The organism is Pantoea sp., assembly GCF_028283705.1.
In the GTDB taxonomy this organism is placed as follows: Bacteria; Pseudomonadota; Gammaproteobacteria; order Enterobacterales; family Enterobacteriaceae; genus Pantoea.
This window is the reverse complement of sequence record NZ_JAPWKD010000011.1, coordinates 403,701-461,371: the sequence shown is the minus strand read 5'-3', so window position 1 is coordinate 461,371 and position 57,671 is coordinate 403,701. Positions and strand designations below refer to the sequence as shown.

At 53.4% G+C, this 57,671-nt stretch carries 49 protein-coding genes (2 of these 49 cut by a window edge); 22 read left to right on the top strand and 27 right to left on the bottom strand.

Going from position 1 to position 57,671, the window contains the following annotated elements; genetic code table 11:
• The 8 genes from PW844_RS09070 to PW844_RS09035 all read right to left on the bottom strand — a co-directional run.
• Positions 1–210, bottom strand: partial view of a hypothetical protein gene (locus PW844_RS09070; RefSeq protein WP_299450534.1) — the 5' portion only. 60 nt of this gene lie to the left of the window's left edge; 210 of the gene's 270 nt are visible here — the first part of the coding sequence; the start codon lies at positions 208–210; its stop codon lies beyond the left edge, outside the window.
• A gap of 88 nt (positions 211–298) precedes the next feature.
• Positions 299–1,237, bottom strand: a complete 939-nt coding sequence (locus PW844_RS09065) for a choline/ethanolamine kinase family protein (RefSeq protein ID WP_299450531.1) — start codon at positions 1,235–1,237, stop codon at positions 299–301.
• Positions 1,234–2,169 carry a phosphotransferase gene (locus PW844_RS09060; protein ID WP_299450529.1) on the bottom strand — a complete coding sequence of 312 codons (936 nt, stop codon included), beginning with the start codon at positions 2,167–2,169 and terminating at the stop codon, positions 1,234–1,236. The genes PW844_RS09065 and PW844_RS09060 overlap by 4 nt, the downstream gene beginning before the upstream one ends.
• Positions 2,166–3,452 (bottom strand): Zn-dependent hydrolase, encoded by a 1,287-nt coding sequence (locus tag PW844_RS09055; RefSeq protein ID WP_299450528.1) that lies wholly within the window; start codon positions 3,450–3,452, stop codon positions 2,166–2,168. The genes PW844_RS09060 and PW844_RS09055 overlap by 4 nt, the downstream gene beginning before the upstream one ends.
• Positions 3,391–4,188 (bottom strand): DeoR/GlpR family DNA-binding transcription regulator, encoded by a 798-nt coding sequence (locus tag PW844_RS09050; protein ID WP_084880369.1) that lies wholly within the window; start codon positions 4,186–4,188, stop codon positions 3,391–3,393. The genes PW844_RS09055 and PW844_RS09050 overlap by 62 nt, the downstream gene beginning before the upstream one ends.
• A 69-nt stretch (positions 4,189–4,257) precedes the next feature.
• The gene (locus PW844_RS09045) at positions 4,258–5,676 is read right to left on the bottom strand and encodes an amidase (protein WP_299451115.1); all 1,419 of its coding nucleotides are present in this window, start codon (positions 5,674–5,676) and stop codon (positions 4,258–4,260) included.
• Between the two features lie 329 nt (positions 5,677–6,005).
• A complete protein-coding gene (corA, locus tag PW844_RS09040) occupies positions 6,006–6,974 on the bottom strand; it encodes a magnesium/cobalt transporter CorA (RefSeq protein ID WP_299451113.1) in 969 nt (322 codons plus the stop codon).
• A gap of 43 nt (positions 6,975–7,017) precedes the next feature.
• Positions 7,018–7,488: a GNAT family N-acetyltransferase gene (locus tag PW844_RS09035; protein WP_299450526.1), complete on the bottom strand. Its 471-nt coding sequence runs from the start codon at positions 7,486–7,488 to the stop codon at positions 7,018–7,020.
• Between the two features lie 62 nt (positions 7,489–7,550).
• Between PW844_RS09035 and PW844_RS09030 the strand changes: the two genes are divergently transcribed.
• Positions 7,551–8,093: a GNAT family N-acetyltransferase gene (locus PW844_RS09030; RefSeq protein ID WP_299450525.1), complete on the top strand. Its 543-nt coding sequence runs from the start codon at positions 7,551–7,553 to the stop codon at positions 8,091–8,093.
• Here the strand turns inward: PW844_RS09030 and PW844_RS09025 are convergent.
• Together PW844_RS09025 and PW844_RS09020 are read right to left on the bottom strand one after the other, a co-directional pair.
• On the bottom strand, positions 8,075–8,395 hold the full coding sequence (locus PW844_RS09025; RefSeq protein WP_299450523.1) for an AzlD domain-containing protein: 321 nt from the start codon (positions 8,393–8,395) through the stop codon (positions 8,075–8,077). The genes PW844_RS09030 and PW844_RS09025 overlap by 19 nt on opposite strands.
• The gene (locus tag PW844_RS09020; RefSeq protein ID WP_299450522.1) at positions 8,395–9,060 is read right to left on the bottom strand and encodes an AzlC family ABC transporter permease; all 666 of its coding nucleotides are present in this window, start codon (positions 9,058–9,060) and stop codon (positions 8,395–8,397) included. The genes PW844_RS09025 and PW844_RS09020 overlap by 1 nt, the downstream gene beginning before the upstream one ends.
• 102 nt (positions 9,061–9,162) lie before the next feature.
• Between PW844_RS09020 and PW844_RS09015 the strand changes: the two genes are divergently transcribed.
• A complete protein-coding gene (locus PW844_RS09015) occupies positions 9,163–9,711 on the top strand; it encodes an XRE family transcriptional regulator (protein WP_084880352.1) in 549 nt (182 codons plus the stop codon).
• Positions 9,712–9,759: 48 nt separating this feature from the next.
• On the opposite strand, the gene PW844_RS09010 is transcribed toward PW844_RS09015, so the two are convergent.
• Positions 9,760–16,515 (bottom strand): hypothetical protein, encoded by a 6,756-nt coding sequence (locus tag PW844_RS09010; protein WP_299450519.1) that lies wholly within the window; start codon positions 16,513–16,515, stop codon positions 9,760–9,762.
• Between the two features lie 295 nt (positions 16,516–16,810).
• On the opposite strand from PW844_RS09010, the gene PW844_RS09005 reads away from it, so the two are divergent.
• Positions 16,811–17,119, top strand: coding sequence for a DUF1090 family protein (locus PW844_RS09005; RefSeq protein WP_084880346.1), 309 nt, complete (start codon positions 16,811–16,813; stop codon positions 17,117–17,119).
• A gap of 45 nt (positions 17,120–17,164) precedes the next feature.
• On the opposite strand, the gene PW844_RS09000 is transcribed toward PW844_RS09005, so the two are convergent.
• Positions 17,165–18,403, bottom strand: a complete 1,239-nt coding sequence (locus tag PW844_RS09000; RefSeq protein ID WP_299450516.1) for an L-dopachrome tautomerase-related protein — start codon at positions 18,401–18,403, stop codon at positions 17,165–17,167.
• Between the two features lie 625 nt (positions 18,404–19,028).
• On the opposite strand from PW844_RS09000, the gene PW844_RS08995 reads away from it, so the two are divergent.
• The 4 genes from PW844_RS08995 to PW844_RS08980 all read left to right on the top strand — a co-directional run bounded on the left by PW844_RS08995 (position 19,029) and on the right by PW844_RS08980 (position 23,125).
• On the top strand, positions 19,029–20,369 hold the full coding sequence (locus PW844_RS08995; RefSeq protein ID WP_299450514.1) for an MFS transporter: 1,341 nt from the start codon (positions 19,029–19,031) through the stop codon (positions 20,367–20,369).
• A 126-nt stretch (positions 20,370–20,495) separates the two neighbouring features.
• Positions 20,496–21,455: a C-terminal binding protein gene (locus tag PW844_RS08990; RefSeq protein WP_299450513.1), complete on the top strand. Its 960-nt coding sequence runs from the start codon at positions 20,496–20,498 to the stop codon at positions 21,453–21,455.
• A 28-nt stretch (positions 21,456–21,483) separates the two neighbouring features.
• Entirely contained in the window at positions 21,484–22,140 is a 657-nt protein-coding gene (locus tag PW844_RS08985; RefSeq protein ID WP_299450511.1) for an RraA family protein, read from the top strand.
• A gap of 52 nt (positions 22,141–22,192) precedes the next feature.
• Entirely contained in the window at positions 22,193–23,125 is a 933-nt protein-coding gene (locus PW844_RS08980) for a sugar kinase (protein WP_299450509.1), read from the top strand.
• 42 nt (positions 23,126–23,167) lie between these two features.
• Here the strand turns inward: PW844_RS08980 and PW844_RS08975 are convergent, their stop codons facing one another.
• A complete protein-coding gene (locus PW844_RS08975; RefSeq protein ID WP_299450508.1) occupies positions 23,168–24,295 on the bottom strand; it encodes an acyltransferase family protein in 1,128 nt (375 codons plus the stop codon).
• 550 nt (positions 24,296–24,845) lie between these two features.
• Here PW844_RS08975 and PW844_RS08970 point away from each other — a divergent pair.
• The 4 genes from PW844_RS08970 to PW844_RS08955 all read left to right on the top strand — a co-directional run bounded on the left by PW844_RS08970 (position 24,846) and on the right by PW844_RS08955 (position 28,003).
• Complete coding sequence (locus PW844_RS08970; protein ID WP_299450506.1) at positions 24,846–25,643, top strand: SGNH/GDSL hydrolase family protein; 798 nt, start codon at positions 24,846–24,848, stop codon at positions 25,641–25,643.
• 95 nt (positions 25,644–25,738) lie between these two features.
• Positions 25,739–26,374 (top strand): GntR family transcriptional regulator, encoded by a 636-nt coding sequence (locus PW844_RS08965; RefSeq protein WP_084881200.1) that lies wholly within the window; start codon positions 25,739–25,741, stop codon positions 26,372–26,374.
• Between the two features lie 130 nt (positions 26,375–26,504).
• Positions 26,505–27,728, top strand: a complete 1,224-nt coding sequence (gene zigA, locus PW844_RS08960; RefSeq protein WP_299450504.1) for a zinc metallochaperone GTPase ZigA — start codon at positions 26,505–26,507, stop codon at positions 27,726–27,728.
• An 89-nt stretch (positions 27,729–27,817) separates the two neighbouring features.
• Positions 27,818–28,003, top strand: a complete 186-nt coding sequence (locus PW844_RS08955) for a tautomerase family protein (protein WP_299451110.1) — start codon at positions 27,818–27,820, stop codon at positions 28,001–28,003.
• 52 nt (positions 28,004–28,055) lie between these two features.
• On the opposite strand, the gene PW844_RS08950 is transcribed toward PW844_RS08955, so the two are convergent.
• Positions 28,056–28,664, bottom strand: coding sequence for a TetR/AcrR family transcriptional regulator (locus PW844_RS08950; RefSeq protein WP_299450503.1), 609 nt, complete (start codon positions 28,662–28,664; stop codon positions 28,056–28,058).
• Positions 28,665–28,782: 118 nt separating this feature from the next.
• On the opposite strand from PW844_RS08950, the gene PW844_RS08945 reads away from it, so the two are divergent.
• Entirely contained in the window at positions 28,783–29,985 is a 1,203-nt protein-coding gene (locus PW844_RS08945) for an MFS transporter (RefSeq protein WP_299450501.1), read from the top strand.
• A gap of 13 nt (positions 29,986–29,998) precedes the next feature.
• On the opposite strand, the gene PW844_RS08940 is transcribed toward PW844_RS08945, so the two are convergent.
• The 3 genes from PW844_RS08940 to PW844_RS08930 all read right to left on the bottom strand — a co-directional run bounded on the left by PW844_RS08940 (position 29,999) and on the right by PW844_RS08930 (position 32,929).
• Entirely contained in the window at positions 29,999–30,247 is a 249-nt protein-coding gene (locus tag PW844_RS08940; RefSeq protein WP_299450499.1) for a bacteriocin immunity protein, read from the bottom strand.
• Positions 30,248–30,356: 109 nt separating this feature from the next.
• Positions 30,357–30,608 (bottom strand): bacteriocin immunity protein, encoded by a 252-nt coding sequence (locus PW844_RS08935; RefSeq protein WP_299450497.1) that lies wholly within the window; start codon positions 30,606–30,608, stop codon positions 30,357–30,359.
• Between the two features lie 8 nt (positions 30,609–30,616).
• Positions 30,617–32,929, bottom strand: a complete 2,313-nt coding sequence (locus tag PW844_RS08930; protein ID WP_299450494.1) for an S-type pyocin domain-containing protein — start codon at positions 32,927–32,929, stop codon at positions 30,617–30,619.
• Positions 32,930–33,949: 1,020 nt separating this feature from the next.
• Here PW844_RS08930 and PW844_RS08925 point away from each other — a divergent pair.
• Together PW844_RS08925 and PW844_RS08920 are read left to right on the top strand one after the other, a co-directional pair.
• On the top strand, positions 33,950–34,165 hold the full coding sequence (locus PW844_RS08925) for a hypothetical protein (RefSeq protein ID WP_299450491.1): 216 nt from the start codon (positions 33,950–33,952) through the stop codon (positions 34,163–34,165).
• Positions 34,166–34,318: 153 nt separating this feature from the next.
• The gene (locus tag PW844_RS08920) at positions 34,319–35,062 is read left to right on the top strand and encodes a GntR family transcriptional regulator (protein WP_299450488.1); all 744 of its coding nucleotides are present in this window, start codon (positions 34,319–34,321) and stop codon (positions 35,060–35,062) included.
• Here PW844_RS08920 and PW844_RS08915 read toward each other — a convergent pair.
• From PW844_RS08915 to PW844_RS08880, 8 genes are all read right to left on the bottom strand, one after another.
• Complete coding sequence (locus tag PW844_RS08915) at positions 35,049–36,029, bottom strand: PfkB family carbohydrate kinase (protein WP_299450486.1); 981 nt, start codon at positions 36,027–36,029, stop codon at positions 35,049–35,051. The genes PW844_RS08920 and PW844_RS08915 overlap by 14 nt on opposite strands.
• A complete protein-coding gene (locus PW844_RS08910) occupies positions 36,016–37,038 on the bottom strand; it encodes an ADP-ribosylglycohydrolase family protein (protein WP_299451107.1) in 1,023 nt (340 codons plus the stop codon). The genes PW844_RS08915 and PW844_RS08910 overlap by 14 nt, the downstream gene beginning before the upstream one ends.
• A 17-nt stretch (positions 37,039–37,055) precedes the next feature.
• Positions 37,056–38,330, bottom strand: a complete 1,275-nt coding sequence (locus PW844_RS08905) for a nucleoside permease (RefSeq protein ID WP_299450484.1) — start codon at positions 38,328–38,330, stop codon at positions 37,056–37,058.
• A gap of 204 nt (positions 38,331–38,534) precedes the next feature.
• A complete protein-coding gene (locus PW844_RS08900; protein ID WP_299450483.1) occupies positions 38,535–39,845 on the bottom strand; it encodes an MFS transporter in 1,311 nt (436 codons plus the stop codon).
• Between the two features lie 105 nt (positions 39,846–39,950).
• Complete coding sequence (locus PW844_RS08895) at positions 39,951–40,589, bottom strand: N-carbamoylsarcosine amidohydrolase (RefSeq protein WP_299451104.1); 639 nt, start codon at positions 40,587–40,589, stop codon at positions 39,951–39,953.
• Between the two features lie 11 nt (positions 40,590–40,600).
• Complete coding sequence (locus PW844_RS08890) at positions 40,601–41,353, bottom strand: Asp/Glu racemase (RefSeq protein ID WP_299450481.1); 753 nt, start codon at positions 41,351–41,353, stop codon at positions 40,601–40,603.
• Positions 41,350–42,171: an alpha/beta hydrolase gene (locus tag PW844_RS08885; protein ID WP_299450478.1), complete on the bottom strand. Its 822-nt coding sequence runs from the start codon at positions 42,169–42,171 to the stop codon at positions 41,350–41,352. The genes PW844_RS08890 and PW844_RS08885 overlap by 4 nt, the downstream gene beginning before the upstream one ends.
• The gene (locus PW844_RS08880; protein WP_299450475.1) at positions 42,171–43,316 is read right to left on the bottom strand and encodes an FAD-dependent monooxygenase; all 1,146 of its coding nucleotides are present in this window, start codon (positions 43,314–43,316) and stop codon (positions 42,171–42,173) included. The genes PW844_RS08885 and PW844_RS08880 overlap by 1 nt, the downstream gene beginning before the upstream one ends.
• Positions 43,317–43,640: 324 nt before the next feature.
• Here PW844_RS08880 and PW844_RS08875 point away from each other — a divergent pair, with 324 nt between their 5' ends.
• The 5 genes from PW844_RS08875 (at position 43,641) to PW844_RS08855 (ending at position 50,360) form a co-directional block, all read left to right on the top strand.
• Positions 43,641–44,693, top strand: coding sequence for a 2,5-dihydroxypyridine 5,6-dioxygenase (locus PW844_RS08875; RefSeq protein WP_299450472.1), 1,053 nt, complete (start codon positions 43,641–43,643; stop codon positions 44,691–44,693).
• Between the two features lie 78 nt (positions 44,694–44,771).
• On the top strand, positions 44,772–45,233 hold the full coding sequence (locus tag PW844_RS08870) for a MarR family winged helix-turn-helix transcriptional regulator (RefSeq protein ID WP_084881182.1): 462 nt from the start codon (positions 44,772–44,774) through the stop codon (positions 45,231–45,233).
• 38 nt (positions 45,234–45,271) lie between these two features.
• Positions 45,272–45,805, top strand: coding sequence for a (2Fe-2S)-binding protein (locus PW844_RS08865; RefSeq protein WP_299450465.1), 534 nt, complete (start codon positions 45,272–45,274; stop codon positions 45,803–45,805).
• Positions 45,802–49,374, top strand: a complete 3,573-nt coding sequence (locus PW844_RS08860; protein ID WP_299450462.1) for a molybdopterin cofactor-binding domain-containing protein — start codon at positions 45,802–45,804, stop codon at positions 49,372–49,374. Before PW844_RS08865 ends, PW844_RS08860 begins: the two co-directional genes overlap by 4 nt.
• A gap of 14 nt (positions 49,375–49,388) precedes the next feature.
• Positions 49,389–50,360: an XdhC family protein gene (locus tag PW844_RS08855; RefSeq protein WP_299450460.1), complete on the top strand. Its 972-nt coding sequence runs from the start codon at positions 49,389–49,391 to the stop codon at positions 50,358–50,360.
• Here the strand turns inward: PW844_RS08855 and PW844_RS08850 are convergent.
• Positions 50,344–50,922 carry an NTP transferase domain-containing protein gene (locus PW844_RS08850; protein ID WP_299450457.1) on the bottom strand — a complete coding sequence of 193 codons (579 nt, stop codon included), beginning with the start codon at positions 50,920–50,922 and terminating at the stop codon, positions 50,344–50,346. The two genes, PW844_RS08855 and PW844_RS08850, sit on opposite strands and share 17 nt — an antisense overlap.
• 47 nt (positions 50,923–50,969) lie before the next feature.
• Entirely contained in the window at positions 50,970–52,346 is a 1,377-nt protein-coding gene (locus tag PW844_RS08845; RefSeq protein ID WP_299450455.1) for an aldehyde dehydrogenase family protein, read from the bottom strand.
• Between the two features lie 475 nt (positions 52,347–52,821).
• On the opposite strand from PW844_RS08845, the gene PW844_RS08840 reads away from it, so the two are divergent.
• The 3 genes from PW844_RS08840 to PW844_RS08830 form a co-directional block, all read left to right on the top strand.
• Positions 52,822–53,751 (top strand): RepB family plasmid replication initiator protein, encoded by a 930-nt coding sequence (locus tag PW844_RS08840; RefSeq protein WP_299450452.1) that lies wholly within the window; start codon positions 52,822–52,824, stop codon positions 53,749–53,751.
• 1,839 nt (positions 53,752–55,590) lie between these two features.
• The gene (locus tag PW844_RS08835; protein WP_084881176.1) at positions 55,591–56,790 is read left to right on the top strand and encodes an AAA family ATPase; all 1,200 of its coding nucleotides are present in this window, start codon (positions 55,591–55,593) and stop codon (positions 56,788–56,790) included.
• A 7-nt stretch (positions 56,791–56,797) separates the two neighbouring features.
• On the top strand, positions 56,798–57,671 hold the 5' portion of the coding sequence (locus PW844_RS08830) for a ParB family protein (protein ID WP_299450445.1). It continues 98 nt past the right edge of the window; the window shows 874 of its 972 coding nt (coding positions 1–874); it begins with the start codon at positions 56,798–56,800; the stop codon falls past the right edge of the window.

Here is a 57,671-nt window from a genome sequence, read left to right as displayed (position 1 = left end):
CCATAATCCGACGCCAAGAAATACCGCAATAGCCAGCCAGTAAATAATCGGCAACGGAATACCCAGAAATAATTCCCCACTACCACTGACACTTAAATATAACGGCGGACAGAGCGCCAGCAGTAATAAAGCCAGCAGATAGATGGCAAAGATTTTATTTTTAATACGAATGCGATCGCGCAATTGTTGCGCCATGATCATGGTACTCATAACCCCCTCCGGAATTTAGAATGATGGTGTTCGCACTCCTTTACCTGCTGTCAGACAGCTTTTCCCCTGTGGTGTAATTCGATAAAACTTACAATGCGCGCAACCAGTTTTCCCAGTCGGGATGATTTAATACACTGCGGGCGCGCAATTCTTTCCAGCGACCATATTTCGAGAAATCAAAATCAATATCCGCTACCTGATGTTGAATAATCGCCCAGGTTGACCACTTCATATCCGCCAGATATTTGTGGATCTGTACGCGGGAAAATATCGCGTTATCCACTTTACCGAAATAATCCTCCAGCAATTCAAGTTCAATTTGTGGTGTAAAAAACATTTCGCCAAACCATAACGCCAGTTCATAACACCGATCATTATTCGAGGCATACTCGAAATCAACCAGACGAATTTCATCACTGGCATTCAGCATAAAATTCCCCGCCAGCGTGTCATTCATGCAGGGCACGCTATCCAGTCCCGCCGCTTCCAGCGCCTGCTGCGCACGTTGCGCCTGCTTATGCAGCCAGACGGCATCCGCCGAAAAGGGAGCTTTAAGCCCCTGTACCTGTTTAATATGTTCATTCAGCATATCGAACACGGTTTTGTTCTCGGTCAGTCGCGGCTGGTCATTAAAGCTTTTCAGCGCATGCAACGCACGGTGGCGAATGGCCGGTTGTTGAAAATCGAGGTTGGATGAAGCACGCCAGCCGTCAATAAACTCGAATATCTCCACGCCTAACTCGCGCAAATAAGCCACCACCGGCACGCCATAACCGGTTTGTGCCGCCTTGACGCTGGCCTCGTGTGCGGTGTCTCGATTTATAAACCGCTCGGTGCCTTCACCGGGAATTTTGACGAAGTAAGCCGTGGGCGCGCCAGCAACCGCCACATGCCAGTTCGCGTTCGAGATTCCCCCGTGTACCGGGCGATAGTGGATGGTTTTGTTTTGCCAGCCAGGCATCGCAGCAATCGCCTGCTCAAGACGCTGCTCCTGCCAGCTTTCGGCTTGTCCGGGTTGTTTACTCATCGGGATTGCTCCGCTGTCAGGGTTAACCAACGTTCGAATCGGGGATCGCGCGCACTCTGACGGCAGCGCAGCAACATCCACTGGCCGAGCTTGGCGAACTCCAGCCCGCGCGCGCTGGTGTGGCCGTTCAGCATTCCCCACAGCGTCCAGTAGTAATCATCCACCAGCGCGTACAGGCGGCAGCGCGCCACATCAGCTTCGCTGCATTCACCACGCCAGGCGCGGATCGCATCGCGCCAGCGATCGTCAGTGGGTAATTGTTCATGAATTAAGGTGGCGATATCGTGCCAGGCATCCCCCTGCGCGGCGTAATCGAAATCCAGCAAACGCCAGTCACCCTTGCTGTTGACCATCCAGTTGCTGGCAATCGGGTCGCCGTGAATCAGCACCGGCGTAAATGGCGCAGCCAGTAGTGCCTGCCAGGCCAGATCCACGCATTCACCGAGCCATACCATCTCTTGCGGCAAGGCAATGTTCGCCTGCCCGATTTGCTGGCGCAGTCGCAGCATGTCCTGCTGACGCGTAGGCTGTGGCAGCGGTAACGCGGCATCGTGTAATCGGTCAAGGGTGCGTGTCAGGGCGTCGAACTGCGCCGGGTCGCTAAAGCTGGCCAGTTTGGCCCAGCGAAAATCGGCATCCAGCGCCGCGAAGATCAGTACCCCAGCCTGTTCATCGGCATGACACAGTGCAGGGGCAATACCCAGCTCACCGGCCTGGCGACTGATTTCAGCGCTGCGGCGGACATCCAGCAGCGTGCGTTGATCGTCGTATAACACTTTGGCGTAAAAGTGCTGCCCGGCGCTCTCCAGCCGGAATCCTGCCCACTCCGTCGCCAGACGATGTGGTGATGCCACCCCGGCGCAACCCGGTTCGACAACAAAGCGCTGGCCGGGTTGCCATGCCGCCAGGACCTGTCCTAAGCGCGTCATCATGCGGTTTCCTCCGGAACGGGTTGCAGGATGAGATCACTCAAAAGCGCCATCAGCAGATCCAACCCACGATGCAGATCCTCAGTGGCGGTAAATTCACGTTCGTTATGGGATAACCCGCCCGCACTCGGGACAAACAGCAGCGCGCTGGGACAGTGATAACTCAGGCTGATGGCATCATGCCCGGCGACACTACGCAGCGGCATGGCGCTCAGACCAAGGCGATCTGCCTGCTGTAGCGCGCGTTGTGCCAGCCCGGCATCCAGCTGTTGCCGGGCACGGAATTGCGCCCGATCGAGGCTGACATCGGTAGAAGTAGCCTGAGCAATCGATTGCATCTGCTGGCTGAAGCTATCGCGTAATTGATGCAACAAAGCCTCATCAGCAGAGCGAAATTCGATGTACACCGTGGCTTCAGACGTCACCACGTTGGGAGAATTGGGGGTGGTTTCGAGACGCCCCACCGAGGTGTGCAGAATTTCTCCGTGACGATCGGCCTCAGCACGCACCGCAACAATGGTCTGTGCCGCCGCCAGCAACGCATCGCGACGGCGACTCATCAATGCCGGGCCGGTATGGTTTTGCTCACCGCGAAACGTCACTTGCCATTTCAGTGCCGCCCAGGTTTCTGTCACCACGCCAATTTGTTTGCCCTGAAGCTCAAGGTGCGGCCCCTGCTCCACATGCAGTTCGAGGTAAGCGCGCAACGGCAAGGCGGGTAACGTTTCACCACGATAGCCAATTTCTGCCAGCGCGGTAGCCAGCGTAATGCCATCAGCATCGGTACAGGCCAGCGCCTCATCCAGCGTTACCGCTTTAGTGAAGACCGAGCTGCCAATCAGGCTCGGCTGAAAACGCGCGCCTTCTTCATTGGTCCAGTTGACCACCGCCAGGTTGCATTGCGCATCAGCGGGATGGTCCCGCAGCTGCCGCGCCAGTGCTGCAAGCGTGGCGGCTGCACCGGTGACGCCGTAAGCACCATCGAAACGACCACCGAGCGGCTGGCTGTCGAGATGCGATCCACACAGCAGCCAGGGGGCTTCCGGGCGCAACGTCATCAGACCAAAAATATTACCGATTTCATCAATCTTTACGTCAAAACCCTGTTGGGTCAGCCAGGTACAAAAGGCATCGCGCACCTGTTGATCTTCGGCGCTGGCCGTCAGACGATGCAAACCGCCTGCTGCCGTGGCACCAATGCGACTACTGGTGGCAAACAGCGCATCAAATGCCTGATAGTCGCGTGAGGTCATCCGCGGCAGTGCCGGGATGGAGGATGTTGACATGTGCGTTCTCCAGACTCGCTACAAAAGCTGCCGGTGGCGGCGCATTGGTCACTAAGGTGTCGACCGCGCTGAACGGCAGCGTATTAACAAAGGTACGCAGTCCAAATTTGCCTTCATCCGCCAGAATCACACTCTGGCGGCAATGCGTGCTCAGCACGCGCCGTAATAACGCCTCCGGCTCCTCGTAGTCCATAAAGCCGTTGTCCCGATCCACCGCGCCAATGCCCATAAAGGCGATGTCGTAGTGAAACTGCCGGGCAAAATCCAGCGTATGGGGGCCAATCAGTGCGTTATCGTTTCGCCGGACGCGCCCTGGTGTTAGCGTCACAGCATTCTCGCTCTGCTGCGTCAGCAGCGTGGCAATATCCAGTGAATTAGTAATAATCTTCAGTCGTGCAAAACGCGTCAGCTGCTGCGCCAGCGCCAGTGTCGAAGTGCCGGTATCGAGGAACAATGCCATCCCCTCCTCAACCAGTTCACTCGCCAGTTGCCCCATACGCACTTTGGCGCGAGGTTTGATGCGGCTGCGAATTTGCAGCGGCTGCTCTTCGCTGGGTACGGGCAAAATTGCGCCACCGTGCACCCGGCGCAGCACTCCCTGCTCTTCCAGATACTTTAAATCGCGGCGGATGGTCTCTTCCGATACCACAAACTTCTGCGCCAGTTCGGTGACGCGCACACGTTTATCGTGACTCAGTACCCGTTTGATCTCATCGAGTCGCGGCTGATTGATCATACTTACCCTTCTGTTTCTGCGGGGAAAACCGCAGTATACCCGGATTGACGGCCCTGCCCCGGCATGACGTTATAAATCGCGCGGCGACAGGCTGGGCAAATGCTGATCCCACGGCATCAACGCTTCCAGTGCCGCGCAGAACTGCAATACATCCCCTTCGGCATAACGACGTCCGATCACCTGTAATCCCACCGGCAAACCCTCCGGGGTGAAGCCGCACGGCACCGTCGCAGCCGGATTGCCGCTCAGATTGAAAGGCCAGGTAAACGGCGTCCAGCGCGCCCATTCCACGCCACTGTCCCCCTCCGGTTGCCCTTGCGGAACGTGGCGGTCGGCGGCAAAGGGCAGAATCGGCAGCGTGGGCGTAATCAGTAAATCCACCTCGTCAAACAGCGCATGGACCTGGCTGGCAAATACAGCGCGCTGCTTTTGCGCGTCCAGGTAATCAGCCAGACCGATACGTTGCGCCCGTTCGATTAAGGCAGCGAAGCCGGGATCCAGCTGGTCAAGCTGCTGCCGGAGTGCCGCGCCATAAGCGATACCGCGACCCCCGCTCCACAAGGTATCGAAAGTGTCGAACGGACTTTGCCAACTGAGCGGTTTGGCAGTCAGAGTGATCGGCAGCGCATGTGCCATCTGCTCAACGGCCTGCTCAACACAGGCGGCAATGCGGGCATCGACGGGCGTATTAAACAGCGTCGGGCTGTAGTGCACGCGCAGGGGCGGCAATGGTGCATCGCAACGTTCCAGCCAGCTTTCGGTTTTCGCCGGTAACGCCTGATGATCGCGCGCATCCGGGCCGGAGAGCAGATCAAACAGCAGCGCGCTGTCACGCACCGTGCGGGTCATCGGCCCGGCATGGCTGAGCATCTCCGTCGCGGACCACGGCCAGGTGGGAATACGACCCAGCGATGCCTTAAGGGCAAAAATGCCGCAAAACGCACCGGGAATACGTACCGAGCCACCGCCATCCGACCCCAGTGCGGCAGGCACCATACGCGCCGCCACGCTGATTGCCGAACCAGAGCTGGATCCGCCGCTGGTCAGTGACGGATCCCACGGGTTACGACCATGACCATAGACGCGAGAATAACTGGAGCCGGTCCAGCCAAATTCAGTGGTGGCGGTTTTACCGATAATGATCGCCCCCGCTGCTTTTAAGCGCGCAATAATCGGCGCATCGCTATCCGGGACATTATCCACTGCGGTGAGGGAGCCTTTACAGGTCCGCAATCCGGCAGTGGAAAACAGATCTTTAATACCGAATGGCACACCATGCAGCGGACCGCGCAATTTTCCCTGCTGGCTTTCACGGTCGCAGATCTCCGCTTCTGCTAATGCCTGCTGGTAATAAACATCACCGAAGGCATTCAATGTGGGATTGTGGTTTTTTATCTGCTGCAAACAAAACTCCACCAATGCCACACTGCTGTACTCGCCCTGACGAATCTGTGCCGCTGCGCTTAATAAATCCGGCATAACCTGCATGTTCACGCTCTATCCATCCGACCAACTGTTGAGCTGATAGTGGCATAGCTGTGGAGAGATGCAAGACCGGTTTATGTTGTTAATGTGGGATATGTTGTATTTATCCGAAGTGAGTGATAGGAAAGCGTGATGATGGGAGAGAGCATAAAATGTCATGAAAATGACACAAGGTTGAATATTTAACTACCGGAATAACCGTTGCTGGTAGGGTCAGCAGTTTTTGCGCTGATCGAACGATGAACGCGCGGAACGTGCGACAACCTACAAGTTGCCCCCTTTCCGCGCACAGTGATAACAAAATCGTTTGACCAAAAAATCGCCGTGCCCGATTACAGCCAGCCAGAACGTTTCAGTCGCCACCACATAAAACCACATATCATAAAGGTCACCAGTAGCGCTATCGGATAACCGAAGTGGGTATGCAGCTCCGGCATATCAGAGAAGTTCATGCCATACATACTAAAAATGATGGTAGGCACAATCAGCACCGCACCCCATCCGGCCAGCTTCTTGTTCACCTCACTTTGCTGCACCGATACCAGCGCCAGGTTTACCTGCATAGCGCTGGTGAGCATTTCGCGCATATCTTCGGCATCGATCATCACGTGATGCGCATGGTCTTGCACATCACGCAGATAAGCGCGCAGATTTTTTGGGATCAGATTTTCGTGGAAACGCACCAGCTGTGGGCAAATTTCGGTGACCGGCATCGCCGCATTGCGCAGCGACAGCAACTCGCGCCGCAGATGATAAACCTCTTCCAGCGTATCGCGATGAAAACGGGTGGTGAACATCTGGTCTTCCATTTCGCTGATGCGCTTACTCAGGCTGGCGGTAATTTTGGCGTAGTTATCAACGATACAGTCGAGGATGCAATACATGGCGTAGCCTGGCCCTTCGCTCATCATCGCCTGGTTTTTTTCTGCACGCGCGCGGATGCCGCCATAGCCATCGGTAGAACCGTGGCGCACAGTGATCAGAAAGTTTTTGCCCAGGAAGAAGTGCGTTTCACCAAAGGTGATACGTTGCTGGCCGTCAAGATGCGCGGTTTTAACCACCACAAACACCGACTCGCCATACTGCTCAATTTTCGGGCGCTGATGCGCCACCAGCGCATCTTCAATCGCCAGCTCATGCAGGCTGAACTCCTGTTGCAGCGTCTGCATAAAGGCGGCATCTGGCTGATATAATCCCAGCCAGACAAAGGTGTTGTCTTCTTTCAGCACCTCACTGATGTCGGCAATGTTGACATTCTCTTCACGCTTGCCGTGGCGATAGACCACGCAGTTAATCACCATCTTATCCAGATCCTTCTTTTGCTGATGTCCTGTAATCATAGTCTTAAAGGTCATATTTCATCTCAACACAGGGTAAAGCCGCACCGGCCAGCGCCGAGTGATACAGGCTTTCTTTCACCACGCTAAATCCGTGACGCAAATAGAACGCCCAGGCGTTGGGGGTTGCTGCCAGCGTCAGCTGGCGAAAACCACGCTGACGTGCTTCCCGCACAATCGCCTGCATAATGGCACTGGCATAACCTTTGCCGTGGCAGGATGGCAGCGTGAAAATGGCTTCAACGCTGCCATTCGCCAGATCGAGAAAACCGGTGGCGGCAACGCCATGCAAAGGGTCTTCAACCACAAAGAAAGGATTGCCGCGGATGGCTTCAAAGTATCCCTCTGGCAATGCGTCGGGGGTCCAGGCGGCAATCACATCGGCGGGATACACGGCCTGGCAACCGTGGCGAATCGCGAGGTTACGAATACGCCACAGCGCGGCAGCTTCATCAGGACGAGCTAAACGAGGTGTCATGGTTTCTCCTGCTGTGCTTATAATCCAGAAACGCGATCAGGAAGATAATTAAGGTGAGTTACATGCAACTGTTCTCGGCACGGCTGTTTTTGCGCCCGGTTGAAATGCGCGATCTGCATACCCTGTTCGCCATTTATGGCGATCCCGGCACCAACATGTTTAATCCAACCGGCCCTTTTCCTGATCTCACCTTTACAGAAGAAGTGTTAACACGCTGGCTGGCGCACTGGCAATCCTATCCGTTTGGCAATTGGGCGATTTGTCTGCGCGAGCGATCTGAACAAGTGTTGGGGTTTGGTGGCTTGACGGTGCGGGAGTTTGCCGGCAGGCCGGTGAATAATCTTGGCTACCGGCTGGCAAAAGAGGCATGGGGCAACGGTTACGCCACTGAATTTGCCTGCACGGTGATTGCCTACGCTTTTGATCACTGCCAGCTACCGGTGGTGGATGCGGCGGTGCGCGAAGATCATCTGGCTTCTCAGCAGGTGCTGGAAAAGGCGGGTTTACGCTGTTATGACCGGGTTGAGGACATTCCCGGCGCTCCCGCCAGCCTGGTGTATGAATTGCGTGCGCAGACCTGGCGCGATCAGGAGACGCCAAGGTAACGCAGGATTGCCGTCATTAACGCCGCCCCGATAATCACCACAATCAGTGGTGCTCTGCGCCAGGCAAGGAAGACGGCAAACAGCACACCTGCGATACGGGCAACGCCCGCGAAGTGGGTGCCTTCAAACAGCGCGGTGGTGACAGCCACTGACAGCAGTAACACTGTGGCGGCATCGGACAACATGCTGCGCGCGCGTTCGGACATCTGCATGCGGCTGCCGAGACGAAATCCGGCAAAACGGATCAGATACGTTCCACTCGCCAGCAGCGCAATACCCGCAATGATTAAGCCATTTTCCATTATTTACGCTCCCGCCAGCTCAGCAAACCTAATAAAGAAAACAGCACCGGCATCCCGGCAGGAACAAACGGCGTAGCCAGTACCGAGAGCAATGCTCCGAGCGAAGCCGGGAAGCGCGTGCGTCGCTGGCGCAGTGCCGGGAAAATCAGCGCAATCAGAATGGCGGGAAACACGGCATCCAGACCAATCGCCGACACATCCGGGATAAAGCGACCAATCACCGCACCGCTGATCACGCTCAGTGGCCAGATGGCAAAAATACCCAGGCCGCAGATCCAGTAGGCGGCACGGCGCTGGGCCAGCTTCGGTTGCGAAATGCCAAACACCACACTTTCATCATTCATGATATGACAGCCAAACAGCGCACGACTGCCCTGCCCGACCAAATCTTTAACTGCGATGCCAAACGGTAAATGCCGCGCGTTGACGAGCAACCCGGCGGCCGCAGCGGTGAACGGACTGCCGCCACCGGCGACAATACCAATAAAGAGAAATTCGGATGCCCCCGCCAGCACCAGGGTGGATAGCGCGATTGGCACCCAGAGCGGAAAACCGTCCGCTGCCGCCAGCGAGCCATAAGAAAGACCGACGATTCCATCGGCCAGACAAACGAGAAAAATCGCTTTTATCACCCCTTTATCCAGAGGTACTGCTCCCAGACGCATAACAATTTGATCTCATATCGAACAGGAAAGCCGTTATAATGAACGCCTCAACACCGTTTTACAAGATGAACAATTTGTTCTTTATATCGAACAGGAGTAGCTGTGACCCCGCCGATTGATATTATTGCCGCCGGACTGGTGCGTGAACGCCAGCGCGCCGGTCTTTCATTGACTGAGGTCGCTCGTCGCGCCGGAGTGGCGAAATCGACCCTGTCGCAGTTGGAAGCAGGCAATGGCAATCCCAGTATTGAGACACTGTGGTCATTGTGCGTGGCGCTGAATATTCCTTTTGCGCGCCTGATGGAGCCGGAAGTGAAGCGGTTACAGGTGATTCGTAAAGGTGAAGGAATGGTGATCTCTGCCGAACTGGCGGATTATCAGGCCGCGCTGCTGGCGAGTTGCCCGCCAGGCGGGCGTCGCGATCTTTATCTGATCACCAGCCAACCCGGCGCTGCGCGGGCGTCAAAGCCGCATCCGCCCGGCTCGGTTGAGCATGTGATCATCGCTCAGGGCCGCGCACTGGTCGGCCCGAGCGATGCACCGGTGCTACTCGGCCCTGGCGACTACATTTGCTATCCCGCTGACGAGCCGCACCTGTTTGAAGCGCTGGAGCCCAATACCATGGCGGTGCAGCTGTCGGAGCAGAATTGAATTCAAAGGAATAAAGACGACGAAAATTCATCGTCTTGCGTTGCTAATTTAAGTCGCCGCTGTAACAGGTGTCTCATTTTCCGGTTGCTCATCAGCGGTACGAGCAAGCGGCTCCTGCGGGATAGGCAATTTTCCTCTTAGTTCTGTGACACGTTCTTTCGAAATCTCAATATCTCTTGTGTCCAGGTTGCCTGGAGTGCCTTTTCTGGCCGCATATTCCTCTGCCAACGTCGTATTACCATGCTCTTTTACAAAATCATCTACCTTAACGCCATGCGCTTTCAGACGGTTAATTAAATGAGGCGGTAATGCCATGGTGTCACCTGTCCCCATGGCATTTTCCAGTTCCTGCATAAATGCCGCTGCTTGCTCAGGGGTACTGTCCGCAGGCAGATCAGCCTCCGCTTTTAACGCCCAATACATCCAGTTCAGTTCGGCTTTACTTACTGGTGTCGTTTTAATATCTTCCATATAAATATCGTTGTCATCAATAGCAGGACTAGACTTCAATATATTTCTTATGCTCTCAGGCAGGTTGAGGCGTTTATGTTTATCCAATCGTTCCATCAGAGAGTTAAGCTGTTTAAGCGTTGCGGGAATTTTCTGTCGCCGCTTAAACTGCTCAATATCTTTTTTGATGGCTGATGCCCCTCGCGAATCTACCTTACTATTATTATTGTCGTCTTCGTCTGGTGTACCATTTTTCTTCAACGAACCATTGATATCCATCCCCTGTGCTCTCAGGAAGTTAATCGTTCCTGATGTTAAATTGCCTTCTCCTCCGGAGGCGATCAAAGCATCCAGCTCCTGTCCGACATTCCTCCATTTCCTCTCTAGCGCCTGATGGTTGGCCGTTAATTGAGTTGCAGTACTTTTAGCATCAATGTTAGCTCTCTCTTCTGCGGGCAAAGTCACATACAATTCTTTGGCTAAATCATCCATTTGATTTTTGCTGAGCAGCCAACAGCCTTTAGCCATCGAATATTTCCCATGGTCTTCCAGATATGTTTTTAAATCAAATACACCTTCTTTTTTCAATGCATTTTCAAATTTTTCAGGAAAGGTATATATCTGAACATCATCACCAATCCCATTATTTTCTGCGGTGATGTCGTCAATGCGTTTTGTCAAATATGTATGAGCCGCTTGCTGATTAGGGATCGAATATCCTCTGTATTTCTCAATAAGCGAGTTTAGATGGCCTTTGTTCAGTGTATAATCCGAAACAAATCGATGGTTGGTGGGATTTGCGTGCCCTTTCTGTGTCGCGGCTGCTTTGGCAGGCGTTTCGTCGCCATTGGTCAGGATGTAAATCCTGGCATTGGTCGTGGGTGTCTTAAGCATCCTTATTACTTTATCAGGAATACTCACTTTTTCATTTTCACCCATTGAGTCTCTTATTTCTCTTACTAAATCAACCGCACCTTCCATGTCAGATTCGTCCAGTTTTTCCGCTTTGACCATAAATCGCAATTTTTTCAGTCGTGACTGGTCCAGTATAGAATGCTCATATCGCACCACATATTTCGTGTCAGGATTATTATCATTATCAAGCGCATTGCCGGAAAGATAATCATCAATATCTATTCCTGCCTCGCGTAAATCTTTGAGCAGCTGATAGGGAATTTGAATTTTTCCACCATTGGCGGTTATTTTTTCCAGTTCCTCCAGTTTATTGACAATCCGTTCCTGAAGCTGTGCTTTTTCGAATTTTTTGTACGCTTTATCAGCTTCATTCAGGATATCGTTTACACCATCGGAGTCAAATTCTACCCGGCTATAATCTGTCACACCATTGACAGTAGCGCGCCGACGTGATTCTACAGAACCATATCTATTCAGTAGTTTTTTAATATCTACTCCAACACTCTCCAGAAACCTTATGGTCTCGGTAGATAATGTGTTGGTTTTATTATCCTGAAGAAGTCCCTTCCTTACATCGCTTAAAGCTTGCCGCCAGAGGGTTGACGGTGTTAATACTCTCGACCCGGCTCCAGGGGTGGCACTCAGATGGTTTTCAGTTGCTAATGCTTGCTCTTCCTTAGGCGCTGATATGGCATCGTTTTGTTTACTTTTAACTTCGACCCCAAGTATTTTGGCTAATTTTGTCGTTTCCTCATTGATTTTCTCGCCAACTTTCTGTGTGGTTATACCTGAATCATTAGAGAACTTCATCCCATCGCCAACAAATTTATTTTTCTTACCTATTTTCCCCAGAACCCTTCCGCCAAGCCCATCTGTAAGAAGCCCTGCCGTTGTATCTATGGCAGTCTGAATAGTTATATTTCTACGCTCCGTTGCATCCGAGTCGATAGTATATTTTATAATTCCTTTACCTATTGTCACAGCTGCTGACGCTAACATTCCCTGTGGGGTTGTTTTTGGTGCACCGGACATGCCAATCATAAAAGAAAGGTTATCCGCTATTTTATCAAGTTTTTTAAACAACCTGCTTTTATCTTCTTTGTTTGGATCCGCCACTACATGATAAAACTCATCGTTCTGCGCAGTCAGATAATTCTCAACCAGTTTTGTGTCGTAATTATCGCCGGTATTCTCTATCGTTACGGTTCGGGTTGACACTTTCGCGGCATCTTCGCTGGCACCCTGAGTCATATGTTGGGCAATATAGGTCTGGAGGTCGGCACCTGGCGAGAAGCTATTCCCATTGCTGACCGTACCCGCAGATGTGCACAACAATTTTCCATCGTAATCCATGATTAATAATTTCTTTTCGCCCGGGTTATCACCCGGAACTTCCAGGGCGATAACGTCTAATACCGGCTTGCCATTATATTTCAGCGTCATCACGTGGCTACTGTCGCCGTTTAAGAACGTTCTGATGGCTGTTTTCTCAGCCGCAGACAAATGTGAATTTGGCGAAACCAGAGCTCTTTTAAATCCCAGCTGAAAGATATTTCGGTAAAGCGTTGCCATCTCTGGCGCTCTTGTTCTCATTTCTCGCAGATGATTGGGCCACCTTTCTCTCAGTTTTGCTGCCGAATGTTTAATAACAGGATTTTTCCTTATATCCAGATTTCTCTGGGCATCGGTGATAGGCACGACATCATGAGGGACTGTTCTGACTGACTTATACCCCTTTTGCCCAAATAGCTCCCTACGAAATTCCTGATAGGTTTCGGTTGAATCCTTGTCACCCGTGCTACCGTGCCATAACACCTCGGCGTTGAACGGAACGTTCCCGGTGTAAATATCAATGATGCGCGCACGACCCACCACATCGGGCGGTCCCTTGATGATAGTGCTAACGTAACTGTAAGGTGATGAGATCTTGCCACGAGCCTCGGGGTGTTTATCGATAATCTTCTGGATATCATTCTCGATAAATTTTCTATAGTCGGCCTTATTCCTGGCATCCATACCGATTTGCGTATCGTTATATTCTTTCTCGGTCATTGTGAATTCGCTGGCGTCGGTACTGTCAGCAGGCGAGTTCTGGCTGGCATCTACCAGAGCATCGTCCTCTGCCGCTGCCTCTGCAACTGCCGGTGAGCCGGTTACCGGTGGCTGTACGGCACGGGCATCCGATGCGGCCTGTTCCATGGCGGGCTGTGTACTTCTTCTGCCCCGGCTATGTACCTGCGGCTCCGCTATCCGGTTCGCTTCTGTCGGGCGGTTATTACCCACCGGAATTCTCTCCGCTTCACCCGCCTTTCCTTCAGCCCTGGTTTCTGCAGCCTTATGCAGCGCATTCACTCCTGCCACTCCGGTTGAGACTATACTCTGAATACCTGACTCAATTACAATGTCACCGGGCAGACCACCACAGGTATCCTTCAACACCTTCCGGAAACCCTCCTGCCTGATTTTGTCCACCACAAAACCGCCCTTCACGACGGTTTTCACCGCCGAAGGCGTAAATAAACTCACTGTCTGTTCCACTATCCCGTACACCAGCCGGTTTTCCACCGCATCTAAATCAGCGGCCCGGACAAACTGCGTCGGCGTACGCGCGCGCTCCAGCCTTCCCCTGTCCGTGACAAAGCGGTCAATTTCTTTCGCTATCCTGTAGCCGAAACCCAGTATCTTCGCACCGTGGAACATCCCCCCCAGCAGGCTCTTCGCTGTCTGACCAAACAGCGTCTGTACCATCCTTTTCGCAAACGCCCCTGACACTGCCCCGGACGACTTTTTCGTCATCTTCTGCACCCAGCCCTCCAGGTGGGCCGCCGCTTTTTCCGGCGTCTCCGCTGCCAGGTTCGCCTTCATCTCCAGCAGCACACCCTCCCGCCTGACACGATCTATAAACGCTTTACCCTCCGGGTCCTTCTCCGTTTTAAAAACGTCACCCAGCTCATCAACCACCCTGTCGAACAGCGACAGCAGATGCGCCCGCTCCTCCTCGCTCGCATCCTCCGGGATCTGCGCTTTACTGGCGTGCAGCACCCCGGCAACATACTTCACCAGCTTCGCATCCTTCGAAAACAGGTTAATCTGCTTGTGAGTGATTTCTGCCACTTCGGCCGACAGCTTTTTCATCGCCGCGTCGGTAGCCCGCAGGCATTTCATAATGGCTCCCTGGGCATGTTTGTAATCTTTCTTACCACGCAGCGCTGAGGCCGGTATCCCGCTGTTTCCGCCCGGATTAACCAGCTGCTCCATCTCCCGGCTCATCTCCGCCATCGCATCCCGGCACCGCTTTGCCGAAGCGCGGCAGAGGGTACGTATGACCCCGATGCTGTTCTGGTGCTGCCGCATGAGGAAGGTTTTCTGCATATCGCCCAGCTCACGCTCCGTCATCTCCATCACCCGCCCCAGCGTCTCTGCCTGCTGCTCTGCCGCCACCCGTTTCTTATCCAGCCCGGCCAGCTTTGCTTCCTGGTACTGATGTAACGTTTCCCTGCGCTGATCCGGCGTCAGTATGTTGCCGCGATCACGCAGCTCTCTTTTCACCTGCGGCTTCTTCTCTGACGCCGCCATTGACGCTTCGGCAAGATCCTCCATCGCACGGTGAATATTCAGCATCATACCCAGCGGGCTGGATACCACCCCCCTGATTTGCCAATGAAAGTCGCTGGGCTGGGCCGGGTTCAGTCCGTGCGCCGTGCCCGTCTGGGCGGCACGCCAGCCTTTCACCGCCAGATGCCCCAGCGCCGACGCCATGTCTTTCGCGTTGTCCCACTGCCTGCCCGCCTTCTTCAGCGTCCACTCATGTCTCAGAACATGCAGCAAAACATGCGCCACGCCCTCCTCCACCTTCTCTTCCTGCTTCAGGGCATTACTGCTCTTCTCCATCGCCTGCTTCACGATTTTCACCCTGCCGTCCGCATTCTTCAGGGCCATAGCGAAGGTTGTGCGGCTGTGCCTGCTGAGGTGTTTTTCCTTCATGGTGAAAAATCCGGGCTTCAGGTGCCCCTCCAGTTCGTCCCGGGCCTTTCCCACCTCCGTTGCCACCGTATCCAGCGCCTTTTTCGCCAGCGCCCGTAACGGCTCTCCCAGTCTGGTCTTTTCTGCTGCGTCTGCCACTCCGCTGATGATGGCGGCATTGTGCAGCGCCGCCGACATATTTCGCAGGTCTGCGGTCGCTTTTTTCAGATCTTTCAGCGTCGTGTCGTCATTTGTTGCTGCCGCCTCTGACAGTGCATTCCCCAGCTCCACGCACACCGGTACCAGCGCCCGTGCTGCATCGCGGATTTTCGCCGACATGGGGTCCGCCCCGTCAGTATCTTTAGCTAATTCAGACAGTGCCACCTCTTCCTCTTGCAGCCCCTTCAGCTCTGAGCGTACATCCTTCAGGTACGCGTCACGCGTTTTCTCCAGCGCCCTGACCACTTTCTGGCAGTCGGCCTTCATTTCTGTGTAAGCCTTATCCATGCCCTTATGCAGCAGCGCCTGCTCCTCCCACTTACACACCTCTTCCGGCAACTCCACCGCCTGCCACAGGTAAGGAAAACGGCCTCTGTCCAGCGCCTGCAGCAGCTCACGCCGTACTGCCTCCGGCCCCTCCGAAAGTTCCGCCACGCCGCCGCTCTTACGATGTTCTGCCACTCCGGCCAGGACTGTATCGGCTTTCTTCAGCGCCTCCGCGATATCGTGCAGCGACAGCTGCGCGTTCATCATCCCCACTTTCTGAGGGCCGTCCTGCGGGGGGAATGCCGCCAGTGTCTTGCTCAGTTCGCAAAGATTATCACCCGCCTGTTTCAGAGACGGCGCTGCGGGGGACCACTTGTGCTCCGACATCTCTGTCTGGATCTTTTTCATCTCCTCCATATCAACTTCAAGGTAATCCCGGAGCTTGCCCAGACGGCGGTATTCAACCAGCTTCCCGCGCTCTTTCCGCAGATCCGGCAGGACAAACACTTCCGGCGCCCTCTGATTCTCTTCCGGCTCCTCCAGGTCTTGCTCCACCCCGAACAACGGCTCTTCCTCTACCTTCTTCTCCTGATTCTTCCTGATATGTTCAGGCACCGGGATGTCATCAACAGCATCCGTCAGCCCATCAATCACCTCAGCAAGCTTGTCCTCCGAAACCGGTACCCCTTTACTGGTCATGCACGTTGCCACGGAAGCGTCCTTGTCCCTGAAGTCCAGCGTCACTTCGTGTGCGTCCTGCATCCAGTCCAGGATTTTCTGCTGTTCTTTCAGCCCGCTAAACAACACGGCGGAACCCGTTTCATAGAAAATCCCGGTATCAGCTGCAAGAATGCTGAGTGTATCCATGAAGTTGATGGCGGTTTCTGGCTGCAGCATCGGCCCCGTTTTACTGCCCGCTTTGCCCTGGGGGCCGGAAAAGTCTGTTGCCTGGGTGCGGTCGGTGTGTGCCTGAAGTGGTTTGGTAAGCATGGAGATCCCTGACATTAAGAAAGTAAAAAAAATTAATCAGGGAAGATTACCGGTCACAGTCCGGCGGGATTATCGGAAAAAGACCTGAACTTTCGGATTTCGCTCAACTGACAGGCCAATCTGTTTTTTATCTGATTGGCAATAAACAGAAGAAACCAACCAAATTCGAAAGCCCGAAAAATAAATATCGCTAGATTAGGGTTGAAGAGAGCCAGAAAAGGTTTTCCAGCAACATTCAACCGCAGGCGAAATATCAGGAAACACCTGCCACTATCTATGGAGAGAATATTTCTCGATGAAAATGTTTTTAACTCTGCCACTGGTGGCATTCACTGTCGCCAGCCATGCGTCGGAGCAAACCCAAAGCTGTGAACAAAGAGAAGCAGCGCTGCAGCGCCAGATGGGTTATGCGCAGGAATATAATAACAGGCATGAAATTGCCGGGCTGGAACGCGCCATCACCGAAGTGAAAAGACATTGCCGTAATTCGGCTTCGCGGAATGGTAATGCAGAAGACATTCGCCGCCGGGAACGTGAAGTAAAAGAACTGCGTCAGAAACTGGCAGATGCCGAGGATGCACTCGACGACGCCCGAAATAACTAACCTCAGGAGAGTTAAACGGCGGAGTGATACTCCGCCGCTGAACAATTATTTCGCGGTGTACGGTTCACCCCCCACATGGACTTTATAAATGCGGAAATTGGGTACCGGCGGATTAGTAAAATTCATCTCCCCCCCTACCCAGCTGTTGAGATGGTTACTGACGAAGTAAAGGTCGCCATGCGGTCCCCAGCCGATGGTATCCGGCCAGGCGATGGCGTCGCTGGTCACCAGGGGGGTGACTTTGCCGGTTTTCACATCACGTTTCATCAGGCCATTGAGCATCAGCGCGGTAAGATACAGATTGCCCTGGCGATCCGCAGTGATGCCGTCGGTATTCGACGGTAATACCGTATCCACTTTGACCGCCTGCTCGATCTGCGCTTCGCTGTTATTGAAGTTGCGCAGCACGGCGGTGGGCACTTTCATCAGACGATTGCCCGTCAGATTGGTCCAGTAAAGGGTTTTCTTATCACCGGACAACGCAATACCGTCGGCACCGGTCAGCATCGGATTGGCTTTACCGTCTTTATCCTTCAGCACTTTTTCACCGTGAATACTGAAGGTAAAACCGGGCTGGTCATTAACCCATTCAGGCGCAGAAAGTACCCGTTTCGCCTCGCCGGTTTTCATTTTGTACACCAGCAAACCCCCTTTCAGCGGATGGCACATAATGCCGGAATCGGTGATATAAACCACACCGGCATCATTATCTACCGCCACATCATTGAGGAATGAACAGGTAAAATCGACTTGATCATTAGTGAAGGTGTAGCGCGCCACTTCTTTGTTTTTATTCAAATCCCACGCGACCAGCTTTTCATCACCGGGTTTATTCGGCGCACCGGCAATGTGGCCCTGGTCGAGAATCCACATCACGTTATGACGATCGATCTCAAATCCCAGCACCGCCTTTAAACCCTGCGGATTATGCACATCGTTCATCGCTTCGCTGGGGAACGGCTTCAGCATCCATTGCCCATCCTTTTTCACCAGCTTTGACAACGTAGCCGGCACTTCCGGGCCGCCCCAGCGCGCAGTGCTGACATACAGGTTGCCGTGCGCATCAACTTTGACGCCATGCAGCATCGCTTTGGTGTCGTTTTTTTGCCATGCCGCAGCGGCAGCAGGGTCGCTCAGGTCATAAGGCAGACGATTCCACTCAGCGACCACATCCAGTTTGGGTTGTGTCGCCGCCATGGCAGGTAATCCGACCCCTCCCGCCGTCAGTAACAGCAGCAGTCCAGAAAGCTTTTTTAGCGGATATGAGGAAGATGCATAGAACATAATTTTACCCCTGAAGGATGGTTTTATTGTGGTTATTTGTCGACTTCTGACATGTCAGAATCTAGCATCCTCTTTTATCGGATAAAGAGACGATTTAATGATTTTGCCTGTTACTTCACAAAATCCATGGCTGTCATCATCTGCGGTTATGGCGGTTATCATCGGGAATGATATGTGATCGTCACCTCTGTTCTGGATTCTTGTAGCGCTTTTCGTAGCTTGCTTCGCGCCACAGGCTCAGCATCAGATTAAAACTATCTCTATGAATATAAATGGTTTAAATATCTAACATGTTAGTTGTAATTTTGATTACTTTAACCCTGCTGCAAGAACTGTGCTCAAAATCCCCTTACCCGTGACAGCCATCACATTAAATCACTATCTGCTGCACTTTTTGTGATCGATTTAGCAAAGAACTAACATACACCTAACTTTATTCCTGCCGACTGATAGATTTGTGACATGTCAGATTTAACACCCGGTGACATTCAGCGCGAAGTTAACGTAAACAGCTGACGAGGCATTACCTCAACCTCGCTCGGCATCCCCCCACCAGGGATCGAGCATTTTCTTTTCGCGGCTTCTCACGCTGTCATTCAATCGTATAAGAATCAGGAAAGCAGCCATGAGTACTTTGACAGAGAGTAAAACGCGCAATGCCGTGAACGACATTGAGCACATCACTATCCGCAGAATTATCACTATGCTGGTGCCACTGATGGTGGCGATGTACGTGGTGGCCTATATCGATCGCCAAAATATCAGTTTCGCCAAATTGCAGATGGTCAGCAGCCTCGGCTGGAGTGAGTCAGCTTTTGGCCTCGGTGCCTCGCTGTTCTTTATTGGTTATCTGGTTTTTAGCGTACCAGGCAACCTGATCCTGTCGAAGGTCGGTGCCAAACGTTGGTTTGCACTCAGCCTCGCGGCCTGGGGCATCATCACTATTGCCCTCGCCTTCACACAAAGCCTGACCATGTTCTACAGCCTGCGTTTTGTTCTCGGGCTGGCGGAAGCCAGTTTCTATCCCGGCCTGATTTATTACTCAACGCAGTGGTTCCCGATTAAATACCGTCCGCGTATCGTCGGTTTCCTCGTCACCGCCAGCATGTTCGCCAATATGATTGGTGCCCCGCTCAACGGTGCGCTGCTCAGCATGCACGGCATTATGGGTTACGAAGGCTGGCAATGGCTGTTCCTGATCACCGGCCTGCTGGCGATTGTGCTCATCGTTCCGGTGCTGTTCTGGTTCCCGATTAGTCCGGCGCACGCCACGTTCCTGTCAGCCGAACAAAAACAATGGTTATCGCAACGGCTGGAGGACGAACGCCGTCAGGAAACGGATAAATCTGTCGATACGTTGTTCAAGTCGCTGACCGATAAACGCGTGCTGGCACTGGCGCTGGTGTATGGCTTTATCTGCTTCGGCGCTTATGGCATCAGCTACTGGATGCCTACCATCGTGAAATCCTTCGGGGTTTCCGATATGACCAACGGATTCGTCAATATGATCCCCTGGGCGATGGTGATGATTATGCTGCGCTGGCTGACGCAAAAACCGGAACGTACCAATAACCCGTTTATCAATGTCGCGCTGCCGATGTTTACCTCTGCCGCCTGCCTGATTGGTTCGGTGTGGTTTGCCAGCCAGCCGGTCATCAGTTTTGCCTTTATCTGCGGCGTGGTGTTATCGGTGTTCGCCATCCAACCCTGCTTCTGGAATCTGACTAAATTCCTCTCCGGTGATTCAGCGGCTGCGGGTATCGCCATCATTAATTCGCTGGCAAACCTCGGTGGTTTCTTCGCGCAAAACACTATCCCGCTGGTACGCGATCAAATGCAAAGCGCCACCGCGCCGATGGTCTATCTCAGCATCGTCATGCTGGTGGGGGGGATCTGCACCATGATGATCATCAAATGGCTGCAACGTCAGCGCGAACCGAGTGCTGCTCCGATGCCAGGACATTAATCTAACATTTCAGATTAAATCAATAAAACGTGATGAATATCACTAATATCAGACTTTAATATTGCTGATACGGATACAAATCGTCAACATCAATCAAAACTAACATGTCAGTTTAAGAGGGTTGTCATGAAAAAGATTGTGGTTCTCGAGCCGGGTTACGTGCATTACCGTGAAGAAGAAGCCATTCTCGCCGCCTTTCATCCGCAGTTTGTGGTGATCCCTGCCAATACCGCGCGGGATGCGCTGCTGGAACAGTTGCGGGATGCCGATGCCGTGATGCTGCGTGAAGCACGCCTCGACAGCGGCATGATCGCCGTTCTCGATAAATGCCAGGCAGTGGTGCGCTACGGCGTTGGAGTGGATAACGTCGATCTCGTCGCGGCGAAAGAAAAAGGGATTTATGTCGCCAACGTGCCGGATTACGGATCAGAAGACGTCGCCGAACACGCGCTGGCCTTGCTGCTGGCCGCCACACGGCGTATTACCTCGCGCAATCAGCAGGTTCATCAGGGCCAGTGGAACATCGGCCAGGCTGAACCCATGTTCCGCATGAGCGGCAAAGTGCTGGGCGTGGTGGGCTTTGGCCGTATCGCCCGCTGCCTTGCGGTTAAAGCTCGCGGCATCGGTTTCCGTTCGCTGCTGGTGTGCGATCCGCTGCTGGATACGCAGGCCGCTGAAGATGCCGGGGTGGTCAGCGTCTCGCTGGAAACATTGTGCCGTGAAGCCGACTTCATCTCCCTGCATGTCCCATTGTCAGAGAAAACCCGCCATCTGATCGGCGCGCAACAACTGGCGATGATGAAACCCACCTGCGTGCTGGTAAACACCTCACGCGGCGGCCTTATCGATGAAACCGCCCTGTTCCAGGCGCTGCAAAAACGTCAGCTGTTTGCTGCCGGGCTCGATGTGTTTGAGCAGGAACCGATCCGTGCCGACCATCCGCTTCTGACCTTACCTGAGGTGATTTGTACCGACCATACCGCCTGGTTCACTGAGGAATCAGTGATTGAACTACAACGCAAAGCCGCGCAGGAAGTGCTGCGTGTCTTTGAAGGCAACAAACCCCTGAATTGGGTGAATCGATAAGCACCCGCCCTGCCAAGAGGAAGAGAAGATGTACAGCCAAGAGATTATTGAAGGTTACCGTGCGATTTTTTCCACCGCTTCGATTGCGGATGCCTGCGACCAGATTGTGGGTAAAACCATGTTCCTGCCGTTTGAGGTGAAGAACCGTATCAACGACAAAAAAATTGTCGGCCCGGCGGTGACCATCCTTGAAGATGTTACCGATGAAAAATTACCGCCTCAGCACGCGCTGGATGCGATTGATGAGTCAGAAGCCGGTTCCGTGATTGTGATTGGCGGCAGCCCGGCACTGGAGAACGTCGCCGTCTGGGGTGGCCTGATGACCGCGGGCGCGGTGGCGAATAAACATGAAGGCGCAGTGTTGATGGGTGGCGTGCGCGACTTAACCGAGATCCGCCGTGATTACGATTTCCCGGTGTTTGCCAAAACCGTGACCCCTGGCACCACGCTGGGTCGCTTCAAAACTCTGGACGCCAACGTCACCTTAACCCTGGGTGAGGTGACGATTCACCCGGGTGATTTGATTGTCGGTGATGTCGATGGCGTGGTGTGTGTGCCGCAGGCCCAGGTTGCAGCAGTGTTGGAACTGTCCAAATCCATCGACCAGCGCGAGCTTGAACAGGCCAAACTGATTATCCAGTCAGGATCGCTGCGTGAAGGGCTGGCCAAATACGGCCGCATTTAACCGTGTAAGCGGCTGCGGCACCCCGCCGTGGCCGCCTGACAGGACCTTTAAAATGAAAGATCTGGATATTCTCTCCTTCGGTGAACCGCTCTACGAATTCAGCCAGCTACCCGGGGCACAACAGCCGGTCAGTTATCTGAGCGGATATGGCGGTGATACCTCAAACTTTGCCGTCAGCGCCGCGCGTCAGGGAGCGAAGGTGGCAATGTTTACGCAGCTCGGCAACGATGTCTTTGGTGATAAGTTTGTCGCATTGTGGCAGCAGGAAAACGTGCGCTGCGACTGGGTGCGGCGCCATCCCGAGGCCCCTACCGGTATCTACTTTATTAGTCACGATGAACGTGGTCACCATTTTACCTTCTACCGTAAAGGCTCCGCCGCTGCACACCTGCGCCCCCAGGATCTGCCGGAAACTGCCATCGCAGCAGCGCGTCTGCTGCATACTTCTGCGATTACCCTGGCAATCAGCGACAGCGCCTGTGACAGCGTTTTTGCCGCACTGGAACTGGCGCGCAAACATCACACCCTCACCTCATTTGATACCAATCTACGCCTGAAGTTATGGCCGCTGGCACGAGCGCGTGCAGTGATCCACGAAGTCGCACGCCAGGTGGATATTTGCCTGCCAAGCCTCGATGAGGCACGTTTGCTGACCGGATTACAGGATGCCGATGCCATCGCCGATTTCTATCTGCATCTCGGCGTCAAACAGGTGGTACTGAAAATGGGTAGCGAAGGTGCGATGTACGCCAGCACCACTGAGCGGGTAGTCGCGGCAGGCCATAAAGTAGCAACCGTCGATGCTACCGGTGCCGGGGACTGCTTCTCCGGGGCTTTTCTCACTCGCTTACTGGCAGGAGATGCCCCACAACAAGCCTTACAGTACGCCAACGCCGCTGCCGCACTGACCACCACTGGCTATGGTGCTGTAGCACCCATCCCAGGCCGCGCTCAGGTGGATACGTTTCTCCACGCAACACGTTAACTGTGCCAGCCTGCCCCTGAGCGCCGCAGGCTGGCATTTTCGCTACAAACTGACCTCAGCTGGCATCACGACTTTCTTAGCCTTCGGTTTCAGCCCAAATAACATTGAGGTAAAGCGTGAACGTTTTATCAGCCAATAACACAGGGTACTCACCGCAATCCCGGTGGCGCAGTTAATCAGCACATAGATGATCGACAGGTTGGACGGCAGCCAGATATCCATCAACCACGAGAAGGTAATCACCACCGGATAATGCAACAAATAGATGACCAGAGCGGAATCCACTACCCCTGTCAGTAAGCGGTTTTCTTTCAGCGGCAAACGCTCGAAGGTAAACACCAGCCAGTAAGAAAGCACAACCGACAACACACTGCCCATCAGCACCGGAAGATACTTCACAGCGCTGGCAATATGCTGATGCGCAACCACATAGAATCCCAGCCAGGTAGCCAGCGCGATAGCCGCGATCAACCACTTATTGAGCAGCCAGCAATCCGCATATGCCACAATTTTCTCTCTGTTGACATACAGCGCATAGCCAGCGGCGTAATAAACCAGAAAACGCGCGGTAACCGGGATCAATTCAATAAACTCGCCCTGCCCTTTAACCAGAAACTTGAGAAAAAAACAGGCATTGGCCAACAGGATCAGGGTCGCCAGCAGCATTGGCAGCGATAATTTGCCCAATTGCCGCGAGGCGAGTTGATAAAAGCGCCCCGGAATCACCATTGACATGACCGACAGTGAAACCAGAAACCACAGGTGATGCATCCATAAATAACTGTGTAACCAGCCCGTCAGGGATAAGGGCGTGCCTTTCATTTGTCCGGCAATCACATACATTAGCGGGGGAATAAGCAACCAGGCCGTGATCAGTGGCGTAAGTACCCGTTTGCGGCGATTCTCAAGGAAAATCTTTTGCCCTTTACGTAATACAATTAATGCTGCAAACATTCCCGAAAGAAAGAAAAACACTTCCATTCTGAATGTATGAAACATGCTCAGAAAAGCAGTAAATAACTCGGATGGATCGCGCTGCGCGACATAATACCAGCCATTTTCACCAGGCAGACTTCTTGAAGCATGTAAAAGCACACCTTCCAGAATTAATCCTGCGCGCAGCAGGTCGAGACCGATATTTCGGCCAGAGAGAAATGATTGTGTATTCACGTTCGCACCTTCAGTAATGAATTATTTAAAGGGGAAATGACCTCACTCAAAATAATGCTAACATTTCACTCTCTCATTGACAGTTCGTTTACACAGTTTAAGAAAATCGCTATTGCATATAATTAAAATCATGTAAGATCGTTAATGCAGAGGAAAACAAACACATCAGATAAAATGAGACACCCTGATATTTTCTGGCACCTGCCGGGATGGGAATTAACTCATTAAGCGAATGATTTATCGGACATGACGCTATTTTACCCATCCTTTAACGATCACTTCATTTATAGATATTTCGCAATGAAAATATAAAGTTAATATAATGATTCTTTAATCAAAAGAAAAATAAAGCCACCTTACAATGCAACAGAAAAAAGTAATCAACATGCTGATTTAAAACAATATAAACACTTTACATTGATTGCACCCCAGTTCGTTTTATTTTTTATTTCTTTAGGATTGCTCTGATGGCACTTTAGCTGCTGTCATATGGCATATATACTCACAATCTTAGATTCTTTCATCTCCCGTGACTAAAGGCGCATCCGTCATGAAGCCATACTCGTTTCACATCGGAATGTTTTTCTCGTTAAGTACAGCACTCACCCCAGCGATTTCTGCCACTGGCACTACCAATAATAATTTTATTATTGAAGCTTACGGTGGTTCCAGCACCCAGGGAGCGATGGCAGTCCGGGAAAATGGCAAAGTCCATCCTGTTTTCATAAAAAATAATGAAATAGGCCTGATCAACCAATTCCTCAAAGAAAAATACGGCGATGGTATTTCTGTGGTCAATAAAGGTGCTTCGTCATCGCAAGCGATGGACCTGTTAAATGGAAAGTATTTCTATAAAAACAATAAAAGCTGGCGTGAGGAGATGGAAAAATCGCCTGCCCGGATCATTTTGCTAAATTTCGCGACTAACGATGCACGTCATTTTCATTTTCGGGATATTGAGCCGGATTATCGTGTTAGCCCGGATAAATACACTACGGTAATGACGCAATTAGTGAATATTGCCCGCGCAGCAGGAAAAGAAGTGATTCTTCAGGAGCCCCATCCGATTTGCGGCGGCGGAGAGAAATGGCATATCGCGCCTTATGTCAGCAAACTTGATGCGGTGGCACGCGCGGAATCGGTGCCGCTGGTCAGGCAATATCAACGTATTTTGCAGATGAAAGACTGGCAATCGCTGCTATCGCCAGACTGTATTCACCCCTCAGAGGAACTGTATCGCATCAAAGCGCAGGAAACGTTCTCGGTGCTGGTGGCAAATTATGGTCCTGAGTTAGCGGCCGCCGGACGACGGCATAATGCGGATGGCGGACAGATGGTTAAGCGTTAATCGGGCTGTGCAGAGCGGGATTTACCTCATGTCCGAATGGCTTCATTTCTGGTATACATACTGCTCCGATTAGTGGTGGAGCAGACAGTAAAACTATGGCGCAGGATCTTCTGAAAGATGTGGTGTACAAACGAATCAAGGACATGATCGTTAATGGCTCGCTGCCAATGGGCGGTAAGCTTTCAGAATCGGCCCTCGCCACCCGCTTAGCGGCAAGCAAAGCCCCGGTCCGTGATGCCTTACGACGTTTGCAGAGCGAAGGTCTGGTGCAGATTAAACCGAAGAGCGGCACCTTTGTGTTTAGCCTCAACGATCTGGAATTTAAGGATCTGCTGGAGTTTCGCTTTTATGTCGAATCGAAGGCGATGGAGCTGGCGCTGAAAAAAAATCCGAAGCAACTGGTGCAGGAGATTTCGGCGATTCTCGATAACATGGAATTCTGCATTAACAACGGCTCCACTGTGGAATATATCCGGCTTGATAACCTGTTCCACCAGGCGCTGTTTACCTGGTGCCAGAACCCTTATCTGGAGCAGGCCTACACGCTGATTTCATCGCGCATGGCGACCATCCGTAACTATCTCGGCAGCAATGACGAGCATATGCATCGCTCCTGGAATCAGCACGTCACCATTGTGACCGCCCTGCGCAACAATGATTACGACAGTGCGCTGGTGGCTTTACAGGGTCATATCCTGCCGGAATTTGGTGCCTACTGGGGTTTGCTCTAAACCCGTCATCGCCGGGTCGTTTCCCGGCGTCTCGCCCTTCCCTTTGGTCCACCTGAATAATCTCCCTTGTCATTTCTGTGTTATTATTGTTATGTTATAACATAACAATTTATGATTCAGAGGAAATGCTATGCCGTTCGATTCAGACTCACGCCTCCCCGTTACCGTTCTTTCTGGTTTTCTTGGCGCGGGCAAAACTACGCTACTCAACCATATTCTTAACAACCGGGAAGGCCGCCGCGTCGCGGTGATCGTCAATGATATGTCAGAGGTGAACATTGATGCAGCGCTGATACGTGACGGTGGTGCAGAGCTGTCGCGCACCGATGAGAAGCTGGTGGAAATGAGTAATGGCTGCATTTGCTGCACGCTGCGTGAAGATTTGCTGCTGGAAGTGAAACGTCTGGCCCAGGAAGGTCGTTTTGACCAACTGGTGATTGAATCCACCGGTATTTCCGAGCCGCTGCCGGTGGCAGAAACCTTCACTTTTGAGGATGAAGACGGCCAGAGCCTGTCACGGTTTGCCCGGCTCGATACCATGGTCACCGTGGTGGATGGCTTTAATTTTCTGCGCGACTACCGCTCAACCGATTCGTTGCAGGCACGAGGCGAATCACTGGGTGAGGCTGATGAACGCTCGGTCGTCGATTTGCTGGTCGATCAGATCGAGTTTTGTGATGTGCTGGTGGTGAATAAAACCGATTTAATCGACGCGGACGATCAGCAAACGCTGTTTGCCATGCTGCAATCCCTCAACCCTCGCGCGCACATTGTGTTTTCCCGGTTTGGTCAGGTGTCACTGAGTGAAGTGCTGGAAACCGGCCGCTTTGATTTTGATGCCGCTTCTCAGGCCCCCGGCTGGTTGCAGGAATTACGCGGCGAACATCAGCCCGAAACCGAAGAATATGGCATCCGCAGTTTTGTCTATCGCGCACGCCGCCCCTTCCATCCGCAGCGCTTCTGGCATGCCGCAAACCACCAGCTGGATGGCGTGATCCGCTCGAAAGGTTACTTCTGGCTCGCCAGCCGACCGGAATATGCGGCGATGTGGTCGCAGGCCGGAGCCGTGGCGCGTCAGGGCTATGCCGGTCACTGGTGGGCCAGCATCCCACGCGAACGCTGGCCGCAGGATAGCGAATCGCTGGCGTTTATTGCCCAGCACTGGCAGGAAGGCATCGGCGATGCACGACAGGAACTGGTCTTTATCGGGATTGAGATGGATGAAGACCAGGTGCGGAGCGCGCTGGATCACGCCCTGCTGACACCCGCAGAGATGGCTGAAGGCCCGGCAAACTGGGTGAAATTGCCCGATCCCGTACCGGAATGGTTCGAACGTAACCCGGAGGAAGCATAAAGGTACAGAAAGCAACAATTGGCTACGTCTTTCTGCTCATGTCAGGAGTATGCTGAATGACGGAAATTACCCTTACAGGAGAAGACGTTATGCCAGAAGTTGTCGTTTATGCCGCGGAAGGCCGCTCTGTTGAACAGAAAAAGAAACTGCTGAAAGCCATCACCACTGCCGTGTCGGAATCTTTTGAGATCGACAAGAACGCAGTTGTGGTGTCGATTGTAGAAACCCCGTTGCACATGAAATCGAAGGGCGGTATCCCCTTTGATGAGCGCTAACTGATGCTGAGCTGCCTGTCCGTTACCTGAAACGGGCAGGCATTATGCTGCGTCAGATTCTGGCCGCATCCCACAGTTTCATCATCTGCGTGATGGCTCGTTCCGTTTCAGCCAGCGGAACATCATCGCGTGCCAGCGTTGATATCCCCAGCAGAAAGCTATTGAAACTTACCGCTAGCGCTAACGTCTCTTCTTCATCCCTTAATTCCCCCTCACGGATTCCACGCTGAAAGCAATTTTTTATCCCTTCACTGGTGCGTCGCCGTGAATTCTTTAGCGGTTGCAGCACATGACGGTTCTCCTCCGAACATGAGGACATCACGCTCAATGCCACCATGCAACCGCGCGGATGATTGGGTTCATATTGCATGCGGGCGGAGCTAATCAGCGCCGTTTCCAGAGCCTCGCGCGGCGGTAATTCCGCGTCCCACAATGATTCCGTGACCTGCGCATGGGTTTGCAGATAACAACCCACCGCTTCTTTAAAAAGCGCCTCTTTGGAACCAAAGGCAGCATAGAAACTTGGCGCAGTGATCCCTTTGCCAATCGCGGCCTTGAGCTGGGCAAGCGAGGTGGACTCGTAACCATTTTCCCAGAATAGGTGCATGGCATGAATCACCGCTTCGTCGCGGTCAAACTGTCTTGGTCGGCCTGTTCTCATCTTCTCTCCTCCACTACATACATACTAATCGATACATAATTTATTGACAATCGCCGTAACTACATCTCAATATATATATCGATCGATACATTAATTAATCACCGCTAAGGCTGTATTTATGAAGAAAAAACATCGGGCTGAACCGGCCCAGCACCTGCCCATCCTTGCCCTGCTGGCGCTGGCCATGACGGGTTTTATCTGCATTCTGACCGAAACCATCCCCGCCGGGCTGCTGCCGGAGATAAGCAGAGGGCTTCATATATCCCCCTCGCTGGCCGGGCAGATGGTTACCGCATACGCGGCGGGTTCCCTGCTGGCAGCCATCCCGCTGACCATCATGACCCGCACCTGGTCACGTCGCCTGGTATTGCTCAGCACCGTCGGGGGGTTTCTGCTTTTTAATACGCTGACCGCCATCTCTGGCAGCATTACAGTGATCATGGTTGCCCGTTTCCTTGCCGGAGCATCCGCCGGACTCGCCTGGAGCCTGCTGGCTGGCTATGCACGCAAAATGGTGGTGCCCTCTTTGCAGGGACGGGCTTTAGCGCTGGCGATGGTCGGCACGCCGATTGCGCTGTCGCTGGGCGTACCGGCGGGTACCTGGATGGGGGCGTTTTTGGGATGGCGTCTGACGTTTGCGGTGATGTCGGGGCTATCTGTGCTGTTGATTGGCTGGATCCTGCTGGCAGTGCCAGATTATCCGGGCAGCTCAGCCACGCAAAAAATGCCTATCGGTGCGGTGTTGTTGATTCCAGGGGTCCGTTCGGTGCTGGGCGTGGTGCTTACCTGGATGCTGGCGCACAACATTCTTTATACCTACATCGCCCCGTTTATTACGCCTGCGGGTTTAGCCCCGAGGGTTGACGTGGTCCTGCTGATATTTGGCCTGGCGGCATTGGGCGGGATTTATATCACGGGCCGGATTATCGACAGCCACCTGCGCAATGCTGTTTTGTTGTCTCTGGCGGTGTTTGCTGCTGTGGCGTTGGTGTTTGCCATCGGAGCAGCATCCCCGGCGGTGATGCTGGTCGGGATCGGCGTCTGGGGCCTGACGTTTGGCGGCGCAGCGACCCTGTTGCAAACGGCACTGGCGGACGCGGCGGGTGAACATGCTGATGTCGCGCTTTCCATGAACGTGGTGACCTGGAACGGCGCTATCGCGCTGGGTGGTCTGGTGGGGGGATTATTGCTGGAACATGTCGGTAGCCGATCCTTTCCCTGGGCGTTGATCGTTCTATTGCTGGCAGCGTTCACCATCGCACTGCGGGCCGGAAATCATGGTTTCCCGGCAGCCAGCAGAGAGTTGACGACCAGCCAGTGATTCGCGATCTGTATCAGGATTTAAAACCTGGCTTGTTATTGGCTGTGCGCCAGGTTTTGATTTCATTCACGATATCCTGCGGTGTCAAGTCATCGTCACTCCAGAAAATGAGGTCATTACAATCAGGATAACCTGAAATCTCACATATATGGTCAATGAGTGAATCCTGATACTCCTCACCACCATCCGCAGAGAAAATTTCTTCGATGAGGTTTGTAAATTCTATTTCCGTATAATCCTGAAGTTTTCCTTTCCGTTCCATTCTAAAGACCTTTTCGACATAACCAGATTACTTATTGTTAGTAAAAGGGCCGGAATGAAAATCACATTCCGGCCATACATACCTAAATTTCAGCGAATAAATTTATAAGTCAGGATCTAAAGCTTGATTTATTGTTATCCGCGCGCCAGTTTTTAATTTCCTCTACGACTTTCCTGGGCGTAATATTCTCATCTTGATTGTAATAAATCAGATCAGAACCATTCGGATGTTCCGATACTGCAATAAAATTCTCAAGCAGCTCATCCTGATATGCTTCACTACCTTCAACTGTAAAGATTTCAGTTACAAGCTGAGTGAATTCAGCTTCCGTGTAATCTTCATATTTATTTTTGAGTTCCATGCAGCACCTTACTTGTTTGAGTGGGTATTGATATGATGTTTTGGTGTCATTACCTTAATGTTTTCAACATTATAAACTTCACCGCCGAGCGAGATAAGTTCAGTGTGATGAAGCTCAAAGGAGCGACGACCGCCAACACCCTCTTTCATTGAAACTCGTGGAGCAGAACCCTTTCTCATACGGCCAACATTTTGCGCTGTAAACTGCGCTGCCAGCTCCGGATCTGCTGCCACCTCCTGCCAAAACGCCTTACGAAACGCATCGAAACTGCTAAATTCGCGGTCGCGCAGCCGATCAGCGATACGTGTTGGTACCGGGGAGCCTAAACCCTCACTCGCTCCGGCTAACCATGTTCCTTCCACATCAGCCCCGGTTCCTGTGACTTTACCCGGCAGATCGCGGCCGCTTTGCAGCATGACGTAGGCAGGATCCAGCCCAGAGTCTGCCGGGAAGATAAGTATAGCGTCGCGAAAATCCAGATCATCGGCTTGCGGAAAACTTTCCACCGCTGGGCTAGCCGCGCCAGGATCGGTGTTGCCGGTATTATCGGGCACCGCTTCGTTGTGCACGGGCGTAGCCAGTGGCGGCAATCCCTGATATCCCGGTGCACCTTCTGGCGAGACCAGAATGGTACGCGAAGGCAGCCCGCTCTCCGCCGGAATTGTGACGCTATATAAGCCCGTCACTGCATCCACCGTCGCGCTCAATACCCGGACCCGACTCGGATTGATCGTGCGGACCAGATAGGTTTTTAACAGGCCATCGCTAAAGTAAACGCGCCCGCGCACCGACATCTCAACCGTGCCATCTGCCGCAGCGGCAGCCAGCAACTCATGCTCTGCAGGCAGGTTAATGGCATCACCGGGCATTGCCGACAGGAACATATTGATATCGTCACGGCCCGGCACCTGGTCGCTGCCCTCGCCCGCGCCCGGAATATAGGTGACTGAGGCGATAAGCGCACCTACACCACTCCCGGCCAGGACTGTACCGAGCAAATCCGCGAGAACCGCCCGGACAGTGCCCCAGGCAGCGGCGGCGGCCGCCTCACCGAGCGCGTAACCACCCAATCCGGTTTCAGCAAACGTCAGGGGGGCAACCGCAGCAGCAGCAGCCGGAAATCCAGCAAAACCAAAAACATTGGGTTCTTCGAGTTTAGAGCGTGCGGCTTCAAGCGCAGCTGCTTTAGACGAGGCTTCGGCCTCTGCCTGTGCTCGTGCCTCCGCTTCGGCTCTGGCACGTTCTGCCGCCTCGCGCTCGGCCTGAACACGCGCTTCCTCGGCGGCCTGCCGGGCGAGTTCTTCCTGGCGCTTAGCTTCCGCATCAGCCTGTGCCTGTTGCAAACGGCTTTGCGCCTCCTGCAACTGCTGATTAGCGCTGTTAAGCGTTGCCGTCTGGTTGGCAACATCCTGACTTAACGCGTTATTTTGCGCCTGAAAGGACTCAACGGCACTTTGCAGCGGCTCCCTTTCATTGAGTCGCGGATCAATCTGCGCTTTATGGAACTGATTAGCGCGGACCGTATCACCCGCCTTCATCATCGAAGCCCAGACTTCACGCAACTGGGCAATTTCGCCATTCAGCTGATCCAATCTGGGTTGACGCGCGTTGATCTCCGCATTGTTGCTGTTGATCTGTGCATTATCAGCGTTGATTTGGTTGCTGGCGGCAGTTGCGGCGGCTGATGCGTTGTTAACATCCCGCTGCGCAGCTTCGACGGGATGTGCGGCGTCCCACTCAGCCTGACGACGTCTTTCCTCTTCTTCGGCCTGCCGCTGTGCCTCTGCGGCAGCGGCTGCTTCTGCTACTTTACGTGCAGCTTCCGCCTCCATCGCTTTCTTAAGGTTAATCTGTTCCTGAGCCAGCGCTTTCGCCTGCTCCTGACGTGCGGATTCTCCTTTCATCCATTCCTGTCGGCTGGAATTCAGTGGACGAGAATAGAGGCTGACGTTGACGATATCGTCATTACCGTCCACTGATACCATATAGATATAACCATCGACCGCAGCACGATAACCGGAAGGGACTTTTGCTGTGACGTTGGTGCGTAAGTTGTCATTACTGCTGCCGCCTTCATTACCGTCGGACCAGTGAAGATGATCATCACTGACCCAACTCCAGCCACCGGTTATTTGAATGCGTTGTTCACCATTGACCATGATCATCTCAGGTGTGCCAGGATTATATGACCAATAGCCATAGCCCCTGTCACCCGCATTTCCAGACCCGGCGTTACCGCCACCCGTATTAACACCGCCGGTTGGCCCGCGATCGCCATCACCGAATTGATTGTTGTGGGCGTTATCAAATCCATTACCCATAAAATATCCTCTTTAATTAAGATTCTCTCAAAGTGATTTATTCACACCTGCAGCAGCGACATCCGTCATCTTTAAATTGCGGATGAAAAGCCGCGTTGAATATCATTGGATAGAAAAACAGCCCTCACAATAAGGAAAAATTAAAATAAGCAATCAATAATATAATTATCATGTCGCAGTGGTTTAGATAATAAAAAATCACATCGGTTAATTTCATTACCCAAAAGAGTAAGGTGATTAATCAAAAGAACAACCGAGGGAATTAATTAGTTGATGTCGTAAGTTTTAGCGGATGCACATGACAAACAATGTCAACATCTTGATACTACCAACATATCAAATAAGTGAATTATTAGAGTGAGGGTCAATTGCGCATCCGGTCAGGAGATCGTACTTTACACAGCGGGACAAATGTGCGTCCGCTAAAGGAGAAAAATGTGTTTATAATCATTGATGATTATTGTAAATCAATTTACTTCAAACGGAAGGAGTTATTAATGACAAAGATGGAATTCTCTTATTATTGCCTGCTTGTCCAACACAAAGGAAGGCTAGTCCCTGCCAATCTGGTTATCGAACACGTCTGGCCCGGTAGAGAAGCGGTAACTTCGCAGAACAACCTTTCTCAACTTACCTTTAAAGTTAAAAAGAAAGTGCTCGAAGCCGATGGGGAGGTGATATTAAGATCATCACTTAGAGAAGGGTGTATGCTTTCGCACGGCAGACGAACGCTAACATTGTTCGTCAAATCCAGATTGATGTCCAGGATATGCAGACTCGTCCTTATAAGGAAACCGCATTAACCGAATGATATGCTACATTAATCTTCATAAGATAAATAGATTCTTAAAATAGTCACTTTATTACATCAGGGATACAACACTAAAAACTCATTATCGAGGCATTAATAAATCAATCACATAAAATTAATTAAATCCCGGCAAAGATAATTCGTTATTAGCACTGCTCACTCCTATCATTTTTCTTCCCGTTAACCTGAATACACAGGCCAGGTGTGATATGAAACCAACTTTGTTTTTAGCGATTGCTGCATCCATGGTATTCCTGACAGGAGGTTGTCAGAACAACTCCCCGATTTACGGGAATTACTCTTCTGAAGTCTGTCTGCAAATCGGGCAGAATCATGATTCGAACTGCTCAAATTCCGGCGATAAGTGGAAAGATAAATCCGCAGATGAATTACCGGTCATGAGCGATAATAATGGCCCTCAATGATTCATATTCATAAAACTTCAGGTGCGGCTTGTCTGCCTGTCAGATAACACCGCACCCTTCCACCCGCATAACGACGCTTTAGCACTGCAAATCCGCTTCGCAGCCATCGAATTTTCAGTATCATAGCCCGATCTGCCGTTTTCTGGATTGAGTATGACCAATCAACACACCTCCCTGTTTGCACGGCTTACATCCGTCCTGGCGGATGAAAGCCGTACGCCCCTGTACAAGCGCTTTGCTTCCGCAATTAAAGATGCCGTGCGCGAGGGTGTACTGGTGCATGAGGAGATCCTGCCGGGTGAACGTGAGTTCAGCCAGTCGCTGGGGATTTCGCGCATAACGGTACGTAAAGCGATGGATGAGCTGGAAAAAGATGGCGTAGTGTTTCGTTCACGCGGTTATGGCACACAAATTTGCAGTCAGTTCGAGTATTCACTCAAAGAACCGAAGGGCCTCTCGCAGCAGGCGGTGTTGCGTGGCAAAAAGCCCGATACCGTGTGGATCAACAAAAGCAAAATTCGTTGCACCGCCGAGATTGCAGAGAAATTGGGCCTTAGCAGCGGCAGCGATGTTTGGCAGCTGAAGCGCATTCGCTATGTCGATCAGCAGGCGGTGTCCGTGGAGGAATCGTGGGTATCGACGCAGTTGATTGCCGATGCGGATGATATCGGCATCTCGCTGTACGATTACTTCCGTGAGCAGCAAATTCTGCCGGTAAAATCGCAGAGCCGCGTCAGCGCACGTATGCCGGATGAAGCGTTGCAAAAGCAAATCGCCCTGCCCGCCAATGTGCCGGTGCTGGTGATTAAGCAACTGGCACTCGACGCGCAAGGCAATCCGCTGGAGTACAGCATCAGCTACTGCCGCAGCGATATGTACGTGTTTATTGCTGAGTAAGCCGCTGCTGCCAGTAAGTCGCCAGCGCCGCGCGGTCCGGCGCACAATCACCGCCGCGCTGCGACACGACATAGGATGCCACCGCATTGCCGAGCGCAACGCTGTCAGCCAGTGTCCAGCCGGAAGCCAGACCGGCCAGTAAACCGCCTGCATGACTGTCGCCTGCACCAATGGTGTCCACCACGGTGGTGTTCAGCGCCGGAATCCAGCCCTGCGTCTCGCCATCGTTATAGCCCGCACCATCACTGTCGAGCCGTACCACCATCGCGCTGCCGAACCGTTGCTGCCAGCGCGTCAGCAGGCTTTGCGCATCAAAGGTTTCCGTTGCATCAAGGCGCTCCCGCCACAGCAGTTCCGCCTCCTGCCTGTTCACTGTAATCAGTGGTTTCAGCGCCATGATGCGCGCAAAATCGGCATCCGCGATATCCGCCAGGCGTGGGCCAAAGTCCACCAGTAGCTGATAAGGTGCTGCCTGACGCTCCAGCCACGCGATCAACACCTCGCCGCTTTTGCTGGTGAGCTGATACCCCGACAGATAGATCCAGCGATGCTCCGGTTGTGGCAAGGCATCGAGCAGCGCCGCGTCCCACTGATTTTCTACGCCGCTGACCGAAAGAAAGGTACGTTCCCCGTCCGGTTCCACCAGCGCCAGGCACCAGCCGTTATCACCGGACGCGGTTTCGAGCACACTTTCGATGCCATATTCTGCCAGCTTCTGGCGCACAATCCCTGCCCATATCCCCTTGCCGAGTGGCAAGGCATTGACCGATGGGACGTCAAGCCGATGCAAGGCAATCGCCACGTTCAGGGCGCAGCCCCCCACATTGACGCCCTGTTGCTGCAACTCAATATCGCTGCCACGATGCGGCAGCGAATAAGCATCAGCAATCACGTCAACCACCGCCGCACCGATGACGCAGACCGGCAGACGAGCTGTCAGCCGGGCGAGGCAATCAGGCGTCAGCATAGGCGGCCTCACGCTGCTGACGGAAGCGGCTGAACGCGCTGCTGTAGCGGGTGAAATCGAGGTTATTGGCCGCATCAAGTTCGGCTTTTAATGCCGGATCGATCGCCTCAATCCCCTGCAATGCCCCACAAATCGCCACTGCCATCGCGCCAATGGTGTCGGTATCGCCGCCCAGATTGGCGCAGAGAATGGCACACCGGTTGGGATCGCAGGCGGCCAGTTCCACCATGGCAATGGCGGCTGGCACCGATTCGATAGTGCTGGTACCGGTGCCCACCAGATCATAAATCTGCTGCATGGTTGATTCGACGCCCCTGCCCTGCGCCACCACCTGCAATGCCAGCTCGATACGCGCGGCAATCGACGCGCTGAAGGTGGTCACACGCTTCTCCTGTGCAGCGCGGGCAATGGACGGCAACTCATCGCGAATGGTTGCCCAGCTCGCACCATCAATCGCCCGCGAGACGGCCCAGGCAATCGCCGTGGCACCGGCAATCGCCACGTCGGACTTGTGCGTGGGGCTGGAAGCCAGCGCCACCGCATCAATAAAGCCAGTCAGGTCGCGCGCCGGTAACAGGCAGCCCAGCGGTGAAACGCGCATCGCCGCACCGTTGGTCATGCCGTTATTTTCCAGCTGTGCCACCGGTGTGCCGGCCTTCAGTGCATTGAGCGCGATTTTTGACGTCGGCCCCAGCACATTTTTATTGAAGGCATCGAACGCTTCCGCCCAGCGCAAAATATTGGCACCGATGGTTTCCGCGTTGATGTCACCATCATGGGTGATGATGGCGTCAGCCAGCGCCAGCGCCATGGAGGTGTCGTCGGTAAAGGCCGCCCGGCCAAAATAGCAGGCGGCGTTATTTTCAGCCGGACCGGGCAAAAAGCGATCGATCCAGCCAAAATGCTGTTTCACGCGCGAACGCGGCCAGAGTTCCGACGGCATACCCATCGCATCGCCCAGTGCCTGACCATAAAAGGCGCCCAAAATCCGTTTTTCCTGGTGTGTCATTGTCATCTTCACTTCTCTTATTTATGGCTTTCAGCGGTTGCTGAAGTATCAAAAGCGGTTAATTCTTCACTGCGTTTTTTGCCATCGCGGAACAGCGTGATAAATGCGAGGGTGATAATCACAATCATCACGCTACCGAACATCCACATCCCGGCCCAGTTAAATGTCAGACCATTTTGCGGTTTGTCGTAAGCAAACATCTCCTGCATCAGATAACCCCCAAGGCGGTAGCCCAGCAGGCTGCCGATACCCTGACAGGCCAGCGTGATCAGCCCCTGTGCCGCGTTACGCATCGCCACTGGCGCTTTCTTGTCCACGTAAATGTAGGCGGTGATGAAGTAGAAGTCATAGCTGACGCCGTGCAGCAGGATGCCCATAAACAGCAGGCCGTAAGTCAGCAGGTTCTGATCGCCGCCAAACACAAAGAACACATAGCGTAAGGCGGCGGTCACCAGCCCCAGCAGCAGCACTTTGCCGATGCCGAAACGCTTGATAAAGAACGGCAGCGCCAGCAGGAAAAAGATTTCCGAAACCTGGCCGAGCGTCATCCAGCCAGTTGCGTGTGGCAGCCCCACTTCTGTCAGGTAGCCTTCGGCGAAGATGTAATAGAAGGCCAGCGGCATGCTGAACAGGAACGAACAAACGAAGAACACGAGGAAGCTGCGATCTTTCAACAGATGCAGCGCATCGAGGCCGAGCGCCACGCGCAGGCTGAACTTGCCAGTGCTCTTAGGTTGGGTAGCGGGCAGCATCAACGCGAAGATCCCCAGTACCAGCGAGCTGGCGGCGGTGATCAGCAAGGGCACGTTACTCGCCGAGATATCGCCGAAGCCAAGCAGTGGTGGCAGAAAACCACAGGCGATACCGGACGCGATCCAGCCAATGGTGCCCATCACGCGCACGCGGGGGTAATCACGCTCCACATCGCCGACATGAGAGAAGGCAATGCTGTTGGTTAAGGCGATGGTCGGCATGTAGGTCAGCGCGTAAAGCAGCAGCAGCGGGAAGAAGCCGGCAAAGTGCGTCTGCTGCGCGGCGAAGAACATCAGGATCGCCCCGGCTATCATCAGCAGCGCCAGCACCTTCTGCGCCTGGAAGAAGCGGTCGGCCAGTGAGCCCACCAGGATCGGAGACAGAATGGCAGCGATGGAGGTGCAGGCATAGCACCAGGCAATCTCCATCGGCGTAAAACCGTTTTTGCTCAGAAAGGCCCAGAGCGGCACAAACCATGCCCCCCAGATAAACCATTCGAGAAACATCATGAACGACAGTTTTGGCATTGTATTTTTCATCGAACTCACTCCCCGGTGTTGGTAGAACCAATCTAACACCAGTAACAATACCTTTATAATACCATTAGCTGATAGTTTGACCTACCACACATAATTTTAACCGATGGTTAACAGACAAAAAATGCGCGATAAATTGCGCCGCTACGGATACGTACTGGCCCGTAGCGGCGCGATTTATCGCGCAGGATTTAGGAAAGAATAAGTTTAACGGTTAACCAGTTTCGCCGGTAAGGCGATGACCAACAGGCAGCTCAGCAACAGACAAACGGCAAAGAACCACAGCGCGCCATTGCCGCTGCCGGTGAGATCCAGCGCGATACCCATCACTGAATTACTGACCAGTCCGGCAATGTTGGCGATGGAACAGGCAAGCGCAAAGCCTGCCGCAGCCGCCGTGCCTTTCAGGAAGGTGGCTGGCAGGCTGAAGAATACCGGCACGGCACCAATGATCATCGCCTGCGCCACGGAGAACAGCAGCACCGTCATCATCACGTTATGGGAGAAAAAGGTACTGGCTCCCATCGCCGCTGCGCCAACAATAAACGGCACGATGATATGCCAGCGGCGTTCACGCATCCGGTCTGAGCTGCTGCCAATCACCAGCATCCCGATCAGCGCCGCCAGGCTGGGGATCGCCGTCAGGTAACCAATCGTCGCGATATCGGTGGTTCCTGCGTTTTTAATAAAGGTCGGCATCCAGAAGCCCATCGCATAGGCGCTCAGCAGAATGGAGAAGTCGATCCCGCCCAGCATCACCACGCGGATATTCAGCAGGCCATCACGCAAACGGTGTTTTACCCCTTTCGCTTCGCCTTCGTCAGCGGCCAGCTCGCGCTGCACCGCCTGTTTTTCATCTTCGCTCAGCCAGCTGGCGCTTTCCACGCTGTTCGGTAGTAACCAGAAAGTCATCACGCCCAGCAGCACGCTCGGGATGCCTTCTAGCAGGAACAACCACTGCCAGCCGCGCAGGCCGTAAACCTCATGAAAATTGCCCATGATCCAGCCGGAAAGCGGCCCACCAATCAAACTGGAGAGCGGCAGACCAATCATAAACAGCGCGATGATGCGGCTGCGACGCCACGAGGGGAACCATTTGGTGAGATAGAACAACACCCCCGGCAGGAAACCGGCTTCTGCCGCGCCAAGTAAAAAACGCACAATGTAGAACTGCATCGGCGTCTGCACCAGCAGCGTCGCGGTGGAGAGTAAACCCCAGGTGATCATGATGCGCGCAATCCAGATCTTTGCGCCAACACGTTGCAGAATCAGGTTGCTCGGCACTTCAAACAGAATATAACCGACAAAAAACAGCCCGGCCCCCAGGCCAAACGCGGTTTCGCTCAGCGACAGATCGCTCGCCATTTGCAGCTTCGCCAGACCGATATTGATACGGTCCAGATAGGCTGCCAGGTAACACAAACAGAGAAAAGGAATCAGTTTCCAGGTGATCTTGCGGTAAATCGCGGCAGTGTCCTCGGCTGCCAGCACAGCAGGACGGGTTGTAGCAACAGTCATGATTTTCTCCGGGCGCAATAAACCCTGATGGGCATGTTGTTATGCGTTTCGCTTACCAGCGAAACCTGTTCTTTGTGCGCACTCCGTGCAGGTGAATAAGCGCCCTTAACGGGCGCTGAACTGTCCGAGATATTCCAGCGTGGTGGCTTTGGACACCACATCGCCGTACTTACTGTCGATGTCAAACAGGTTGGCTTCATGCGGGGCTGCGTGGCGATCGCCGACGCATTCACGTACCACCATGGCACGAAAGCCGTATTGCAGAGCGTCCACGGCGCTGGCGCGTACGCAGCCGCTGGTGGAACAACCGGCGATGATCAGGGTATCGATGCCTTCCGTCACCAGCAGCGATGCCAGTGCGGTGCCAAAGAAAGCGCTGGCATATTGTTTGGTGATCACCACTTCCTCCGGCAACGGCAGCACTTCCGGGCAGAACGACGCCAGCGGATTGCCTTCCACCATGTCGCGCATCACCGGCGCTTTCTGCACCCAGATACCGCCGTCACGCTGGTGCTGTGGGTGATAACGAATCTGGGTATGGATCACCGGAATGCCGCAACGGCGCGCCATCGCCAGCAGTGCTTCTGATTCCCGCACCGCCTCCACCACGCCCGGCGCAAATAAAGGCGCGCCCTCGGTGGTGTAGCCTTGCAGAAAATCGATCATCAGCAGCGCGGGACGCTTGCCAAAACCAATACGGTTGCCCCAGACACCGGCGTAATTGTCACTGGCGCTTTGTGTCATCACGTTTCTCCTTACCAGGCTCCGGACAGCAACGCACCGGCTCCGGGTACCACCGGTTCCAGCTCCAGCGCCTTGAGCATCGCATAGGTGGTGGCGATCGCGGCGGTGATCACCGGTTTACCGGTTTGCGCTTCCACTTTGGCAACCGCTGGCAGGGAGGGCATTTGTACACAGGCCGACAGCACCACAACATCCACGTCATCAAGCGGCATATCAGCAACAATGCCCGGCAAATTGCTGGGATCGTGACGGGCAACCGCGAGATTATCGGCAATTTCCAGCGCTCGCCAGACTTTGACTTCAACGCCTTCGCGCTGAATGTAATCCACCACCAGCTCAGTCAGCGGCTTCATATAAGGTGCCACCAGCGCGATTTTTTTCGCACCCATGATGTGCAGCGCATCCACCAGCGCACCGGCGCTGGTGATCACCGGGGCCAGCGCATCGTTTTCCCGCGTAACCGCCGTCAGACGTTGCTGTGACTGGCGGTGATAACCCGGACCCATCGCCATGATCGCCACCAGACAGGCATAGCCGAGCACATCAACCTGTGCGTCCGACAGTTCCAGCGCGCAACGGTCCGACTCCTTATCCATCGCCGCCAGCTCATCTTTATTGACGTGTTTCATGCGCATACGGCTGGAGTGAAAAGTAAAACGCTCCGGGCGAATCAACTGACGTGCCTGTAACATGGCCGGGATTTCCGTTTCCATGGTGATGTTAGAACTCGGCACAATCTGGCCGATACGGTATTGACGGGTCATGACTGAGTCTCCGGTTGCAGGGGGGCGCCATGGAAAGAACCAAAGGCCGCGAAAAAGCCGGAAAAATCATCCCAGGGGATCATATGACCGGCCTGTTCCACATGTACGATGGTAATGGAGGGCAGCAGTTCGCGGATCTCTGCCTCATCTTCCGGCAGGATCACCCCGCCCTTGCCTGCCACCATCAGCAGGGTTTTGGCAGGCAACTGACGGAAATATTGATGGATATCGAGTTGATGGAAATCGTCATAGGCACGACGAATCGCCGGTTCATAACAGGTATGCAGCCATTCCGCCCGTAGTTGACGTTGTTCTTCGGTCCAGGTCGGACAATATTTCTTCATCGCTTCCGCGTCCATGCCCTGCTCCGCCTCGCGGATCGAGTCCTGATACCACGGCCACTGCCCGGGATAGAGACGACGCCCCGGTCCCGATACCGGCGGATCAATCAGCGACAGCGATAACACGCCATCAGGTTGCTTGACGGCCGCGCGCATAATAAAACGCGCCCCCATCGAATGACCGACCAGATGGTACTGCGTCAGACCCAGCGCGCTGGCAAACGCGTTGATATCATCGGCACAGCTTTCGGTACCGTAATCAAGCCCTTCACCGCTGCTGGATAAGCCACGCCCGCGCACATCCAGCACCCAGGTATCAAACTGCTGACCAAACACTTCTGCGACAAAACCCCAGGTAATGGCCGGGCTGGTGATGCCAGGCACCAGAATCAGCGTCGGGCCTTTACCACCGTAGCGCAGGTAATGCTGGCGAATGCCGTTCGCCTGCACCTGTCCACCACTGATAAACGTGCTCATCACGCCCCCTCGCTTTTCAGCGGTGCGGCAAAGACGTCATAGCCATAAACCCAGGCCGGATCTTCCTGAGTACGCAGGAAGGTGTTGGCGTTGGAGACGGATTGTACGCGTGAAGCACGTTCTTTACGGTTGACTTCATACAGACGGAACGCGGTGCTGTAGTCCTCCAGACCGGTTTCAGTCAGGCAGCGAGCCAGCATCGCCGCATCTTCGATCGCCATCGCCGCACCCTGCGCCATATGCGGCTTCATCGGATGGCAGGCGTCACCCAGCAATACGATGCGCCCTTCACTCCACACCGGCAGCGGCTGGCGATTCAGCAGTGGCCATTTGGTGACGTTTTCACTGCATTCGATCAGCGCCTGCACCACCGGATGGTAATGGCCGAAGGTGTCCAGCATCTCCTGCTGGCTGCTGTCGACAAAGCTGCCTTTGAAATCCCACGCCGGATGCGGCACCCCGGAAACGTAGTAATACTCGTCACGTGATTTGGTGGTGTAGTAAACCATCAGGTGACGATCTTCCGACCACCACTTCACGCAATCTTCGAAATTGAGGTTGTATTTACGCAGCTGTTCGCCACGGATCAGCGCGCGGTGCGCCACCCAGCCGCTGTAGGTCGGCGCTTCTGCGCCCAGCAGGTGTTCACGCAGTTTTGAGTTGATGCCGTCGGCACCAATCACGATATCGGCACGTTCTTCGCTGCCATCCTGGAAACGCAACACCACATCGCTGCCGCTGTCTTCAACGCTGCTGAGACACTTGCCGAAGTGCACCGTACCTGGCTCCAGACTGGTCATCTGCATCGCCTGCAAATCACCGCGATGCACCGTGACATAAGCCGCGCCGTACTCTTTGCGGGCAAACTCCCCCAGCGGAATGCGTGACAGGTACTCCCCGGTTTCACCGTCACGGCTGAACCAGAAGTCCGGATGTGACGCCAGATCTTCCAGCTGCTGCTCGATCCCCATACGGCGGAACACCTTGAGGACGTTCGGCCCCATATGGATACCTGCCCCGAGACGGGAAAAAGCCGGACTCTGTTCATAAACCTGCACATTGAAGCCCGCTTTTTGTAACAGCGAACCCGCTGCGAGGCCGCCAAGACCTGCGCCGACGATGGCGATGCGTTTCATATTGCTCATATTTTCCTCTCAAAACTCACGCTGATTTGAAGGTACACCTGCGGTATCCGTTTCGACTCCGGCTCAAATTATTGAGTGTGTACACTATAATTATTGGCGTTATTTTTTTGTGAATTGCAATGGTTATTGTGGTGAAAACTGCATGTCATGATGTTAATCACAGCATTGGCACTGCGTTAAATAGGCTTTTCTTATGACAAAAAGAAATGCTTGCACTCTTCTTCGCAACACGTCTATAACAAATATATCTAGCGTATTCGCTATAAAAAGATGAAGTTTTAACCACCAGATATCATCTGGCATCTAACCTGAGAGGAACCCACAATGGCTGTAAATCAGAGTCAGTTAGGACAGATGTTTGAGCAGGTATTACGTCTGTCGAAAGTCGATGCCACCCAGAGCGTCGCTATTCTGAAAAGTCACTATTCTGATGCACGCACTGTGCAGGCTGCGACCGACGCTGCACTACGATTGGGCGCAAAAGTGTATTGCGTTGAACTGCCATCGTTTAACCACCCCACAGCGATGGGTAACGATATGACCGCCTACTGCGGTGATACCGCGCTGACCGGCAACATCGCGGCCCAGCGAGCGCTGGAAGCGGCGGACCTGATTGTCGATACCATGATGCTGCTGCACTCGCCGGAGCAGGAGCAAATACTGAAAACCGGTACGCGTATCCTGCTGGCTGTTGAACCGCCGGAAGTGTTGGCACGAATGTTGCCAACCGAAGAGGACAAAACGCGTGTGCTGGCCGCTGCGGCGGTGCTGGAGAAAGCGCGCATGATGACGGTGAAATCTCAGGCGGGTAGCGATTTCCGTGCACCGCTGGGGCAGTACCCGACGGTGACAGAATACGGTTATGCCGATGAACCCGGCCGCTGGGACCACTGGCCGAGCGGTTTCCTGTTCACCTGGCCGAATGAAGATCAGGCGGAAGGGGTGCTGGTACTGGAGGTGGGCGACATCCTGCTGCCGTTCAAATCCTATGCCCGTGAACGTATCACGCTGGAAATTGAAAAAGGTTTTGTGACGAAGATCCACGGTGGCTTTGAAGCGGAATATCTGCGTGATTACATGGGCTACTTCAACGATCCGGAAGTGTACGGCATTTCGCATATTGGCTGGGGATTGCAGCCGCGTGCGCAGTGGACAGCGATGGGGCTGCACGACAAAAACGATGGCATGTGTATGGATGCCCGCGCATTTTACGGCAATTTCCTGTTCTCCACCGGGCCGAACACCGAAGTCGGCGGCAAACGCAAAACGCCTTGCCATATGGATATCGCTCTGCGCCATTGCGATATCAAAGTTGACGATCTGCTGGTGGTGGCCGAAGGCGAAGTGGTGGCACCGGAAGCCTCGCGCGCGCGTTAATCTTACGCAGGGAGCGGCTGTCAGCGCAGTGACAATGCATTACACTGCCTGGCAGTATCCGGGAAAAAGGACCTTTTTATGTCACACGACCATACTTCCTCAGCGGAAGACAATTACGACTACACCCAACAGGTTGGCCATCTGCTGCGCAAAGTTTACCAGCGTCATGTGGCGATTTTTCAGCAACATGTGGGTGATTCACAGATTACGGCGGTGCAATTTATTACCCTCTGTGCGCTGCGCGACCACGGTCCCAGTGCGCAGAACGACCTGGTACGTTACACCGCTGTCGATCAGGCCACCATTCGCGGCGTGGTTGAACGCTTAAAAGCCCGCGATCTGGTCAGCCTCGGTCCCGATCCGACTGACAAGCGCAAAGTAATTGTGATGCTGACCGAGTCCGGACAGACGCTGATTCAGCACACCACCGATAACGCGGTTCGCATCACTGAAATGACGTATGGGCAGTTAAACCCAGCCGAACGAGTCGCGCTGGTTTATCTGCTCAGGAAAATGCTGGACGACACGAGCCAGCCATAACCCGGGGCGAGTGAGCCGCCTCGGTAAGGCGGTCAATAATGAAAATGATGGCACAACAGTCTGCCACACCGGTTTCACCTGCAGGTTTACGCTGTTATTCATTGAAGGTTAATGGCGAAGAAAGGGAAGTTACCAGCTACCGCGATACCTCGTTATTACTGGTATTGCGTAATGAATTGTCGCTTAACGGTCCGAAGTATGGCTGCGGTCTCGGCGAATGCGGTGCCTGCACCGTGATGATCGATGGCGTTGCGGCACGTTCCTGCGTCATTCCGGCATATGGCGTGCGGCAGCGCGCGGTGACCACCCTTGAAGGGTTGGGAAGCCGTGACGCGCTGCATCCGGTGCAGCAGGCGTTTATTGATGAACAGGCCGCACAATGCGGCTATTGCCTGAATGGCATGATCATGACCACCGCCGCGCTGTTGCGCGATCTCCCAAGCCCCAGTGACCAGCAAATCCGCTCCGCGCTGAGTGGCAATCTGTGTCGCTGCGGCACCCATCAGGAAATCCTCTGTGCGGTGAAACGTGCGGTACAACTCTGTTTACAGCAGGCGGAGGCACAGCAATGAGTCATCCCGCTGTCCCCACCCAGCAGCAGTTGCTGGATGCCGATAATGTGTTGCTGATCGTTGATGAGATTCAGCCCCCGCCTGGACTGGTGCCAAAAGGACAAACGCCGAGCCTGAAACCGAAAGAACTGGCGTTGTTTCTTGCCATTGATGGTGCGGGCAACGTCTGGGCGTTTAACGGCCATGTTGATCTCGGCACTGGGGTGAAAACCGCGTTGACGCAAATCGTTGCGGAAGAACTGAATCTGCGCATGAATCAGGTGCAGATGGTGCTGGGCGATACGCTCCGCGTCCCAAATCAGGGAGCGACCATTGCCAGCGCCACCTTACAGATTTCCGCCGTTCCATTGCGTAAAGCCGCCGCCGTTGCGCGCCAGTGGCTGACCCAGCAGGCAGCAGCGCGTTTGCAGGTCACGACTGATGCGTTAATCCTGGATGCCGGGGAGTTTCGCCTGGCAGATGGCACCACCCTGAGCTTCGCGCAGCTGGTCAACGGACAGCGCTGCCAGTTACCTATTGCTGACGATGTGCCGCTAAAGCCCGCCAGTGAATATCGTTTAGTCGGCACCAGCTCACAGCGTGTCGATATCCCGGCCAAAGCCACCGGCGAACTGACCTGGGTGCACGATATGCGCCTGCCAGGGATGTTACATGGTCGGGTGATCCGCCCGCCCTATGCCGGGTATGACACCGGACAGTTTGTTGGCACTTCGCTGCTAAGCATTGATGAAAGCTCCATTGCCCATCTCGACGGTATCGTCAAAGTGGTGCAAATCGCTGACTTTGTTGGCGTGGTGGCGGAACGCGAAGATCAGGCCATCGTCGCGATGGAAACCCTGAAAGTTCGCTGGAAGCCCTGGGAGCATATGCTGCCGGATATGCGTGACGTCGAGAAAGCGATTCGCGATAACCCCCGCACCTCGCGTGTGGTGCATGATACCGGCGAGGTTGATACGGCGCTGGAGAACGTTACGCAGCGCTTTACCCGCAACTACGTCTGGCCGTATCAGCTGCATGGCTCAATTGGCCCGTCTTGTGCGGTGGCTGCTTATGACGAGGTGGGTTTGCAGGTCTGGAGCGGTACCCAGAATCCTCATCTGCTGCGTGCTGACCTCGCCTGGCTGTTCGAAATCCCGGAAAGTGATATCGAGGTGAACCGCATGGAGGCGGCCGGTTGTTATGGCCGCAACTGCGCGGATGATGTGGCAGCGGATGCCGCACTGCTTTCCCGTGCCGTCGGTAAGCCGGTGCGCGTGCAGCTGACGCGCGCGCAGGAACACGTCTGGGAGCCGAAAGGCACCGCCCAGTTGATGGATGTGGATGGCGGCCTCGATGCTGAAGGTAACCCGCATGTTTACGACTTCACCACTTCCTACCCTTCCAACGGTGCCCCCACCCTGGCGCTGTTGCTGACCGGACGCGTTGACCCGGTAGCACTGGCGTACGAGATGGGCGATCGCACCTCGATCCCACCTTACGACTTTCCGCATATGCGCGTCACCATCGAGGATATGGCTCCGATTGTGCGCGCATCATGGATGCGTGGCGTATCCGCATTGCCAAATACCTTTGCCCACGAATCCTATATGGATGAACTGGCGCACGCGGCCGGCGTCGATCCGGTCGAATATCGGCTGCGTTATATCCAGGACGAACGCGCCGCTGAGTTGATCCGCTCCACCGCCGACCGTGCAGGCTGGACGCCACGTACCGAACCGATGCAAAACACCAGCGAACCCGGCGTGTTACGCGGTCGCGGCTTCGCCTATGCGCGTTATATCCACAGCAAATTCCCCGGCTTTGGCGCGGCCTGGGCCGCCTGGGTGGCCGATGTGGCTATCGATAAGCAGAGCGGCGAAATTGCCGTGACGCGCATAACCGTTGGTCACGATGCAGGCATGATGGTTAATCCTGCCGGGGTGAAGCACCAGATCCACGGCAACGTTATCCAGTCCACCAGCCGTGTGCTGAAAGAACAGGTGACGATTGAAAGCAATATGATCGCCAGCCAGGAATGGGGGGGTTATCCGATCCTCACTTTCCCGGAAGTGCCGGATATCGATGTGATGATGATGCCGCGCCCGTATGAGCCTCCGCTCGGTGCCGGGGAATCCGCTTCGGTTCCCAGCGCGGCCGCCATTGCCAACGCGGTGTTCGACGCCACCGGGATCCGCTTTCGCGAGTTGCCCATCACCTCGGACAAACTGCGCCAGGCACTGAACGGACCGGACCCGCAACCCGAACCCGCATTGCCCGCGCCGCAACGCAAAAAATCCACCCGCCGCCGTAAATGGGCCTTTGGTGGTGCGGCGGGTTTACTCGGCGCAGCGATCGGCATCGCCACTAATGCCCTGCCCTGGCGTGCAGCTATCGCGCCGGTCACCCCACCGCAGGCGGGTAGCTGGTCAATGGAGATGCTGGAGCGCGGTCGTCAGGTGGCCGCTGCCGGTGATTGCGCGGTGTGCCACACCACCGAGGGCGGAGCCACCAACGCCGGTGGCCTGAAGATGGATACGCCGTTTGGTGCCCTCTACACCACCAATATCACGCCGGATAAACAAACGGGCATCGGTAGCTGGTCTTTTACCGCCTTCGATCGCGCTATGCGCCAGGGCATCAGCCGTGACGGTCATCATCTCTATCCGGCGTTTCCCTACACCTCTTTCCGCCAGTTAAGCGAAGAAGATATGCAGGCATTGTATGCGTACCTGATGTCGCAGCCTGCCGTTGAACAGACGCCGCCGCCCAATGACATGCGGTTCCCGTTCAATATGCGTTTCCTGATGGCGGGCTGGAATACGCTGTATCTGCGCAGTGGTGAATATCAGAACGATCCGGCTAAAAGCGCTGAATGGAATCGCGGGGCCTATCTGGTCAACGGGGCCGGTCACTGTGGTGCCTGCCACTCCCCGCGTAACCTGATGGGAGCGGAAAAATCCGGCGATCAGTTCCTCGCGGGTGGCTGGGTTGATGGCTGGGAAGCGCCAGCACTGAATCAGCTCAGCAAAGCGCCACAACCCTGGACAGCGGATTCGCTCTATAACTATCTGCGGAACGGTTATGACGATAAACATGGGGTTGCTGCCGGGCCAATGGCTCCGGTGGTAAGCCATCTGGCTACGCTGCCGGAAGCGGATGTGCGGGCGATGGCGGGTTATCTGGCGGATATTAATGGTCAGACAGCCATGCCTGAGCCTGTGCCGCAGCCGTTAATCAAACCGGCATGGAACACTGCTGCCGGGGAACGATTGTTCAAAGGTGCGTGTCAGGCGTGTCACAGCGCCAGCGAAGGCGGACCGAAGCTGTTTGGCGTTAGTCCGGCTATGGCCAACAGCAGCAGCCTGACCAGCGCGACACCCGATAATCTGTTGCAGGTGGTGCTGCATGGCATCGACAAGCCCGCAACCGATGAACTCGGTTATATGCCGGGCTTTGCTGCCAGTTTGTCGGATAAACAGGTGGCAGATATTGCGGCCTATCTGCGCCAGCGTTATGCCCCGGACCAGCCAGCCTGGACTGACTTAACGGAAAAAGTGGCGCAGGTACGCGCGAATCCCAGCAGCCACTAACGCGGAGGAAGTCTATGTTGTCACTCGATCAACGCGTTATCGACCAGGCATTGCTGTGGCTGCAACAGGGCAAGACCATCTGGCTATGTACCGTGTTGCATAGCTGGGGGTCAGCCCCCCGCTCACCCGGCGCCATGCTGGTGGCTGACGCGCAAGGCAACTGGGTAGGGTCACTTTCGGGTGGCTGCATTGAGGAGGATTTCCTGATGCGGCTGCAACAGGGAGCCTATCCGCGGCCAAGTGAACAGGTGCGTTACGGAGCCGAAGGACTGGCACCTCCGGTACAGCTGCCCTGCGGCGGCATCCTGGATGTGCTGGTGGAATGTATTGCGCCACAGGAACGCTCGCTGGCGTTACTGAGTGCCATGCAGGACGCGCTCAGTGGTGGCTCATTGCTGACGCGCTATATCACGCTGGGAGTCGAGCATGAATGGCAGATTCTGGCTCCCGGTACGCCGCAAACATTGCTGCGCTATGACGATAACAGTGCGGTATTGCCGGTTGGTGCCGTGACCACGGTGTTTATCGCGGGTTATTCAGCGGTGGCGAACGATTGTATTCGTCTGGCGCTGATGCTCGGTTTCCGCGTGGTGGTGTGTGAACATCGCGATGCCGAATTCGACCAGTTATGCGCAGCAGTACAACCTGCTGATAATTTGCATTGTTTTCGCCAGCATCCGGCGCGATATCTGGAAAAATCGGGTGCTTCGGCCGGAACAGCGATCCTTTGTCTTACCCATGATCCACGCGTCGATGATTTGACGCTGATGGAAGCGGTCAATACGCCAGCGTTTTATATTGGTGCCATGGGGTCGGCGAAGAATAGCCAGCGCCGTTTTCAGCGCCTGGCAGAACTGGGGGGATTACCCGAACAGGCGCTGGCACGGATTCATGCACCGATCGGTTTGCCGATTGGCAGCAAAACGCCGGGAGAAATCGCCCTCGCGACGCTGGCGGATATTGTTCGTGTCAGGAATGGTTTGTAGTACCGGGAAGATCCGCATCACGAATCACCCCGGCGTGCGCACCGATTTTTTGCAGGATCGTCGGATCCAGCAAGGCGCGTGCGCCATTATCACCGCTAAGCTGACTCAGTGCCTCACCATAACGTGCCGCAAAGCCTACCGGGTGCCCAGGCAGTTGATCCCAACACAGACGCACCTGTTGCGCTCCTGCGGTAAGTAGACTCGCTACGCGTTGATGATCCTGTGCCGTTACCCATGCCATATCACCCGGTTGAATCAGCCAGCCTGACCAGGCTCGCGTTTCCCGTACTGCCGCTGCAATGCTTTCGCCACTGCCTTCACTGGCAACGGTGATAGCAGGAACCCGGTATTGCTCCGCAAGTGCAAGGATCGCGTGATATTCAGGACGTGTGACCAGCAGCAAAGGCAAGCCGGAAGCCTGTGCCTGTTGCAACGTCAGCGCCAGCAGAGGTTGCCGGTTTTCCTGTAGTGCCAGCAGTTTATTGCCCTGCCCTCCGGCACGGGTAAACCGTGCCCCCAGGCCAGCAGCAAGGATGATGATGCCAGGTGTGTTCATATGCATTGACGGTTGCTAAGTAAGGGCACGTAGTATCACGTGCCCCGGTTAAGTTAGCGACGATTTTTCCATACCGTCTGGATATTACAGAACTCGTAAACACCAAAGCTGGATAACTCGCGGCCATAACCACTTTTCTTCACGCCGCCAATCGCTACACGCGGATCGGAAGCACCGTTTCCGTTGATGAAGACTGCGCCGGTTTCCAGTTTGCTGGCCAGTTCACTAGCGACTGCTTCATTGCCGCTCCAGACCGTGGCGCTGAGGCCAAACTCGCTGTTGTTTGCCAGCTCTAAGGCATGCTCTGCATTACGAGCAATGGTGATCGCGGCAACCGGGCCAAAGATCTCCTGCTGGAATGCCGTCATTGCCGGTGTCACATCTGCCAGGATCGTCGGCGCATAGTAGTTACCCACACCTTCGATCTTATGACCACCGATGACCAGACGCGCACCCTCAGCAATGCTCTGCTGCACCTGCTTATCCAGTTCATCACGCAGATCATAACGCGCCATCGGACCAATGTAGGTTGCTTCATCCAGCGGATCACCGATTTTCAGTGCTTGCACCGCTGCGCTAAAACGCGCCTCAAAGGCTTGAGAGACGCTTTCTTCAATGATGAACCGTTTGGCCGCCATGCATACCTGTCCGGTGTTCTGGTAGCGTCCTGTGACCGCTGAAGCCACTGCAGCGTCCAGATCTGCATCGGCGAGAACGATAAAAGGATCGGCACCCCCCAGTTCCAGCACGGTTTTCTTCAGTACAGCACCCGCCTGTGCGGCAATTGCGCCTCCTGCACGCACGCTGCCGGTAACGGCAACTGCAGCAACGCGCGGATCTTTTATCGCTACCGAGACGCCATCGTTATCAACATTGATGACGTTGAAAGCGCCTTTGGGCAGATCGGTCGCATCAAACAGGCTGGTAATCAGATTGGCACAACCCATTACGCTGGGGGCATGTTTCAGCAGGTAAGTATTTCCTGCCAGCAACATGCTTACTGCTCCACGCAGTACCTGCCAGTATGGAAAGTTCCACGGCATGACTGCCAGGATCACGCCAAGCGGACGAAATGCCTGCCATGCCTGCTGATTTTCCACCAGCGTCGGTTTGTCAGCCAGCATCGCCGGGCCCTGTTCAGCATACCAGTCACACAGGTTGGCGCATTTCAGTACTTCAGCGCGTGCCTGAGCTACAGGTTTACCCATTTCCAGAGTCGCCATGGTGGCCAGCTCATCCTGACGCTGACGGATCTGTTCTGCTAATTGGCGCAGAACCAGCACGCGCTGATCCAATGTTTTGTTACGCCACTTGTTGAAAGCCTGTGCACTTTGTTGCAGTGCGTTTTCCAGTTCAGCAGGTGTTTGCAGCGGATATGTCGCCAGGGTTTCACCGTTGGTGGGGTTACGTGAGATTACATTTTCAGTCATAACAACCTTCATCAAGAGTTTGTGTCGTCAATGAAGCTTACCTTACGCTGCTGCTGGATTATTGAAAAATGAATATTAATGACAAAGTTGTTCTCACTATGAGAAGCAGATGGGGTTTAACTTGCGTGCGGCTAATGTCAGGATCCTGAATCTGTCGTTGCCGGTGTTTTATTCCCGATCGTGCTTTATTCCACGTTCTTACTGGGTTTTTAAAGAGTTATCCAGTTATACAGTGATTAGATCTCTAAGAAAGATCATAGAGAGATCTAAAAGAGATCCAAAGAGATCCCCGATCGTCGCAGGCCGCACCGGCCAAGGGCTGAGAAGGTGATCGTGTTCACTATAATCAGCAAAGTGTTCACTGTAGTCAGTATTATATTCACTGTAGACAGTAGAATGTTCACTATAAACAGTGTTAATGTTCACTGTAATCAGAAACCGACCCTTTTCATCCACAGAATGAAGATCTCAGGCTATGGCAGATAAAGAGAGTGAAAACAAGGCGTTACTTGAACCTTTTCTGTCGGTGACAAAAAACAGCGGTGAAGTTATTCAGCTACACCCTAATAAAAATAACACCGTACAACCGGTCGCCTTGATGCGCCTGGGACTGTTTGTTCCGACACTGAAATCCACCGCGCGTGGTAAATCAGGCGCGATGGCTTCAACCGATGCCACTAAAGAGCTGAAAAACCTTTCACTGGTGAAAGCTGAAGGCTATGAAAAGATTACCATTACCGGCGCAAGGCTGGATATGGATAATGATTTCAAAACCTGGGCCGGGATCATTCAGTCATTCTCCCGTTATCCATCGAAAGGCGACACGGTGACGCTGCCGTTTATCGATTTTGTAAAAATGTGCGGGATCCCCTCGGCAAACTCTTCTGCAGCCTTACGTAAGCGTTTAGATGCGTCATTACGCCGTATCGCGACCAATACCCTCTCCTTTGAAGGTAATGGCAAAGCCTACCATACCCACCTGGTACAATCGGCCTATTACGATCGGGAAAAGGATGTGGTGCGGATTCAGGCGGATCCTAAGCTGTTCGAGTTGTATAACTTTGACCACAAGGTTTTACTGCAACTCCGCGCTATCTCGCGGCTTAAGCGTAAGGAATCTGCTCAGGCGCTTTACACCTATCTGGAGAGCCTGCCAACAAACCCTGCTCCTATTTCATTGGCCCGTTTGCGTATGCGCCTCAACCTGGGTTCGAAAACCACCACCCAGAACCATGTGGTACGTCGTGCCATGGAGCAATTGAAAGAGATTGGTTATCTCGACTATTCAGAAGTGAAACGTGGACGTTCTGTGTTTTTTATTATCCACAGCCGGACACCAAAACTCGATGGGATCAGCAATCTCGAGAGCATTGATGCACTCGACGATCTGGACTTTGATGACTAAGTCATCATGTTCACTGTAATCAGTACATCAAGCGTTGCAGTGTCACTTTTAGCCGAAAAGTGACACTTCCCTCCCTTCTGACATTCACTGTAATCAGCTAGCGCCCATAAGATTCACTGCAATCAGTAACGTTCACTGTAATCAGCATTCCTACCTGTGTTCACAAAACCATAATCAATATTATTGGTGTCAGAGACAGTAATCATTGCTATATATTGATAGTGAGTGCTTACATTTATGGTCTTCATGGTTAAAAGATGAGTATCAGAGGGGGTTTTGCTGATTACAGTGAACTCTATCAACTCGTACGTCCCCACTGATTACAGTGAATGCTTAGGTTGTGATGAACTTACTGATTACAGTGGGTGTTTTTTTATCTATATGATTTTAAATGCTTTATTTATTTGTGAGCCATTGTGTTCACTGTAATCAGCATCTCACGTATTTTCAGGAACAAAAAAGTGACAGGGTTGGTCACGTTTGCCGATTACAGTGAATATTTTCCCGTTTACTGACTACAGTGAACGCATGATGGGTGCCTGAAAGCATGAATTAAACCATCCGCAGCTAACGTCACGGTGTCACTGATTACAGTGAACGTTCTGTTTCTGCAGCTGAGACACGGATGTCAGCGGCTGCCGGTGTTCTTTTCTACTGATTACAGTGAACATCGTCAGCGGGTTTGTGTGTGACCCATTACTGATTACAGTGAATGTTCGGCTCAGGAGTTAACACTACCCCTTACTGATTACAGTGAATTCGGGATATCGCTGCTTATTACCCATCATCGACTTCGTGTGGTCCATTGCTGATTACAGTGAACATCACCCCTTCTGTTCATCATCCTCTACTGATTACAGTGAATGTTTAACTTCTTCATCCTGGATACCACTTACTGATTACAGTGAATGTTACTGATTTGGCCTGAGGTACGTAACGCATGGAGAATCCCCTTAAACGCACTCTCAATCTTGCTGGCTACAGTGAATGTTTTCATGTTCCCCTGCCCTATATCGCGGTAAAAGCATCAGTCAGGAACAGACGAGGTTGCTCAGAGTAAGAAAGCAGCGACTGACTACAGTGAATGATTGCCGATCTGATGACACTTCGTACTGACTATAGTGAATGGTTGAGAGTTATATAGCCAAGTCTGCTCACTATAGTGAACGTTTGGTGATGCCGGGAAATTTGGCTTACTGAATACAGTGAACCTTTGCGGGGAGCGGAGAAATATCTTACTGACTACAGTGAACGATTATGGGTTTCACAAATTTCGACTGCTGTTTACAGTGAATGTTTGATGGAATTCAGGATAGAGTTCTCTTTTACTGATTACAGTGAATGATAGTGGTCCCTTCAATCGGTGTTAAACAGACTTCCGTTAGCTTATCCGCGTGAGAGACGGTTACTGATTACAGTGAATGTTTCGTGCGGGCTGCTGATTACAGTGAATCTTTTGCTGATTACAGTGAGTTTATGCCTGCGTTGCTTGTAAAGCTTGCTGACTACAGTGAATCTGTCTCCCCTTCACCCTTCACCCTTCACCCTTCACCCTTCACCCTTCACCCTTCACCCTTCGCTCTGCTCCGTACTTTTACCCACGACATTACTGATTACAGTGAATCTTTGCAGGTAAGCTCGAAAAATGATCAGCTTATCTTTTATTCATTTCATTTGGCTGCACAGGATTGCAGCACTGATTACAGTGAATGTTTGTAATAACATCCTCTTGGACAAGGTGTTTCGTTCACATCAGTTGTTTCTGAGTAAATGAGATAGATTTGCCTGATGTGCAGGATTTCGGTATAAAGTCATAAATCCTACATGTGTGGAGCAACTATGGCTAACGATGAAAAGCAGGTTCTGAAGGTCGCTCAACGGTCTGAGAAAATGCTCATGAGCCTGACGGAACAGATTCAGGCACAAAAAGAAGAGTTGCAGGAAAATACTTTTTACCAGGTTTACGCTAAAGCGGCACTGGCAAAGTTACCCAAGCTGACACGCGCCAGTGTCGATTATGCTGTGAATGAGATGGAAGAAAACGGTTATCCGTTTGATAAGCGTGCCGCCGGTAGCTCAACCAAATATGCAATGTCGATTCAGAACATTATCGACATCTATCATCATCGTGGTGTGCCCAAGTATCGCGATCGTCACGGTGATGCATTCACATTATTTGTGGGTAACCTGAAAGGTGGTGTGTCGAAAACGGTATCTACTGTTTCGCTGGCCCACGCGCTGCGCGCACATCCACACCTGTTATTTGAAGATTTACGCATTCTGGTTATCGATCTTGACCCGCAATCTTCCGCTACCATGTTCCTCAATCATGAGCGTTCAGTGGGATTAGTTGAAGCCACCGCGGCACAGGCGATGTTGCAGAATGTCAGCCGCGAAGAATTGCTCAACGAATTTATCGTGCCTTCCATTATTCCTGGTGTGGATGTGCTGCCCGCATCCATCGATGATGCGTTTATCGCTTCACGCTGGGATGAGCTTTGTGCCGAGCATCTGCCCCAGCACAATGTCCATTCTGTATTACACGATAATGTTATCGCCAAGCTGAAGAAAGACTATGACTTCATCTTTATCGACAGTGGACCTCACCTCGACGCATTCCTGAAAAACGCCATTGCCGCATCTGACTTGCTGATGACACCAGTGCCCCCGGCACAGGTCGATTTTCACTCCACCCTGAAGTATCTGACGCGTCTGCCAGAGCTGATTGGCATCATTGAAGAATCCGGCGCAAGTTGTCGTTTACAGGGCAATATTGGATTTATGTCGAAGCTCTCCAACAAAGCGGACCACAAACTCTGCCACAGTCTTGCTAAAGAGATTTTTGGCGGTGACATGCTGGATGCCGCCTTACCGAGGCTTGATGGTTTTGAACGCTGCGGAGAGTCGTTCGACACAGTCATTTCGGCCAACCCTTCTACCTACGTAGGTAGCAGTGAAGCCCTGAAGAATGCGCGTTCGGCTGCGGAGGATTTTGCCAAAGCCGTGTTTGATCGCATTGAATTTATTCGCCTGAACTGAGGTTACTATGAGCGCAAAACGCATAACGATTGGCAGAACTTTTAGCCAGACACCGCTGCAAACAGAAGAAACATCAGAAGGCCATACCCAGACTTTTATCCTGTCCACAGGTAAACGCGCCCAGTTCACGCTGGAGCACATTGCTGCAAAAGATATCGAAGATAAAACCTTTGTCGTGATGGAAACCAACGGTCGTGACCAATCGGGTCTGACACCCGAATCACTGCGCGACATTATCCGTACCATCAAACTCCAGCAGTTCTTTCCGGCCATTGGCGTCAAGCGTGATGACCGTATCGAGATTCTCGATGGTTCACGCCGCCGTGCTGCTGCGCTGCATTGTAAAACGGGTCTTGATGTTCTGGTTACCGATGCTTCAATTACGGCAGAAGAAGCCCGTCGTCTGGCACAGGATATTCAGACAGCCCGTGAACACAACCTGCGTGAGGTAGGCATGCGCCTGTTGGCGCTGAAAGATGGTGGTTTGTCACAAAAAGAGATTGCCCAGAGCGAAGGTCTTTCCCAGGCCAAAGTGACACGCGCATTGCAGGCGGCCAGTGTGCCTGCCGATCTCATCACGTTATTCCCTAACCACTCAGAGCTGACCTATCCCGATTATAAATCTCTGTTGCAGGCTTATGAAAAGTTGCAGGAGACAGGGCAGACGGTTGATGCGTTGATTGATGCCATTGGTATGGATGTTGATACCGTTTGTGCCAGAGACGGATTAGCGGAAGATGAAGTGAAGAACGGTATTTTGCGTCTGGTGCGTAATGGCAGCCAGACACTGGTGCAGTCACCCGCTAAAGATAAAGTCGTCGCCACCGCGCTCTGGACCTTTGCTGACAAAGATCGCTTCGCACGTAAAAAGATGCGTGGTC

Bases quoted from the DNA above. Each gene is read 5' to 3' on its own strand.
- PW844_RS08895 (WP_299451104.1), bottom strand. From the start codon at position 40,589: ATGACACAAAGCGCCAGTGACAATTACGCCGGTGTCTGGGGCAACCGT.
- PW844_RS08925 (WP_299450491.1), top strand. From the start codon at position 33,950: ATGAAACCAACTTTGTTTTTAGCGATTGCTGCATCCATGGTATTCCTG.
- PW844_RS08920 (WP_299450488.1), top strand. From the start codon at position 34,319: ATGACCAATCAACACACCTCCCTGTTTGCACGGCTTACATCCGTCCTG.
- corA (WP_299451113.1), bottom strand. From the start codon at position 6,974: ATGGTGATTAACTGCGTGGTCTATCGCCACGGCAAGCGTGAAGAGAAT.
- PW844_RS09055 (WP_299450528.1), bottom strand. From the start codon at position 3,452: ATGTCAACATCCTCCATCCCGGCACTGCCGCGGATGACCTCACGCGAC.
- PW844_RS08945 (WP_299450501.1), top strand. From the start codon at position 28,783: ATGAAGAAAAAACATCGGGCTGAACCGGCCCAGCACCTGCCCATCCTT.
- PW844_RS08840 (WP_299450452.1), top strand. From the start codon at position 52,822: ATGGCAGATAAAGAGAGTGAAAACAAGGCGTTACTTGAACCTTTTCTG.
- PW844_RS08955 (WP_299451110.1), top strand. From the start codon at position 27,818: ATGCCAGAAGTTGTCGTTTATGCCGCGGAAGGCCGCTCTGTTGAACAG.
- PW844_RS08985 (WP_299450511.1), top strand. From the start codon at position 21,484: ATGTACAGCCAAGAGATTATTGAAGGTTACCGTGCGATTTTTTCCACC.
- PW844_RS09005 (WP_084880346.1), top strand. From the start codon at position 16,811: ATGAAAATGTTTTTAACTCTGCCACTGGTGGCATTCACTGTCGCCAGC.
- PW844_RS08870 (WP_084881182.1), top strand. From the start codon at position 44,772: ATGTCACACGACCATACTTCCTCAGCGGAAGACAATTACGACTACACC.
- PW844_RS08930 (WP_299450494.1), bottom strand. From the start codon at position 32,929: ATGGGTAATGGATTTGATAACGCCCACAACAATCAATTCGGTGATGGC.
- PW844_RS09060 (WP_299450529.1), bottom strand. From the start codon at position 2,169: ATGATGACGCGCTTAGGACAGGTCCTGGCGGCATGGCAACCCGGCCAG.
- PW844_RS08880 (WP_299450475.1), bottom strand. From the start codon at position 43,316: ATGAGCAATATGAAACGCATCGCCATCGTCGGCGCAGGTCTTGGCGGC.
- PW844_RS08855 (WP_299450460.1), top strand. From the start codon at position 49,389: ATGTTGTCACTCGATCAACGCGTTATCGACCAGGCATTGCTGTGGCTG.
- PW844_RS08845 (WP_299450455.1), bottom strand. From the start codon at position 52,346: ATGACTGAAAATGTAATCTCACGTAACCCCACCAACGGTGAAACCCTG.
- PW844_RS08940 (WP_299450499.1), bottom strand. From the start codon at position 30,247: ATGGAACGGAAAGGAAAACTTCAGGATTATACGGAAATAGAATTTACA.
- PW844_RS08965 (WP_084881200.1), top strand. From the start codon at position 25,739: ATGGCGCAGGATCTTCTGAAAGATGTGGTGTACAAACGAATCAAGGAC.
- PW844_RS08990 (WP_299450513.1), top strand. From the start codon at position 20,496: ATGAAAAAGATTGTGGTTCTCGAGCCGGGTTACGTGCATTACCGTGAA.
- PW844_RS08910 (WP_299451107.1), bottom strand. From the start codon at position 37,038: ATGACACACCAGGAAAAACGGATTTTGGGCGCCTTTTATGGTCAGGCA.
- zigA (WP_299450504.1), top strand. From the start codon at position 26,505: ATGCCGTTCGATTCAGACTCACGCCTCCCCGTTACCGTTCTTTCTGGT.
- PW844_RS08905 (WP_299450484.1), bottom strand. From the start codon at position 38,330: ATGAAAAATACAATGCCAAAACTGTCGTTCATGATGTTTCTCGAATGG.
- PW844_RS08860 (WP_299450462.1), top strand. From the start codon at position 45,802: ATGAGTCATCCCGCTGTCCCCACCCAGCAGCAGTTGCTGGATGCCGAT.
- PW844_RS08875 (WP_299450472.1), top strand. From the start codon at position 43,641: ATGGCTGTAAATCAGAGTCAGTTAGGACAGATGTTTGAGCAGGTATTA.
- PW844_RS08900 (WP_299450483.1), bottom strand. From the start codon at position 39,845: ATGACTGTTGCTACAACCCGTCCTGCTGTGCTGGCAGCCGAGGACACT.
- PW844_RS09050 (WP_084880369.1), bottom strand. From the start codon at position 4,188: ATGATCAATCAGCCGCGACTCGATGAGATCAAACGGGTACTGAGTCAC.
- PW844_RS08890 (WP_299450481.1), bottom strand. From the start codon at position 41,353: ATGACCCGTCAATACCGTATCGGCCAGATTGTGCCGAGTTCTAACATC.
- PW844_RS09035 (WP_299450526.1), bottom strand. From the start codon at position 7,488: ATGACACCTCGTTTAGCTCGTCCTGATGAAGCTGCCGCGCTGTGGCGT.
- PW844_RS08980 (WP_299450509.1), top strand. From the start codon at position 22,193: ATGAAAGATCTGGATATTCTCTCCTTCGGTGAACCGCTCTACGAATTC.
- PW844_RS09000 (WP_299450516.1), bottom strand. From the start codon at position 18,403: ATGTTCTATGCATCTTCCTCATATCCGCTAAAAAAGCTTTCTGGACTG.
- PW844_RS09045 (WP_299451115.1), bottom strand. From the start codon at position 5,676: ATGCAGGTTATGCCGGATTTATTAAGCGCAGCGGCACAGATTCGTCAG.
- PW844_RS08970 (WP_299450506.1), top strand. From the start codon at position 24,846: ATGAAGCCATACTCGTTTCACATCGGAATGTTTTTCTCGTTAAGTACA.
- PW844_RS08935 (WP_299450497.1), bottom strand. From the start codon at position 30,608: ATGGAACTCAAAAATAAATATGAAGATTACACGGAAGCTGAATTCACT.
- PW844_RS08865 (WP_299450465.1), top strand. From the start codon at position 45,272: ATGAAAATGATGGCACAACAGTCTGCCACACCGGTTTCACCTGCAGGT.
- PW844_RS09030 (WP_299450525.1), top strand. From the start codon at position 7,551: ATGCAACTGTTCTCGGCACGGCTGTTTTTGCGCCCGGTTGAAATGCGC.
- PW844_RS08995 (WP_299450514.1), top strand. From the start codon at position 19,029: ATGAGTACTTTGACAGAGAGTAAAACGCGCAATGCCGTGAACGACATT.
- PW844_RS09010 (WP_299450519.1), bottom strand. From the start codon at position 16,515: ATGCTTACCAAACCACTTCAGGCACACACCGACCGCACCCAGGCAACA.
- PW844_RS09020 (WP_299450522.1), bottom strand. From the start codon at position 9,060: ATGCGTCTGGGAGCAGTACCTCTGGATAAAGGGGTGATAAAAGCGATT.
- PW844_RS08915 (WP_299450486.1), bottom strand. From the start codon at position 36,029: ATGCTGACGCCTGATTGCCTCGCCCGGCTGACAGCTCGTCTGCCGGTC.
- PW844_RS09025 (WP_299450523.1), bottom strand. From the start codon at position 8,395: ATGGAAAATGGCTTAATCATTGCGGGTATTGCGCTGCTGGCGAGTGGA.
- PW844_RS09065 (WP_299450531.1), bottom strand. From the start codon at position 1,237: ATGAGTAAACAACCCGGACAAGCCGAAAGCTGGCAGGAGCAGCGTCTT.
- PW844_RS08885 (WP_299450478.1), bottom strand. From the start codon at position 42,171: ATGAGCACGTTTATCAGTGGTGGACAGGTGCAGGCGAACGGCATTCGC.
- PW844_RS08850 (WP_299450457.1), bottom strand. From the start codon at position 50,922: ATGCATATGAACACACCTGGCATCATCATCCTTGCTGCTGGCCTGGGG.
- PW844_RS08835 (WP_084881176.1), top strand. From the start codon at position 55,591: ATGGCTAACGATGAAAAGCAGGTTCTGAAGGTCGCTCAACGGTCTGAG.
- PW844_RS08950 (WP_299450503.1), bottom strand. From the start codon at position 28,664: ATGAGAACAGGCCGACCAAGACAGTTTGACCGCGACGAAGCGGTGATT.